Here is a 56,599-nt window from a genome sequence, read left to right as displayed (position 1 = left end):
CAAGGACGCCTTGCTGGTGCCGGAAGGCAACGGCATTCAACAGGCCGAATACCGCTGGCAGAACTGGGCCGACGGCAAGGTCGAGCGCAAACATGTGTATTACCAGCGCATCGGTCAGCGGATTCTGGCCGTCGGTTATTACCTGCCGCGTGCTTCAGCCGAGCAGGCCAAGGCACTTCTCGACAAGGCTGCTACCGATCTGGGGAAAAACGAGAAGGGCACCCTGACGGCCATCAACTCGCTCAAGGGCGGTTATCTGCAGGATGACCTGTATGTGTTCGTGGTCGATCTGGACACCCAACGCTACGTTGCCCACGGCACCAACCTGCGGTTGATCAACACCGATTTCAGCAAGATCAAGGACCCGGAAGGCAAACCGGTGGGCGAGCCGATTCTGGCGCTGATCGCCAAGCAGGATGACGGCGAATACGAATACCGCTGGAAAAACCCGGTGACCGGCAAGGTCGAGGACAAGCATGCCTACCTGAAGAAGGTCGGACATTTTCTGGTGGCGGTGGGTTACTACAGCCCCTGAGTGAACTGCCTTTGTAGGAGTGAGCCTGCTCGCGATGAAGGTGTGTCATTCAACAATAATGTCGACTGACACACACCCTCATCGCGAGCAGGCTCACTCCTACAGGGGATCAAGGTGTTGCTGTTATTTGGCGCCGTGCTCGCGCCCGCGCAGCAGGTTGTTCGGCATCGCAATCGCGGCCGCCAGCCCCAGCAATGACACCGCCGTACTCACCCACAGCAAATGCCGGAACGTCACCGAAAGCTCGGCGCGCAAGGCGTTCTGGGCATCGCCCGGCGCGGCGTTCAGACCGTCGAGCAACACGTTGCCCGAATGCCCCTCGCTGATCAGCGAGTTGCTCGCCAGGTGGGCAAAACTCGAATCCTGCAACAACGCCAGCAACAGCGCCGACATCAACGCCACACCCACCGCGCCGCCCAGCGAGCGGAACAGGTTGGTGGTGCTGGTGGCGACGCCGATGTCGCGTTGCTCCACCGAGTTCTGCGTACCCACCAGTGAAGTCGGGAACTGCATGCCGCCGGCAATCCCGCTGAGCAGCATGAACAGGCTGCTGACCAGCGTCGCATCGGGTGGGCTGAACGCCATGCCGAGAATCGAGATCGGCATCAGCAGCGCGCCGGTCAGAATCTGTGGTTTGTAGCGACCGGTCACCGAAGTACGGCGTCCGGCGAAGTAAGCGCCAATCGGCAGCCCCATCGCCAGCGGCAGCAAGTGCAACGCCGCCGCATCGGCCCCGGCGCCGGTGACGCTCTGAAAGCGCAGCGGCATCAGCACGATCAGCGAGATCGCCTGAAAACTGGTGAAGAAAATCGTGCACCAGCACAGCAACGCGTTGCGGTTGGTGAACAAGTGCATCGGCAGCAGCGGCTCACGCGCCCGGCGTTCATGCCAGACGAACACAGCCAGCACCGCTACCGCACAGGCGAACAAGCCAAGCACTTCGCTGCTGCGCCACGAATGGCCCTGACCGACCTGAGTGATGGCCAGCAGCAGGGCGGTCAAACCGATGATCATCAACAGCGTGCCGAGGTAGTCGATGATCGGTTTGCGCTGCGGAATCGGCAGGCCGCGCAGGTTGCGATTGGCTACCCACCAGGCGCCCAGCCCCAGTGGCAGATTGATCAGAAACACCCAGCGCCACGACAGGTACTCGGTCATGTAGCCGCCGAGCACCGGCCCGGCGACGCTGGCCACCGCGTACATGCTGCTGAAATAACCCTGATAACGCCCGCGTTCGCGCGGCGGGACGATGTCGCCGATGATCGCCTGACTGACCGAAATCATTCCGCCGGCGCCGATGCCCTGGAGAATCCGCGCCAGCACCAGTTGTTCCATGCTTTGCGCCATGCCGCAGAACAGCGAGGCGAGGGTGAACAGGCCCATGCCGAACAGCATCAGTTTGCGTCGCCCGTACAAATCGCCGAGTTTGCCGTAGATCGGCACCGCCACGGTCATTGCCACCATGTACCCGGAAATCACCCAGGCCAGCAGGCTGACGTCCTTGAACTGTGCGGAGATGGCGGGCATCGAGACGGCGACGATGGTCTGGTCCAGCGCGCCGAGAAAAATCGCCATCATCAACGCGACCAGCACGCTGCGAATGGCCGGTTTGGGCGTTTCAGGGTGATTGAGATTGGTCACGGGCGAGCCTGCGGGCAGTGATGGACCCGCACGGCCATTGCGCGCGGGTGGATGCTCGCCAGTGTAAGTCGGTAGCAGGCTATTCGATAGCCTCGTACGGAAGTCCGACGTAATTTTCTGCAATGGTTTTTCGACCCGCTTCTGAACTGACAAAGTAGTCCAGTTCCGAGGCGCTGATCCGTTGGCTGAAATCATCGTGCTCGTCGAAGCGGTGCAGCATCGAGGTCATCCACCAGGAGAAACGTTCGGCTTTCCATACCCGGCGCAGGCAGATTTCCGAGTATTTCTCCAGCAGATCGGTGCGCCCTTCGCGATAAACCTTCAGCAGAATGTTGAACAGCGTACTGACATCGCTGGCGGCCAGGTTCAGGCCCTTGGCGCCGGTGGGCGGGACGATGTGCGCGGCATCGCCGAGGAGAAACATCCGCCCGTACTGCATCGGTTCGACGACAAAACTGCGCAGCGGCGCGATGCTTTTTTCAATCGACGGGCCAGTCACCAGTTTCTCGGCAAGCGCGGCGGGCAGACGTGTTTTCAGCTCAGCCCAAAAGCGCTCGTCGGACCAGTCGGCAACGTTCTCCTCGGCCGGCACTTGCAGGTAATAACGGGTACGGGTGGCCGAACGCATGCTGCACAGGGCGAAGCCGCGTTCGTGCCGGGCGTAGACCAGCTCATCGTGCACCGGCGGCGTGTCCGCGAGAATCCCCAGCCAGCCGAACGGATAGACCCGCTCGAAGATCTTCAGGCAGGCCTCGGGAATCGACTGCCGAGCCACGCCGTGGAAACCATCGCAACCGGCAATGTAATCGCAATCGACGCGCCAGGTTTCGCCGTCCTTTTCGAAGGTGACAAAGGCCTCGTCGCTTTTCATGCCGTGAGGAACGACATGGCTCACTTCATAAAACGACAGTGCGCCAGCCTCCCGACGAGCGGCCATCAGGTCGCGCGTGACTTCGGTCTGACCGTAAACCATGACGGTTTTGCCGCCGGTCAAAGCCTGCAGATCGATGTGTGCCAGACGCCCATCCAGTGCCAGATCGAAGCCGGCGTGCACCAGCCCTTCGGCATCCATGCGCGCGCCTACGCCGGCCTGGCGCAACAGCTCTACCATGCCTTGTTCAAGCACGCCGGCGCGAATCCGCCCGAGTACGTAATCGGGTGTCTGGCGTTCGAGAATCAGGGTGTCGATGCCGGCGTTGTGCAGCAACTGACCGAGGAGCAATCCGGACGGACCGGCGCCAATGATGGCGACTTGGGTTTTCAGCGTTTTCATTGTTTTTATGACTCGCAAGCTTCACGCGACAGGCGCCGGTGAATGATTTTTATGGATCGAGTGCTTGCATTTTTCCCTTGCGGGTCTGTCAATTGAAGGTGAAAACTGAGCCGATACCTGTACATTCTGCCAATCGGTGCGATTATCGCCCGCAACCTCGAGGCCTGGATTGAAGTGATGAACAAGCCTGACCTGCCTTCGATTCCGGTGTTCAAGCTCTACGGTGAAAGCCTGGACTGGCCGACCCCTGACTTGCTGCACTGTGAAACCATTTCCAAACGCAGCCGCGAACATCAATGGGAAATCAAACCCCACCGCCACGCCGATTTGTGCCAGTTGCTCTTCGTCTTCAAAGGTCAGGCAGAGCTTGAAATCGAAGGTCAACGCACGCAGCTCAACCAACCCGCGATTCAAGTCCTGCCACCGTTGTCGGTGCATGGCTTTCGCTTTTCCGAGGACGTCGAAGGATTTGTCGTTACCCTCGCCAATCCGCTGATCAATCACCTGCAGGCGCAACTGGGCAGTTCGGTGCACGCACTGGCCCAGGCCGAGCACTACCCGGCGGGCAAGGACGCGGAGTACCTGAACAGTCTGTTTTCAGCGTTGCAGGCCGAGTACAACGGCCATCAACCCGCGCGGGAAATGCTCATGCATTCGCTGGTCAGCGTGATCATGGTCTGGGTCAGCCGTCAGGCACTCGTGCGCCATAACGCCAGCCAGCGGCCGCAACGCCAGCGCGAATACCTCAACGGGTTCATTCAATTGGTGGAGGAGACGTACCGCCAGCATGTGAAGGTCGAAGACCTGGCCCATCGTCTGGGGATTTCGGTATCACACCTCAACGGCACCTGCCGGGAACTGGCTGGGCAGCCAGCGCTGCAGATCATGCACGAACGCCAGTTACTGGAAGCCAAACGTTTGCTGACCTACACCAGCATGACCATTTACGAGATGTCGGAGTTGTTAGGGTTTTCCGATCCGACCAACTTCACGCGCCTGTTCCGGCGCAGGGTGGGGATATCGCCAAAGGCCTTCCGCGACCGGCTGAAGGCCGAGCAGTGATCCTGTAAACCTGGCGATATCCTGTGGGAGGGGGCTTGCTCCCGAAAGCGGTCTATCAGTTTGCATCAATGCTGAATGACACACCGCATTCGGGAGCAAGCCCCCTCCCACAGGATCGCACTGCAACTCAGGTCAATCAGCGCAACGCATTGAGCGTCGCGTTATGCGGAATACAGCGCTCGAAATTGCAGCTGGCGTATTCGCGCGGCAGTTGTCGCAGTTGCTCGACCCGCCAGGCCGCGGTGCCGTACAGCGCCAGCGTGGCAGCGCAGGTGATGAAAATCGCGAAGTACCTTCTTGTTCTGATGTTCATGGCGTAGACCTCTGAACGCATACCCTGCGGTATTACTTTCAGCATAGGTCAGCGGCATAGAGTTGCCAGCCACGGATTCGGCCTATGTGACATCCCCCTGTGGGAGCGGGCTTGCTCGCGAAGGCGTGGTGTCAGTCGATGAGAATCCAGACTGATACACCGCCTTCGCGAGCAAGCCCGCTCCCACAGGGGCATCGGATTTACAGGCCCATATCCCATTCGGGATTTTCCGGGAATCGTTCGACGAGAAAATCCAGCATGCTGCGCAGCGCCGCCGGCATATGCTTGCGTGAGGCGTACACCGCGTAGATGTTCATCTGCCGTGGCTCGGCACCCGGCAGCAGGCGCACCAGTTCCCCGGCATGCACATGCACCCCGGCCTGATAGGTCGGCAGCATCGCCACGCCGGCACCGGCCAGGGTGGCACGCAGCAGGGTGCTGGCCTCGTTGGCGCTGATGTTGCCCTGCACCGGCACCGACACGGGCTCGCCGTCCTCCTCGAAATGCCACAGGCTCTTGCCGAAGTAGGAGTGGGTGAGGCAGTTGTGTCGGCTCAGGTCCTCGACCCGTTGCGGTGGCGGGTTGTCGCGCAAATAAGCCGGTGCGGCGCAGACCACCGAGCGGCACACGGTCAGGCGCCGGGCGATCAGGTTCGGATCGAGGTCATTGCTGGTGCGGATCGCCAGATCGATGCGCTCATCCACCAGATTCACCGTGCGGTCGAGCATCTGCAGATCGATGCTGACCCCGGGGTAACGTTTGACGTACGCCGCCATCGCATCGGCCAGTTGCGCCTGGCCGAACGAGGTACTGACGCTGATACGCAGCAGTCCGCGCGGTGCCTCGTCGGGTTCGCTGACGGCGGCCTGCATGTCGGTCGAGAGTTCGAGCATCTGCCGACAGCGCGGCAGGATTTCGCTGCCGGCGGCAGTCAGGCTCAATTTGCGTGTGGTGCGGTGCATCAGGCGCGCGCCGACCCAGTCTTCCAGCTCCGCCAGATAGCGCGACACCACTGGCCGTGACAGGTCCAGATGATCGGCTGCCGCCGACTGGCTGCCCAGATCGACCACTGTGACAAACACCCGCATTGCTTGAAGACGATCCATGATTTGCCCGCTTTCAGAAACAAACTATGTCCAAGCATCGCATTTTTTGTACCGAGTCAGGCAACTAAGCTCTGTCCCATCGCCAAACACGGCATTCGGACCACGGAGCAACAGATGATCGGCTTCACTACCCTCAAGCGCGTTTTGCTGGCCACCGCCACCCTCGGTTTCGCAGCCCACGCCGCTGCCGCCAATCTGACCCTGGATGTCTACAACCCGGGCACCCACGCGATTTTCCCGGTGACTTCGGTGCTGGTCAGCGGCGAGAAAGACGCGATTCTGGTCGATGCACAATTCGGCAAGGCCCAGGCCGAGCAGGTGGTGGAGAAGATCCGCGCCAGCGGCAAGCACCTGACCACCATTTACATCAGCCACGGTGACCCGGATTACTACTTCGGCCTCGACACCCTGACCCAGGCCTTCCCCGACGCCGAAGTGCTGGCCTCGCAGCCGACCGTGGATCACATCAACAAAACCGTCGCCGGCAAACTCGCCTTCTGGGGCCCGAAAATGGGCGCCGACGTACCGGCTAAAACCATCGTGCCGGGCGTGCTCAAGGGCGACAGCCTGATGCTCGAAGGGCAGAAGTTGCAGGTGGTCGGTCTTGAAGGCAAACAACCGGATCGCAGCTTCGTGTGGATTCCGTCGCTCAAGGCCGTGGTCGGTGGCGTCGTGGTCGCCGAGAACATACATGTGTGGATGGCTGATACCCAGACCGCGCAATCCCACGCCGACTGGCTGCAAACCCTGCACTCGATCGAAACCCTGAAGCCGAAAACCGTGGTGCCGGGTCACTACCTGGGCGAGAGCAGCCGCTCGCTGGCCAGCGTGAAATTCACCGCCGACTACATTAAGGCTTTCGATGAAGAAACCGCCAAGGCCAAGGATTCCGCCGCACTGATCAAGGCCATGCAGAAGCGCTACCCGAAACTCGGCGAAGAAAGTTCGCTGGAACTGAGTGCCAAAGTCGCCAAGGGCGAGATGAAGTGGTAACCCGATTGATCTGAAACAGAGGTCGAGAGGACTTTTGTGGCGAGGGAGCTTGCTCCCGCCCGCCTGCGCAGCAGGCGCAAAACCCGCCAATACGTTGTATCTGAAACAGGCGGGGAGTGCTTCGCCCTCCAGCGGGAGCAAGCTCCCTCGCCACAGGGAATACCGCTTCAAGATTAGATTTATGCCGTCGTTGAAACTCTCAAGCCAACTGGAGAATGTCATGAGCAAGATCGCAATCATTGGTGCCACCGGCCGTGCCGGTAGCCAACTGCTGGAAGAAGCCCTGCGTCGCGGGCATAGCGTCACTGCCATCGCCCGCGACACCTCGAAGATCGGCGCGCGTGCCGGTGTGGTCAGCAAGAATGTCGATGTGCTGGATTCGGCAGCGCTGCAAGCTGCGGTGGCCGGTCACGACGTGGTGATCAGCGCCGCGCACTTCGCCACGGTATCGGCCAGCGCTCTGGTCGGCCCGGTGAAGCAGGCGGGCGTGAAGCGTCTGCTGGTGGTCGGCGGTGCCGGTTCGCTGTTGCTGCCGGACGACACCCGAGTGATCGACAGCGCCGGTTTCCCCGCTGAGTACAAAACCGAGGCCAGCGCTGGCGCGGCGTTTCTTGATGCCTTGCGTCAGGAGAAGGATCTGGACTGGACTTTCCTCTCGCCATCGGCAGAGTTCGTCGAAGGTGAGCGCACCGGTACCTTCCGCGTTGGCAAGGATCATTTGCTGTTCAGTGCTGAAGGTCGCAGCTGGATCACCTTCGCCGATTACGCGATTGCGCTGATTGACGAAGTGGAAACGCCGAAGCATTCGCGTCAGCGGTTTACGGTCGGGTATTGAGTGAATCCTCGCCCCTCACCCCAGCCCTCTCCCGGAGGGAGAGGGAGCTGACCGCGGGGGCTTGCGGTATACGTCGACCTGAGTGATCGAGTCGATTATGGATCCGGTGCCGTCCTTTCTGGTCGGTAGATTTCTTCAGCAATCTCCAATCAGTCCCCTCTCCCTCCGGGAGAGGGTTAGGGTGAGGGGAAAAGCCTCAGCGCAAATGCGCCTGTTCCACCAGCCAGATCATCAATTCCTCCAACTGCGGCGACGCTTCCCCACCCTGCGGCATCACCACGTAGTAGCCCAGCCCCGTCTTCACCTTCAGATCAAACGGCATCACCAGCCGTCCGGCGCGCAGGTCATCGCCGATCAGCGACCAGTCGCCAATCGCCACACCCGTCCCATGCGACGCCATCGACATCGCCTGATCCAGCGTCTCGAAATGCTGCCCCATGTTGACGTTGTTCAACTGCAATTCGGCGGCGGTCAGCCACACCGTCCAGTCCTGGGTGTCGCGGGTCGGATGCAGCAGCAGATGCTGTTGCAGGTCGGCCAGTTCGCTCAGCGCCGGTGGGCCTTTCAATAATGCTGGCGAGCAGACCGGTGTCAGTTGCTCATCGAACAGATGCAGCGCGGTCGAGGAGTTGTCCGGCGGCGTGCCGTAGATCACCGCCGCATCGAATTGCTCGCGCTGAAAGTCGACGCCATGGGCCAGCGTGGTGGTCAGTTTGACCGGCACGTCCGGGCGTTCCTTTTGCCATTGCAGCAGGCGCGGCACCAGCCAGCGCATCACGCAGCTGGGCGCCTTGAGTTGCAGGGTTTGCCGCTTGCGCCCGATCTGCTCGGTGGCCTCGCTGATCAGGCCGAAGATCTTTTCCACCCGTGGCAGCCATTCGCGTCCTTCGGCGGTCAGTTCCAGGCCTCGGGCCAGACGGATGAACAACTCATACCCCAGATGAGCTTCCAGCCCGGCAATCTGCCGGCTCACCGCGCCCTGAGTGATGTGCAACTGCTCGGCCGCCCGGGTGAAGTTGCAGCACTGCGCAGTAATCAGAAACGTGTGCAGGGCGGGCAGGGGAGGCAGTCGTTTCATGTGGATCCAAGGTATGACGTGAGGACATGGCTAGTATGACTTTTAATCGATTGTTGCCGCTACCTGCCGCCCGTTCAATGAGCTCATCGAAGGGGCCCTTTGTAGGAGTGAGCCTGCTCGCGATAGCGGTGTGTCAGTCACCGTAATGTTGAATGTGAAGACGCCATCGCGAGCAGGCTCACTCCTACACAAAGGCCTTGTGTCTCAAACGAACAAGAAGGGCAATCGACATGGCGACGTGTGGCGAAGTACTGGTCAAGTTACTCGAGGATTACGGGGTCGAGCAGGTGTTCGGCATCCCCGGGGTGCACACCGTGGAGCTGTATCGCGGGCTGGCCCGTTCGAGCATCAACCACGTCACTCCACGGCATGAACAGGGCGCCGGTTTCATGGCTGACGGCTATGCGCGCACCAGCGGCAAACCGGGTGTGTGCTTCATTATTACCGGCCCAGGCATGACCAACATCACCACCGCGATGGGCCAGGCCTACGCCGACTCGATCCCGATGCTGGTGATCTCCAGCGTGCAGACCCGCAGCCAGTTGGGTGGCGGTCGCGGCAAGCTCCACGAGTTGCCGAACCAGAGCGCGCTGGTCGGCGGCGTCGCGGCGTTCTCCCACACCCTGATGTCGGCGGCGGAATTGCCCGGCGTGCTGGCCCGTGCTTTCGCACTGTTTCAGGCCGGGCGTCCGCGTCCGGTGCACATCGAGATTCCGCTGGATGTTTTGGTAGAAGAGGCTGATGAGCTGCTCGCCAGCGTTCCGGTGCACATCGACCGCGCCGGGGCTGCACCGGCTGCAGTACGGCGCATGACTGAGTTGCTGGCCGGCGCTCGGCGTCCGCTGATTCTCGCCGGTGGCGGCGCCATCGATGCCGCCGCCGAACTGACTGAGCTGGCCGAGCTGCTCGACGCCCCGGTGGCGCTGACCATCAACGCCAAAGGCATGTTGCCCTCCAGCCATCCGCTGCTGATCGGCTCGACGCAAAGCCTGGTCGCCACTCGCGCACTGGTCGCCGATGCCGACGTGGTGCTGGCGATCGGCACTGAACTGGCCGAAACCGATTACGACGTGACCTTCGCCGGCGGCTTTGAAATCCCCGGCAAGTTGCTGCGCATCGACATCGACGCCGATCAGACCGTGCGCAACTATCCGCCGCACGTGGCCTTGGTCGCCGACTCGCGCAACGCCGCACAAGCGCTGCTCGGCGCACTGTCGCAGCAGGCGCTGGCCGAGCGGCGTAACGATTGGGGCCAGGTGCGGGCAGCGCGTCTGCGCGATGAACTGGCCGCGACCTGGGATGCGCCAACCCTGGCCCAGACCCGTTTTCTGGAAACCGTGCTGCACGAATTGCCGGACGCAGTGTTCGTTGGCGACTCCACGCAACCGGTGTACACCGGCAACCTCACGTTCAACCCGGAACGTCCACGGCGCTGGTTCAACTCGTCCACCGGTTACGGCACCCTCGGTTACGCCCTGCCGGCGGCGATTGGCGCGTGGCTCGGTGGCGGCATTGAGGACGGCGCTCGTCCGCCAGTGGTGTGCCTGATCGGCGACGGCGGCTTGCAGTTCACCCTGCCGGAACTGGCCAGCGCGGTTGAAGCGCGTACGCCGGTGATCATCCTGCTGTGGAATAACCAGGGTTACGAAGAGATCAAAAAATACATGGTCAACCGCGCCATCGAACCGGTCGGCGTCGATATCTACACCCCGGATTTCATCGGCGTGGCCAAGGCCCTGGGCTGCGCCGCCGAGGCGATCAGCTCGGTCGAACAATTGCGCGGCGCGCTGCGTGCTGCCACCGATCGTCAGGGCCCGACCGTGATCGAAATCGACCAGAGCCAATGGATGCAGGCGGTGGCCCAATGATCAATTTCCCAACCACACTCGATGGCCTGTACATCAACGGTCAATGGTCGGCCGGGCGTGAACACCTGCGGGTGATCAATCCGGCCACCGAAGCACTGCTGACCACGGTCAATGGCGGCGATGAAAGCGCGGTCGATCTGGCCGTCAGCGCGGCCACTGAAGCGTTCAAGCGCTGGTCGAAAACCAGCGGTGCCGAGCGCGGTGCGATCCTGCGCAACATCGCCAATGGCGTGCGCAACGGCCGCGATCATCTGATGAAGCTGCAGTCGAGCAACAACGGCAAACCGCAATTCGAAGCGGCGATCGACGTCGATGATGTGATCGCCACGTTCGAGTATTACGCCGAATTGGCCGAAGGCCTCGACGCACAACTCGACAGCAACGTGGCGCTGCCCAGCGATGACTTCAGCGCGCGTCTGCGTCGTGAACCGTGCGGTGTGGTCGGGCTGATCGTGCCGTGGAATTTCCCGATGGTCACCACCGCGTGGAAACTTGCGCCTGCCTTGGCCGCCGGTTGCTGCGTGGTGCTCAAGCCGTCGGAAGTCACGCCGCTGCCGGAGCTGGAACTGGCGGCGATCATTGCCGAGTCCGGCTTGCCCGACGGTGTGTTCAACCTGGTCTGCGGCACCGGTCTGGCGGTCGGTGCGCCGCTGTCGGCGGACCCGCGCATCGCCAAGATTTCCTTCACCGGCAGCAACGCCGTCGGTGTGCAAGTAATGCAGCGTGCCGCCGAAACGGTGAAGGGCGTGAGCCTGGAACTGGGTGGCAAATCTTCGTTGCTGGTGCTCGAAGACGCCGATCTGGAACTGGCGGTGGAACTGGCTTGCGGCGGCGGTTTCTTCAACGCCGGGCAAATGTGTTCGGCCACCAGCCGGGTGCTGGTCGCCGATGAGCTGGCCGATGAGTTTCTTGAGCGTCTGCAAAAGCGCGCACAAGCGATTCGCGTGGCCGATCCGTTCGACCCGGACGTGGAGATGGGCGCGCTGGTCAATCAGGCGCAATACCAGCGCGTGCTCGGCCACATCGACCGCGGTTTGAGTGCCGGGGCGAAGCTGGTGTGCGGCGGTAATCGTCCGGCGCATCTGCCACGCGGCTATTTTTTGCAGCCGACAGTGTTCACCGACGTGCCCCTCGACAGTGCGTTGTGGTGTGAAGAGATTTTCGGCCCGGTGCTCTGCGTGCGCAGTTTCAGCAGCGAAGCCGAGGCGATTGCCCTGGCCAACGACAGCCAGTTCGGGCTGGTCGCCAGTGTGGTGACGCGTAACGCCGAGACCGCCGACCGCGTCGCCAACGCCCTGCAGGCGGGGCTTGTATGGCTCAACGCGCCGCAAGTGATCTTCCCGCAGACGGCGTGGGGCGGTTACAAGCAGAGCAGCATCGGTCGTGAATTGGGGCCGTGGGGCCTGGCCGCGTTTCAGGAAATCAAACACGTGATCCGGGCGCTCTGAACGCCCGAAAACGGTGAGTGCATGCCTCGCAACGAGGCATGCGTCGGTGTCATGGCTTCGATGAGTTTTTATCGATAGTCAGGTGTATTGCACGACCTCAGGATGAACCCGTCGGCAGCGCTGCAGGCCTTTTAATACAAGGCCTGCAGCGGATCCGGCCGCGCGGATGCAACGGTTGCGACCAACCTCATACTTAAAAGAACAAAGGGAGTCCGTCATGGGCGAGCACGATCTGAACAGGCGTCAATTCATTAAAACCGTGGGCGTCGCCTCGGTAGCGGCGGCGGCCCTGAGCATGCCCTTCATCCGGGCCAGCGCCAGCGCCAGCGACACGCGGTTCGCCGTCAAGACCTTGCGTTTGCTGACCTGGTCGGATGACACCGGCCTCGCCGCACTGCGCAACATTGCCGCCACCTTCGAGGCCAAGACCGGCGCCAAGGTCATCGCCGACCGCACCGGCAGCACCTCGGAAATGGTCGCCAAACTCAAGGCCGGCGGTGACCGTCCGCAGTACGACATCATCACCCTGGCCGGGGTTGGCGCCGAAGGTCTGGCCGCCGCCGGGCTGCTGGAAAAACCCGACCTCAACCGGATTCCAAACCTGATCGACGTACCGGAAAAATACCGCACCGGCGCCAACGGGCACGGCATCGGTTACCTGCTGTGGTGCAACAGTCTGGTCTACAGCACCCGCACCCTCAAACAGGCACCGGACAGTTATGCCGCGCTGTGGGATGCCGATCTGGCGCCGAACATTTTCCTGCCGCCGCCGAACTGGACCGAGGCGATGGACCTGATCATCATCGCCGCAAAACTGGCTGGTGGTGACGAACACAACATCGAGCCGGGCTTCAAGAAACTCGCCGAGCTGAAGGAGCGCGTGGTCACCCTCGGCGAGAACCCGAACCAGATCGCCGAGCTGTTCCGCACCGGTTCCCTGGACATGGGCGGCTTGTACGCTCCGGCATTCTTCCCCAAGCAGATCCGCGATCCGAACTACGGCCTCGGTGCCACGTTCGGCATGAAGGAAGGTTTCTACACCGACCTGATGCTCTCGGTGATGCCGAAGAACCGTCCGGGCGACACCGACCTGGCCTACGCCTTCATCGACCACTCTCTCGACCCGCTGGTGCAGGGCAAGATGGCCGAAGACATCTTCAACGGCCCGGTCAACGCCAAGGCGATCATCTCCGCCGAAGCGCGCAAGAGCCCGTACATCCTCACGCCGGAGCAGATTGCCGAGAAGGCGATCATGCACGACAACGCCTTCCTGGCGACCGTGCATGACCAATGGATTCGTCGCTATACGGAAATTTTTTCTTCCTGACGCCGGCCTCCCGAACACCACGGGCCCCCTGTGGGAGCGAGTCCTGTGGTGAGGGGATTTATCCCCGATGGGCAGCGTAGCTGCCCCAAGATCAGCAAATACGGTGCATCAAATGTACCGCGCACGATGGTTTTGCGACTGCTTCGCAGCCGGTCGGGGATAAATCCCCTCACCACAAAAAATGACTCTCACAGGAGATTGAGGTGTTTGCGAGATTAGCTTTCCATTGACGAGATCATTGCTATGGAACATCAATCCCTGACCCAACCGGTTGGCGCCGCTGACGTGCGCCCGGCGCGCGGTATTTCACCGACCGCCCGGGCGTGGTTTTTCCTCACGCCGTCGATGCTGTTTCTCGGTGTGCTGATCGCGGCCAGCCTGCTGGTGCTGCGCATGAGCGTCGGCACTAAAGGCGCGGAATGGAGCGGGTTCAGCCTCGCCAGCTACGCGCAATTGCTCGAACCCTACTATCTGAAATCGCTGCTGCTGACCCTGCGTCTGGCGCTGATCAGCGCAGTGATCGCGGTGCTGCTGGCGATCCCGGTGGCGTACACCATGTCACGGCTGACCTCGCCGTTCGTGCGGCGGATCTTCCTTGCCGCAGTGTTGCTGCCGCTGCTGGTCAACCTGCTGCTGCAAAGCTACGGCTGGCTGGTGATTCTCGGCCCGGGCGGGATGCTCAACCAGACGCTGATAGGCCTGGGCCTGATCAAGCGCCCGATCATGCTGCTGTACAACCAGAACGGCGTGCTGATGGGGCTGGTGCAGACCGCGTTCCCATTGGCCGTGCTGCCGATTGCCAGCGCCATGCGCGGTGTTGCGCGTACCTACGAAGAGGCGGCGGCGACACTGGGCGCCAGTCGTTTTCAGGTGTTCCGTCAGGTGGTGTTGCCGATGAGTCTGCCGGGGATCATCACCGGGGCGACGCTGGTGTTCGCCTACAACGCCAGCAGTTTTGTCGTGCCGTTGCTGCTCGGTGGCCGCCGTGTGCCGATGCTCGCGGTGATGGTGCATGACCAGATCGCGCCGCTGATGAACTGGCCCGCGGCATCCGCTGCCGGGGTGGTGCTGATCGTCGCCACGCTGGCGATCATGACTTTGTCCGAATACATCACCGGCCGTCGTCGGCGTCTGCTGGAGGCTTCGCAATGAGTACCCTGATCAACAAGCGCATGGCGCTGCTGCCTGGCGACACCGGCAAGTTCGCCGGAATCCTCTCCGGGTTCATTCTGCTGCTGGCGGTGTTGCCGATCCTGACCATGATCGTCATGTCGTTCAGCGGTGCGTCGAACCTCGACTTCCCGCCGAGCAGCTACAGCCTGCAATGGTACAAGGCGGCCTGGCACACCTTCGTCTCGCCAGACGCCAGCGACGTGCTGAGTCTCGGTCAGGCCATGGCTACCAGCCTGCTGGTGTCGTGCCTGACCATGGTTTTCGCCACGCTGATCGCGGTGCCTGCCGCCTATGCGCTGACCCGTTGCGAGTTCCGTGGCAAAGCCGTGGCGCTGCAACTGATGTCGCTGCCGCTGGTGTTTCCGATGGTGGTGTTGGGACTGGCGTTGCTGCTGGTGTTCGACAGCCTGCCGTTCCACCTGACCACTTCGCGGCTAGTGATTGCTCACGTGATTCTGGCGCTGCCGTTCGTGGTGAAAAACTGCACCGCCGCGATGCTCTCCATCGGCAGCGAAGTCGAAGAGGCGGCGCGGATGCTCGGCGCTTCACCGCTGCGGGCGATTGTCGACGTGGTGGTGCCGTTGATGAAGTCGGGGATTCTGGCGGGAATGCTGCTGGCGTTCATCGTCTCGTTCAACGAATTCACCGTCACCTATTTCCTCTACACCATCGACGTCATGACCGTGCCGATCTGGATGTACAGCCGCACCGTGTCATCGCTCGACCCTACCGTGTTCTCGTTTGCCGTGCTGATCGTACTGATCGACTTCGTCCTGATCTGGGCGCTGGAGAAGCTGGTGGGCGAGGGCGGCGTTTCCTTTTGATTTGAGGTGCAACATGACTGGTCTGATTCTGGAAAACGTCGAGAAATTCTACGGCTCGGCTTGCGCGGTACAGGACGTCAATCTGCATTTGCCGGAAGGCAAACTGGTGTGTTTTCTCGGCCCGTCGGGCTGCGGCAAAACCACCTTGCTGCGGATGATCGCCGGGCTGGAAACCCTGACCGGCGGCGAGATTCGCCTGGATGGCGAGAACATCGGCCACACCCCGGCGCACCTGCGCAACTTCGGCATGGTGTTCCAGTCGCTGGCGCTGTTCCCGCACATGACCGTCGGCGAGAACATCGCCTACCCGCTGAAACTGCGCGGCGTGAGCAAGGCCGAGCAGCAGGCGCGGGTGGTGGAATTGCTGGAGTTGATTCAGTTGCAGGCGATGATCGACCGACCGGTGGCGAAACTCTCCGGCGGGCAACGGCAGCGGGTGGCGATTGCCCGGGCCATCGCCTCGCGGCCGAAAATCCTCCTGCTCGACGAACCGTTGTCGGCGCTGGACGCCAAGCTGCGCGAGTCGATGCAGGTGGAAATACGTCAACTGCAACAGCGCTTGAACATCACCACGATCATGGTCACCCACGACCAGCGCGAAGCCATGACCATGGCCGACATCGTCGTGGTGCTGGGCGAGCACAAGGTGCAGCAGGTAGGCACACCGATCGAAATCTATCGGCACCCGGCCAACGAGTTCGTCGCCGACTTCATCGGTTCGGGCAACATTTTTCCGGCCACGGCGCTGGGTGACGGCAAGGTCAGTTTGCCGGGCGGTGATGCGCTGCAAGTGCCGATCTGCAGCAGCATTGAAGCGGGGCAGAAGGTGAAGATGCTGATTCGACCGGAAGACCTGCAACTGTCCGCGCCACAAGCCACGGCGGGCAATCGCTTGCTCGGCAAGGTGACGTTCGTGCGCGATATCGGCGCGACCATCGAGACCACGGTGGAGTGTTCCGGGGTGACGTTCACCGCGTTGAGTACGCCGTGTCAGGGGATCGGTTTGGGGATCGGGCATCCGGTGTCGGTGACGTTGCCGAGCGAGGCGTGTCGAGTGTTGGGGGCTTGATCCGGATTTGATGGTGATCTTGCCGATGCCATCGCGAGCAGGCTCACTCCTACAGGGGAACGCATTCCAACTGTAGGAGTGAGCCTGCTCGCGATAGGGCCATAAGCCTCACCGCAGATGCCGGATCAGACCGACTGCCGCAACCGTGCCAGATCCCTTAACGGCGGCGCACCAAACAAGCGGCTGTACTCGCGGCTGAACTGCGACGGGCTTTCATAGCCCACGCGATAGCCCGCCGCCGACGCTTCCAGCCCTTCGGCCAGCATCAGGCGCCGCGCTTCCTGCAGGCGCAATTGCTTCTGATACTGCAGCGGACTCATCGCCGTCATCGCCTTGAAACGGTGATGCAGGGTCGAGACGCTGAGGTTCACTTCTTTCGCCAGATCATCAATGCGCAGCGGCTGTTCGAAGTTGCCGTTGAGCCATTTGATCGCCTGGCTGATGCGGTGGCTCTGGCTGTTGGCAATCGCGATTTCATACAAGCGATGGCCCTGCGGACTGCGCAGCAGGCGATAGAGAATCTCCCGGCGAATCAGTGGCGCGAGCATGGCGATGTCTTTCGGCGCATCCAGCAGTCGCGCCAGACGCAACACCGCGTCGAGCATCGCGCTGTCGATCTTTTCCACATACAGGCCGCGCCCGGTCGGCCGGGTCGGCACGCCCATCGGCCCCGCGTCGGCGATCAGTGCGGTGATTTCCGCCGGGTCGATGTCCAGGCGCACGGCGAGAATCGGATCCTCCGGCGAGACATTCACTACCCGCCCGCTGAGCGGCATGGAGACCGAGACCACCAGGTAATTCAGCGGGTCGTAATTGAAGAACTCATCCGCCAGGCGCACCTCTTTGCGGCCCTGAGCCATGATGCACAGCGCCGGTTGCGCGAGTACCGGGGCGAATTCGTGGGATTGGGTGTGGCGCGACATGAACAGCGAGCCGATGGCGGTCGCATAACTGCCATCGTCGGTGGTGTTGCGACGGATGATCGCCGCGAGTTCTGCGCGCTGTTTTTCCATGTCGGCATCGGGCGGAGACTGGAAACGATCGAATGACGTCATGCACGGCATCCTCGGCAAGGAATCTGGAATGGGGCAGAGCATATGTTTGTGCAAGCGCCAGCGGTAGACACATCCTGTCAAATGCTTGCCTGATTCTGCATTGCATTGCCGGCGTGCCCAGTCATAGCAGGATGCAGGGCGGAAAACTTGCTTGAAACGCCGTATGACAGTGGTGTGACGCTGTTTTGCAGGTTGTTACGAGCTTTGTGTGCAGTCTCGCAGGATTGTGCAACGCAGCGGCAGGAATCGACTAACGGCACCTTGCGCCCGGCCCTTAACCTTGGATCCTGTCGCAGCCCGTCCCCCGGCTGCCACGCGACTCCCTGGGAGGGTTGAACATGTCCAAGCAGATTCCCGTCAGTCATATGGCCTTCGTTCGAGCGCGCGCCGGACGCTCCGCCGAACTGGGTGTACGCCTCAGTGCCTTGATCGAACCGTCACGCAACGCCCCCGGTTGCCTGAACTTCGCCCTGCAGCATTCGCAATGCGATCCGGACCTGTGGCTGGTCTCCGGTTTCTGGAGCCATCAACAGGCAATGACCGCGTATTTCAACAGCCCGTCGATGCAGATCTTTGCCGAATTGGTTCAGGACCTGGTGGTCAACAGCCTGGATTTCCACACCTTCAAAGAGGTGTCGGCGGCGCAGGCGCTCGGACAATGCCCGGCACCGATACACAAACTCGCCGGTTGAGGGTTTAATGTCCGGCTTATTCATCTGAGCCAGGATGTGTGCCATGGCACGTAAAGAGTTTGAACACTTCGAAGCAGTCTCCGCAGTCGTCCCCGTCGAGTTGGGCGGCAACAAGGGTTACCACGCGGCAATCGCGGTCAAGGCCCTGGTCGATGGCGGTGCGCCACGCTTCCACAAACTGCTGGGTGATCAGGTGTTCCCCGGCGCCATCGCTGCCGATGACGCGGCGACCCAGGAGCTGGACCGCCTCAAGGGTGTCACCGATGACGCCGAGCTGATCTGGTAACTGCGCTTACTTGCCCGCACCCGGGCGCCACATCTTGAACAGGGCTTCAGGCCCCAACTGGAAATAGTCCGCCGGCCCGCCGCCGCGCAGAATCGGTTCTGCCGCGGCGGTGTCGTAGATCCCGTCCTTCAACAGCCATTTGGCGATATGCACGGCGACCACTTCGCCGAGAATCAGCCAACTCGGTACGGTTTCGCCATCGGCGCGCTGCAACTGAATGATCTGCGTGACCTTGCACTCGAAGGACACCGGGCTTTCGGCTACCCGTGGTACCGCAATCACCTTCGACGCCACGGGCGTCAGCCCCGCCAGTTCAAACTCGTTGACTTCAGGCGCGACCATTGCGCAGCTCTGGTTCATCTGCTCGGCCAGCGGCCGGGTGGCGAGGTTCCAGACGAACTCGCCGGTCTGCTCGATGTTGTTCAGGCTGTCTTTGCGTCCGACGCTGGAAAAACCAATGATCGGCGGAATGTAGTTGAACGCGTTGAAGAAGCTGTAAGGCGCAAGGTTCAGCCGGCCGTGGGCATCCTGCGAAGAAATCCAGCCGATGGGGCGCGGGCCGACGATGGCGTTGAACGGATCGTGGGGCAAGCCGTGGCCGTTGGCGGGTTCGTAGAAGTGGATGTCATCGGACATGGCTGGGGGTTCCTGGAGGGCGTTTGTAGAAGGCAATAGTGCAAGTCTGAAACAGCATTTTCCAGTCACACAAAGATATTCCAGTTGATGCAATCCCCTTTGTGGCAGCGGGGTTGCTCGCGAATGCAATCTTTCAGTTGCCACAGTGGTTGACTGACCCGGCGCTTTCGCGAGCAAGCCCGCTCCCACAGGGGATATTTGCCATGCCCCATAAATGACTAAGCCCGGCCGAAGCCGGGCTGTGCGCTTTACGACTGCAATCAGCTGATCGAAGCGGATTGGGTGCGGTCGTAGCCGTCAGCGGCGAAGGCAGCCGAACCGGTGCGGTCGTAGCCGTCTTCAGCAAAGGTCGCCGAACCGGTGCGGTCGTAGCCATCCTCGGCGACAGTTGCCGAGCCAGTGCGGTCGTAACCATCGGCAGCGACGGCCGAGCCAGTGCGGTCATAACCATCGGCAGCGACAGCCGAGCCAGTGCGGTCGTAACCATCGGCAGCGACGGCCGAGCCAGTGCGGTCGTAACCATCGGCAGCGACGGCCGAGCCAGTGCGATCAAAACCGTCGGCAGCAAAGGTGTTGGCGGCCATTACGGACAAGGCGAAAGCGAGGATCAGTTTGGTTTTCATGTGAGTGACTCCAGATTCGTTGGCGGGTGTGTCTTGCATGGGTTTAATGCTACGCCAACTAAATTGATAAAAAAGCGCAAATAAATGCTAAAAACAATCGATTAACTTGATATTAAGGGCGACGCATTGAATGGGCTTCCACTGTCGGGAGCGAACGCCGCGCGGGTCATCGATCAGGTAGTGGCAGGATGCCGGGGCAGCATTAATGGGGGATTAATCGCCGTTTTTCGCGATATGACGGATTTTTCATCTGTTGCCGACCGGTTTTTCACCGGTGCGACGCCAGTCTGCCCACGGCCAGAAAACCAAGAACCGGCCGTCCCACACTGGAGCTTTGCCTGCGATGAACAAACTGCCTCAAATCACCCTGGCGTTCTGGGTCATGAAAATCTGCGCGACGACCCTGGGGGAAACCGCGGGGGACTTGCTGTCGATGACCCTCAACGTCGGGTACGCCCTCAGCTCGCTGATCCTGATCAGCGTGTTCGTACTGACGCTGATCAGCCAACTGATGGCCAAGACCTACAAGCCGCTGCTGTACTGGATCGTGATTCTGTCGACCAGCACCGCCGGCACCACCATGTCCGACTTCATGGATCGCACCCTTGAACTGGGCTACGCCACCGGATCGATGATCCTGATTGCGATTCTGTTGGCGATCTTCACGGCCTGGCGCCTGAGCGGCGACTCGTTGAACGTCAGCAAGGTGCAGACCTTCCGTGGCGAGATGTTCTACTGGATGGCGATTCTGTTTTCCAACACCCTGGGCACGGCGCTCGGTGACTACCTGGCCGATGATTCGGGCCTGGGTTTTGCCGGTGGCGCGCTGCTGATCGGCTCGACCATTGCCGTGGTCGTGGCGCTCAAATACTTCACGAAGATTTCGTCGGTGCTGTTGTTCTGGGTGGCGTTCGTGCTGACCCGGCCGTTCGGTGCGACCCTGGGCGACCTGATGACCAAGTCCCATGAAAAGGGCGGCCTGGACTTCGGCACCATCGGCTCGTCGGCGGTGCTGGCGGGGATTCTGCTGGTGATGATTGTCGGCGCGTCGTATGCGCAGAAGCGTTATGGCAAGCCAACGGTAGTTGCTGAATTGTCCTGATACCGAGTCGCCCCAATCGCGAGCAGGCTCACTCCTACAAAGGGCGGCGTACACCAATCAATGTAGGAGTGAGCCTGCTCGCGATGAGGCCATAACAGCCACCATCACAATGGCTGAACTGACTCATTCCTCAGTCAGTCACGATCCGCGAGTGTTTCTGCGTGTCTTTCATGGTGATGTACACCAGCAGCGACACCGCGATGCACGCGGTCACGTACCAGTAGTAACCGGTCTCCATGCCGATGCTCTTGAACCACAGCGCGATGTATTCGGCGGTGCCGCCGAAGATCGACACGGTCAGTGCGTACGGCAGGCCGACGCCCAGCGCGCGGATTTCGGTCGGGAACAGTTCGGCTTTCACCACGGCGTTGATCGAGGTGTAGCCGCTGACGATGATCAGTGCCGCCATGATCAGGAAGAACGCGCCCCACCAGGTCTGGATGGTGTGCAGGGTCATCAGGATCGGCACGGTGAAGATCGTCCCGAGTACGCCGAAGGCGATCAGGATCGGGCGCCGACCGATCTTGTCCGACAGGCCACCGATGATCGGTTGCAGGCACATGAACAGGAACAGCGTGGCGGCAGAAATGGTGGTCGAGTCGGAGATGCTCATGCCGACGGTATTCACCAGGTATTTCTGCATGTAGGTGGTGTAGGTGTAGAACGCCAGCGTACCGCCCATTGTCAGGCCGACCACGGTCAGCAGTTCTTTCGGGTGGCGCATCAAGGTGCGCATCGCGCTTTCCTTGGACTTCTCTTTCTTGGTGAACGACTCGGTCTCTTCCATGCCGCGACGCAGGTACAGCGCGACGATCGCGCACAGTGCGCCGATGGCGAACGGAATACGCCAGCCCCACGCGTACAGCTGTTCAGTGGTCAGCATGTTCTGCAGCACGATCAGCACGCCCAGCGCGATGAGCTGACCGGAGATCAGGGTCACGTACTGGAAGCTGGAGAAGAAGCCGCGACGTTCCCTGGTCGCCATCTCTGACAGGTAGGTGGCCGAGGTGCCGTACTCGCCGCCGACTGACAGGCCTTGCAGCAAGCGCGCGAAGACCAGCAGGATCGGCGCGCCGATGCCGATAGTTTCGTAGTTGGGGCTGAGAGCGATCAGCAAGGAGCCGAAGCACATCAGGTAGACCGAGGCCATCAGGGCTTTCTTGCGACCGACCTTGTCGGCGTACAGGCCCATCAGCCAGCCACCGATCGGACGCATCAGGAAGCCCACGGCGAAGATCGCGGCGGTGTTCATCAGTTGCGCGGTGGTGGAACCGGCGGGGAAGAAGGTCTTGGCGAAGTACAGCGAGAAAGCGGCGTAGACGTACCAGTCGTACCACTCGACCATGTTGCCGACCGAGCCGCTGAAGATCGATTTGATCCGGCTGGCGGTGGTTCTTTCTTTGGCGGGCGCGGCAGCCGACCCAAGGGGCAGGGCGTTGGAGTTATCCATTGAAGGATCCTTCGTTTAATTGTTTTTGTGGAGCGCGTTGGAACGCAGCCTGTCTGGGCTATAGCAGGAGCTGTGCCAACGGGGGGAGGGCCGGTTTAGAGGGGGCGGAAAGATTGAATGAGCGGAAATCCGCTTATGGCTGGATTGTGGTGAGCGGAAAATTGCTCATTCAGGCGGATGGATAAATGTTGCCTTTGCGGGCCTCTTCGCGGGCAAGCCCGCTCCCACAGTGGTCGGTGGTGTTCACACATTCTGTGTTCAGCACAAAACCCTGTGGGAGCGGGCTTGCTCGCGAAGAGGCCCGATCAAACACTGCAAAACTCAGCTGCCCGGAACAAACATCTCCCGACTCAACCCATGCCGCTGCAGCTTTTCATTGAAGGTCCGGCGCGGCAGTTGCAACTCTTCCAGCACCGCTTTCACATCGCCCTTGTGCCGGGTCAGCGCCGCGCGCAGGCATTGCGCTTCAAAGGCTTCCTGCTGCGCGGCGAGAGACTGGCCCGGATCGATGCCCTGCACCGGCTCATCCAGCCCCAGCACCTGGCGCTCGGCGACGTTCGCCAGTTCCCGCACGTTGCCCGGCCAGTCGTGGCTGAGCAGGTGACTCAATTGCGCCCCGCTCAACGGCGGGAAAGTGCGGCCCAGACGCTGGGCGGCGCTGAAGGCGAACGATTCGAACAGCAGCGGAATGTCTTCGCGGCGATCGCGCAGCGGCGGAAGGCGCAGCTCGGCGACGTTCAGGCGATACGCCAGGTCTTCGCGAAAACGTCCGGCCCGGGCCTCGTCCAGCAGATCAGGCTTGGTCGCGGCGACGATCCGCAGATCGACGCGAATGCTCTGGTTCGAGCCCAGGCGTTCCAGCTTCTGCTCCTGCAACACCCGCAGCAGTTTCACTTGCTGAGCCAGCGGCATGCTTTCGATTTCATCGAGAAACAGCGTGCCGCCGTCGGCGTATTCCAGTTTGCCGATGCGCTTGCCGGACGCGCCGGTGAACGCGCCACTTTCATGACCGAACAACTCGGCTTCGAACAACTGCTCGGGGATCGCCGCGCAGTTCAGCGCCACGAAGGGCTTGGCGGCGCGCGGGCCGAAATCATGCAGGCAGCGGGCGATCAGTTCCTTGCCGCTGCCGGTTTCGCCACGGATCAACACGTTGACCGGCAGCGCCGCCAGATCCAGCACTTGCCGGCGCAAGGTCTGCATGCCACGGGACACGCCGAGCAGCGTCGCATCGAGTCTGGCGCGGTGGTCGGCCTGCTCGTGCAGGGCGCGGTTTTCCAATACCAGTCGCCGCTTGTCGAGTGCCCGGCGCAGGCTGCCGAGCAGGGTTTCCGGGCTGAACGGTTTTTCCAGAAAGTCGTAGGCGCCGTCACGCATGGCTTCGACCGCCATCGGCACATCGCCGTGACCGGTCAGCAGTATCACCGGCAAATCGCTGTCACGGCGCTGCACTTCGGCCAGCAACTGCAGACCACTGAGCCCGGGCATGCGCACATCGCTGAGGATCACCCCGGGGAAGTGGCTGGGCAGTGCGGCGAGGCAATCCTCGGCGCGGCTGAACAGCTGCACCTCGAACCCCGACAGGCTCAGCCATTGCTCCACAGCGCTGCGAATGCTGCTTTCGTCATCGACCACCATCACCGAGTTGAGCATCAGATGTGTGCCTCCAGATCGATCGGCAGGGTCAGGCTGAACACCGCGCCGGCCTCGCCATTTTCAACGCTCAGACGCCCGCCGGATTCATGCACGATGGCAAAGGATACCGCCAGCCCGAGGCCGAGTCCGTCACCCACCGGTTTGGTGGTGAAGAACGGGTCAAACACCTGGTTCAGGTGCTGTTCGGCAATCCCGCCGCCATTGTCGATCACGCTCAGGCGCCACAGTTGTTCGTCCACTTCCAGGCGAATTTCCAGGCGCTTGCACGGTTTGCCCTGCATTGCATCGAGGGCATTGCGCAGCAGATTGATCAGCACCTGTTCGAGGCGTATTGCATCACCACGCACCCAGGCCGGACGCGTCAGGTGCAGCACCAGACTGACCTGTTCGTCGCGCAGGCGCGCATCGAGCAGTTGCAGCGACTGATCGACCACGGTCGCCAGATCCAACCGTTCGCGCAGGCCGCTGGGGCTTTTGCGGGCGAAGGTTTTCAGGTGGCCGGTGAGCGACGCCATGCGCGTGAGCATGTCGTCCACCGGTTTGAGCGCCTTGTACGCATCATCGACTCGGCCATGTTCGAGCAGCAGGCGCAGCGTCGCCAACTGCATGCGTTGCGCGGTCAGCGGTTGATTGATCTCGTGGGCCAGTGCGGCGGACATCTGCCCCAGCGCCGCGAGCTTGGCCGATTGCACCAGACCGTCCTGCGCGGTGCGCAGATCGCGGGTGCGTTCTTCGACCAGTTGTTCGAGTTCTTCGCGGTTGCGCTGACGGACTTTCGACAGGCGCCAGCGCTGATTGAGGAACAGCAGCAAAAACACCAACGCCAGCCACACACCCGCAGCGGCCAGCCCGGCGTTGCGCAAGTCTTCGAAGGCTACTTGCGGGCGGCGCAGCAGGTGCAGGGTCCAGCCTTCGGTGGCCAGCGGCAGCGATTCCCACAAGTAGTCCGCCGTTCCGTCCGGGCCTTCGACCCGGCGCAGGTCGCTGTTGTCGTCGAAGTGACGCAGCGACAAATGCGTCAGCGGGATCAGCGATTGTTTGTCGTACTGGCGCGTGCGCTTGATCTCGTCCATGTCGCGGCTGTCCAGTGGCCGCAACGAGCGATAGCGCCAGCCGGGCTGGTTGGCGATGAAGATGATTCCGCGTGCATCGCTGACCAGCAGCGTGTCGCTGCCCTGGCTCCATTCGCGCTCAAGCTCGGGGAACTCCAGCTTGACCACCATCGCGCCGAGGAACTCGGCATTGTCGCCGAGCACCGCGCTGGACAGAAAATAACCGGGAATGCCGCTGGTCACACCCACCGCATAAAAGCGTCCGCTGCCCTGAGTGCGGGTCTGGCTGAAGTACGGACGAAAACCGTAGTTGTGGCCGACGTAACTGCTCGGCAGGCGCCAGTTGCTGGCGGCCACCGCGAGGCCGCTGTGATCGAGCAGTTCGAGGGTCGAGGACTGCGCCGCGCCGTTGATCTGCTCCAGCTTCAGATTCAGCACATTCTGTTGTTCCGCGCCCACCGGCCCGGCCAGCGCGCTGCGCAATTGCGGGTCCAGCGCCAGCACGGCGGGCAGGGCGCGATAGCGGTCGATCAGGGTGTGCAACGAGTTGGCATACAGCGCCAATTGCTGGCTGGCGCGGGTGGCGTCTTCCTCCATCGCCTGGCGTTCGGCGTGGCGGATGGCAAGGGTCGCGGCGATGGCCGCACCGGCAATGATCAGCAGGGTGTACAACGACAAACGCAGGGTACGGGAAGTCGGCAGCATGCTGGGCTAATGGATAGAGGGACGGGCGGGCACGATAGCATGGGCCTGCCCGTCCTTCTCGTCTGACGCGTTACCTGATCAGACCGCCGTGAACCGGTGTGAGTGTGAAAGCAGCATGGTGCGGGTATAAGCCAGCTCGCCAATGATGGCTTGCGTGGCCTGTGTCAGGCTTTCGACGCTGTCACTCGAACAAACCAAACGCTTGCTGAAAGTGGCAATCGTCGAACTCTTGGCGATGGAGGGCGGGGTGATACTGAGGTCTTGATCAGCCATGAGTCACATACATTGCACAGGCGAAGACGCAGATGGATTGACGCTAACAACAATCATGGCAGCGCACACCTGTCAGATCTGACAGGTGCGCTCAAGCCCAAGGTATGTGTCGTTCTCCCAGGCATAAAAAAGGCCGGCCTGTCGTATGACGGGCCGGCCTTTTTACAGCTGCGAAACGCTTACTGCACTTCTACCGCCAGGCTTTCGGCGATCTTCTGTTGCCAGATCGCCGGGCCGGTGATGTGTACCGACTCACCGTTGCTGTCCACCGCGACGGTGACCGGCATGTCCTTGACCTCGAACTCGTAGATCGCTTCCATGCCCAGCTCGGCGAAGGCCAGCACCTTGGACTTCTTGATGGCCTGGGCCACCAGATAAGCGGCGCCGCCCACGGCCATCAGGTACACGGCCTTGTTGTCCTTGATCGCTTCGATCGCGGTCGGGCCACGCTCGGATTTGCCGATCATGCCCAGCAGGCCGGTCTGCTCAAGGATCTGACGGGTGAACTTGTCCATCCGCGTCGCGGTGGTCGGGCCAGCCGGGCCAACCACTTCGTCACCGACCGGATCAACCGGGCCGACGTAGTAGATAAAGCGACCTTTCAGATCCACCGGCAGGGTTTCACCCTTGTTCAGCATCTCGACCATGCGCTTGTGCGCCGCGTCGCGACCGGTGAGCATCTTGCCGTTGAGCAGGACGGTTTCGCCCGGCTTCCAGCTCTGCACTTCTTCCGGGGTCAGGGTGTCGAGGTTGACGCGACGGGCCGACGGGCCGGCTTCCCAGACGATTTCCGGGTAGGCGTCCAGCGATGGCGCTTCCAGCGAGGCCGGGCCAGAACCGTCGAGCACGAAGTGCGCGTGACGGGTGGCGGCGCAGTTCGGGATCATGCACACCGGCAGCGAAGCGGCGTGGGTCGGGTAGTCCATGATCTTCACGTCGAGCACGGTGGTCAGGCCACCGAGACCCTGGGCGCCGATGCCCAGCTGGTTGACCTTCTCGAACAGCTCCAGACGGATCTCTTCGATACGGTTCTGCGGGCCACGGGCTTTCAGTTCGTGAATGTCGATGGATTCCATCAACACTTCCTTGGCCATCACTGCGGCTTTCTCGGCGGTACCGCCGATACCGATGCCCAGCATGCCCGGTGGGCACCAGCCGGCGCCCATGGTCGGAACGGTCTTGAGCACCCAGTCAACGATCGAGTCGGACGGATTGAGCATGGCCATTTTCGACTTGTTCTCGGAACCGCCGCCCTTGGCCGCCACGTCCACTTCCACGGTGTTGCCCGGGACGATGGAGTAGTGGATGACTGCCGGGGTGTTGTCCTTGGTGTTTTTGCGAGCGCCCGCCGGGTCGGCGAGGATCGAGGCACGCAGGACGTTTTCCGGCAGGTTGTAGGCGCGGCGCACGCCTTCGTTGATCATGTCGTCCAGGCTCATGGTCGCGCCATCCCAACGTACGTCCATGCCCACACGCACGAACACGGTGACGATGCCGGTGTCCTGGCAGATCGGCCGGTGGCCGGTGGCGCACATGCGTGAGTTGATCAGGATCTGCGCGATCGAGTCACGGGCCGCTGGCGATTCTTCGCGCAGGTAGGCTTCGTGCATCGCCTGGATGAAATCCACGGGGTGGTAATAGGAAATGAACTGCAGGGCGTCGGCAACGCTCTGAATCAGGTCGTCTTGCTTGATCACGGTCATGAGTCGCGCTCCTCTAAAAGACGGGAACATTCAATAAGGTGCCTGCGGCTTGGGTGCATCGGTCGGTCGCAGACACCTTTCAAGGCACGCCGGGGCTGCTGGCGCGACGCTAAAAAGGCGCGGCAGTATACCGCGCCTCTTCCGGGCATACACGCGTCGGCAGTCATTCGTTGGTCGCATGGTTGGGCGAATATCGAACATCGGGTTTGCACTTCAATACTCACCCCCTCACCCCAGCCCTCTCCCCCAAGGGGGCGAGGGGGGAAGGGAGCCGATTTGTGGCGAATTCAAAACCTGAGTTCGGCATGATGTATCAGGTCGGCGTATCTCAAATAAACAATGCGGTCAGTTCCCTCTCCCTCGGGGAGAGGGCTAGGGTGAGGGGCTTTTGAGGCCACACTTTTGACGTCAATTTTCGAGCCCGAAAATCGGTGGTCATTTATCGACCGCCCCTCTAAAGTGGCATCCGGTCTGTAGAGTAGGACACTCGGTCAGCCTCCTATCGCACGGTGAGTCAACGATTGACCCATAACGCCATTCAACGTCTTTTGCTCAAGCGCTTTGCCCTCGCCGCAGCCACCTATGGATTGGCTTTGCTGCTGCTGTGGCTGGCGTTTTTCACCGGGCATTACCCGCAATCATTGAACAGCGTGGCCATCGGCAGCGCGCTGGTGGTGATCTGCCAGGCCACGTTGTTTACGCTGTTCTGGTCCGGGCGCAACCAGCGCTTTGCCGACCCCAGCCTGACCGAAGCGCAAGTGCTGCTCGGGCTCGGCTGGCAGACCTGGCTGATCGCCCATCTGGATGAAGCACGCGGCGCGTTTCTGGTGTTCTACGTACTGATCCTGCTGTTCGGCCTCTTTCATTTAACCCGGCGCGCGTTCATTCGTTGCGCGCTGCTGGTGTTCTTCAGTTTCTGTGCGATCACCCTCTGGGACGGCTACCACTTCCGTCTGCCGGATCCGGCGCTGGCGGCGTTGCAGGTGTGCATTCTGGCGATGGTGCTGGCGTGGCTGGTGATTTACGCACGCTTCGTCCAGGTTTCACGGCAGCGCATGCGCCAGCGCCGGTTTGCCTTGCAGGCGCATCAGGACACCCTGCGCGGGATGATGCGCCAACTCGAAGATCTGGTGGCCACCGATGAACTGACAGGACTGTTCAATCGCCGGCATTTTCTGCGTCTGGCCTCACGGGAGCTGGCGGAGATGGAACCAGGCGTGGTGCATGGTCTGGCGCTGATCGACCTCGACCACTTCAAGCGCATCAACGACCTGCACGGCCATGCCGCCGGCGATCAGGTGTTGCAGGCGTTCGCCGGCGTGGCGGGTGCCTGCCTGCGTGACGGCGACGTGCTGGCGCGTTACGGTGGCGAGGAATTCGTAGTGTTGCTGCCCGACTGCGATGCCGAACGCCTGACGGCCTGTTGTGAACGTCTGCGCATCGCCTTCACCGACGTCGAACTGGTGGGCCTGAATGTGCGCAGCCTGAGTCTGTCGGCAGGCATGACCTTGTTGGAACTGGGCGATGATCTTGACGATGCCTTGCAGCGTGCCGATCAGGCGCTGTACCGGGCCAAGCGCGACGGGCGCAATCGTTGTGCAGCGGCATGGGAGAATGTGGATGCCTGAACTTCGCGTCGGTGATCGGCAATGGTCGGTGGCGGCGGGCAGCAATTTGCTCGACGCGCTGAATCAGCACGGCGTCGCGGTGCCTTACAGCTGCCGCGCCGGCAGTTGCCATGCCTGTCTGGTGCAGTGCGTGAGCGGCTTGCCCGCCGACAGTCGCCCGGATGCCTTGAGCGCCGAACAGCGCCAGCAAGGCTGGCGGCTGGCTTGTCAGTGTCAGGTCACGGAAGATTTGCAGGTACACACCTTCGACCCCGTCATCGACGGGCGCCCGGCGGTGGTCGAGGCGCTGGACTGGCTCAGCGATAACGTCCTGCGTTTGCGCCTGACCCCGCAGCGACCGCTGCGCTACAGCGCCGGGCAGCATCTGGTGCTGTGGATCAACCATATCGCCCGGCCGTATTCGCTGGCGAGCCTGCCGCAGGAAGACCGTTTTCTCGAATTTCACCTCGACTGTCGCCAGCCCGGCGAATTCAGCGATGCGGCGCGGCGCCTGCAGATCGGCGACCCGATCCGCCTCGGCGAACTGCGTGGCGGCGCGCTGCATTACGACCCGGACTGGCACTCGCGCCCGCTGTGGCTGCTGGCGGCCGGCACCGGGCTGGGCCCATTGTTCGGCGTGCTGCGCGAAGCCTTGCGCCAGGATCATCAGGGCGCCATCCGCGTCATTCACCTGGCCCATGACGCGCGCGAGCACTATCTGGCCAAACCCCTGGCGGCGCTTGCCGCACAACGCGAAAACCTCAGCGTCGAGCTGTGGACGGCGGCCGAGTCAGCCGCCGCTTTGGCGCAACTGCGCCTTGTTTCCCGGCAAACCCTGGCCTTAGTCTGCGGCTCGACTGCCAGCGTCGATGCGTTTGCCAAGCGTCTGTACCTGGCCGGACTGCCGCGCAATCAACTGCTGGCCGATGTGTTTTTGTCCCGCAGTTAAGCGCTGAATCTCGTGTGAAGGTGAACTCCTGTGGTGAGGGGATTTATCCCCGATGGGCTGCGTAGCGGCCCCAGGATTTTGTGAGTGCTGCGCACTCAATCGGGGATGAATCCCCTCGCCACAGAGAACCTCTTAAACCAGCCATGTTGAGACACGCCATGACCGAAGCCATCCTGCTGGAACGCGAACGCGGTTTGCTCACCCTGCGCCTCAACCGTCCGGACAAGAAAAACGCCCTGACCCGTGCGATGTACAGTCGCCTTGCCGAGGCCCTGAAGCAGGCCGACAACGATCCTGAAATCAACGCCGTGCTGATCACCGGCGGTGCCGAGTGCTTCACCGCCGGCAACGACATCGCCGACTTCATCCAGCAACCGCCGAGCGACCTCGACAGCCCGGTGTTCCACTTCATGCTCAACCTGCTCGAATGCCGCAAACCGGTGATCGCCGCCGTGGCCGGCGCGGCGGTGGGCATCGGTACCACGTTGTTGCTGCATTGCGATCTGGTCTACGTCAGCCGCGATGCGCGGTTGCGCATGCCATTCGTCAACCTCGGACTGTGCCCGGAGTTCGGTTCCAGCCTGATCCTGCCGCGTTTGCTCGGACACGCGAAAGCAGCGGAGCTGTTGCTGCTCGGCGAAGGATTCAGCGGTGAGCAGGCGGCGCAGTGGGGCATTGCCACCGAGGCGCTGGGCAGCGGCGAAGCAGCACTGAGCAAGGCGCGGGAGATGGCGTTGCGTTTCGATGAGTTGCCGTCGGAAGCGGTGCGCATCAGCAAGCAATTGATGCGAGCGCCGGATCGCGAATTGATCCGTAAGGTGATCGAGGAGGAGGGCGCACTGTTCACCCAGCGCTTGCGCTCGCCGGAGGCATTGGCGGCGTTGACCGGGTTTATCAAGCGGCACTGAGATTTTCGCTGGCCGGGCTACCCTCATCGCTGGCAAGCCAGCTCCCACAGTTTTTGTGGTGGATGCAAAATCTGTGATCGCCGCGAGCCTTGTGGGAGCTGGCTTGCCAGCGATGAGGGCAGAATAGACGCTGCATCTTTTAGCTCAGAATGCACAAAGCCCCGGCACTCACATGCCGGGGCTTTGATGAGGCAAGACATTAACTCCCGTGCAATAGGACGTTTGCCTAAACTGCTATCAGCGAGGAATGCACTTCAGTTGGGTAAATACCGCAAGATCACCGGATTTCCAGGTTCCTCGTCTTTCGGGACGAGCGGGATGGCGCTCACGAGAATTTTTTCATCATCGGGTTGCAGGGCAACTCTCGCCATATACCTTCCTTTTCCAAAGGATGGCAGCGTCTGTTTGACATAACCCTGTCCATTGCCAAAGCTGGTATCTGGTGTCCCGTTGCTGTTAAAGCGGGCTACGACAAGCTCGTGAGTCATGGGTTTGAAAGTACCTGCCGACCCCACAACGACCGATCGGCCGTTCTCTTGAAAGGCGCTGGCCTCCCATTGTGTTTCCTTGCCCAGGGACGTCAGCAATGGTTGACCCTGATTGAATTGAATGTTCGGTTCACCATTGGGCTCGGAGCTGATCAACAACGCTTGAATATCTGGAAATGCGCCCGCTGTACCAACCCCGAGAATCCGTCCGTTGTTCTGTCGCACAAGTTGATTGAATTCCGATGCACGCACATCGAACACAACGAAGCCATTTTTCATCCGGCCAAACGATTCATCGGGCTCGCCATTCTTATGAAAGCAGGCAAGCATGGCATGGTGACTTGATGCGGCGAGCGTCAAGCCTCCAACCACATATTTCTCTTGCTTGTCGTCAACCAGCAAGCTCCGCAATAGACTCGTTGGGTTATGGGGGTTTTTGATATAGATATAACCTTTAGCGGAGAATGTTTTGTCCGGTTTTCCCTCGGGCGTCAGGCGTATGATCCATCCGTTGCGATGAAACGTGAGGATCTTGCCATCACTCAAGATCACCATATCCGTCTGACCAGCGGCAGAGTTTTCCAGAAGTTGACTTTGTTCCGTGGAAGGCGAGTCGCGGTCCTTCAATAATTCCAGACAAAACAGGCCATCTTCCCCAAACGTTTTATCCAGTGATCCATCTTCTTCCAGTCGGTAAAAATAGGAAAAGTTGGAAGTGCTCGAAGCATGATCGGCGTGAACAATAACCCTGCCATCAGTTTGCAAAGCAAATGAGGAAAGAGCACCAAGCCCGGGAAGAAGGTATTGGACTAAACCGTTCTCGCCATACTTCGGATCAGGATTGCCCTTTAGATCCAGGCGGCCCATGGTGATGTAGACGGAATCGCCTCTGGCGGAACGCCCGCCGAAATAAATCCAGGAATCAGTTACCATCAGTTTTTGGATATGGACAGTTCCGTAGTCCGGATTTCCGTTGACTATCGTCACAATTCCTTTGTCGCCGAAATCGGTATCGAGCATCCCGCCGTAAGTTTTTTGACTAATCATTTTTTCGACCTCGTGCAATTGCGGAAAAACAGGTCGTCAGTTCATTGCACGATAGAAAAGCGTAAAAACTCTGAAGATTAATGATCGGACGAGTTTCGATTAAAAGCTTCCAGCGTCAGTGGCACAACTGTCAGGTCTGACAGTTGTAGATTCGCCCGACAGGTGTTAACGGTAATAAAAAAGCCCCGGCATTCGCATGCCGGGGCTTTTGGTTTTCAGCGAATCACTCAGACCTGCGGGTCGCCAACGTGCAGGATCTTCATGCCGTTGGTGCCACCGGTGGTGTGGTAGCTGTCGCCCTTGGTCAGGATGACCCAATCGCCTTTTTCCACAACGCCGCGCTTGACCAGCTCGTCGATCGCTTTCTGGCTGACTTCGTTCGGGGCCAGCGAGGCCGGGTCGAACGGCACGGTGTACACGCCACGGAACATCGCTGCGCGAGCCTGGGCTTCGCGGTGCGGGGTGAACGCGTAGATCGGCACCGAGGAGCGGATGCGCGACATGATCAGCGGGGTGTAACCGCTTTCGGTCAGGGCGATGATCGCTTTCACGCCCGGGAAGTGGTTGGCGGTGTACATGGTTGCCAGGGCGATGCTTTCGTCGCAGCGCTCGAATTCCTTGCCGATACGGTGGCTGGAAGTCTTGCTGGTCGGATGCTTTTCAGCGCCGACGCAGATGCGCGCCATCGCCTGAACGGCTTCCAGCGGGTACAGGCCGGCAGCGGATTCGGCCGAGAGCATCACGGCGTCGGTGTAGTCGAGCACGGCGTTGGCCACGTCGGACACTTCGGCGCGGGTCGGCATCGGGTTCTGGATCATCGACTCCATCATCTGGGTCGCAACGATCACCGCTTTGTTGTGGCGGCGTGCGTGCAGAATGATCTTCTTCTGAATGCCCACCAGCTCGGCGTCGCCGATTTCCACACCGAGGTCGCCACGGGCAACCATCACTGCGTCAGACGCCTTGATCAGGCCGTCGAGGGTTTCGTCGTCGGCCACGGCTTCGGCGCGTTCGATTTTCGCCACCAGCCAGGCAGTGCCGCCGGCTTCGTCGCGCAGTTGACGGGCGTAGTTCATGTCAGCCGCGTCACGCGGGAAGGACACCGCGAGGTAGTCGACTTCCATTTCGGCGGCGAGCTTGATGTCGGCCTTGTCTTTTTCGGTCAGGGCTGGTGCGGTCAGGCCGCCACCGCGACGGTTGATGCCTTTGTGGTCGGACAGCGGGCCGCCGATGGTCACCACGCAGTGCAGCTCGGTAGCAGTGGCGGTTTCGACGCGCATCACTACGCGGCCGTCGTCGAGCAGCAGCTCGTCGCCCACGCCGCAGTCTTTCACCAGATCCGGGTAGTCGATGCCGACCACTTGCTGGTTGCCTTCGGTCAGCGGATGGCTGGTGGAGAAGGTGAACTTGTCACCGATCTTCAGCTCGATGCGCTTGTTGGCGAATTTGGCGATACGGATTTTCGGGCCTTGCAGGTCACCCAGCAGGGCGACGAAACGGCCGTGCTTGGCCGCCAGGTCACGCACCAGCTTCGCGCGAGCCTTGTGCTCGTCGGGGGTGCCGTGGGAGAAGTTCAGACGGGCAACGTCCAGACCAGCCAGAATCAGCTGTTCGAGAACTTCCGGCGAGTTACTGGCCGGGCCAAGGGTAGCGACGATTTTGGTACGACGGACAGACATGCAAAGACTCCTGAGTTCAAGCGCTAGCAGAGGCTACTATGCTCTTGGGGTGTAGTCATTGTTCGTTTGCACTACTTATTGTTTTCTTTATTGAACGTGGCAACTTTGGGACAAACGCGCCTGAAGATTTACGACCAGGGGTCGATACAGAGCTCAAGACAGGAGAACCTCCCCATGCGATTGTTGCCCATTGCCGCCCTTGCCCTCAGCGTCCTCGCCGTCACGGGCTGCACCCGTTGGTCGATGAACCATCATTTGAACAACGCCTACAGCGCCTACGACCGGGGCAATTGCGAGCAGGTGATGCTCGAACTGTCCAAGGTCGAACGCGCCAGCCGGGCCCGTCCGTATGTGTGGCCGGAAGTGTCGATGATGCGCGGCCAGTGCCTGGAACGGCAAAAAATGTACATCGACGCTGCGCAGACCTACCAGTTCATCATCGCCTCGTACCCCAACAGCGAATACGCCTTCCGCGCCCGCGCCCGCCTGGAAACCCTGCAGAGCCTGGGACATTACCCGACTCGCAGTGCGGCGGCGGTGTCGAGTGCGCAACGCTTCTGATGCCGGATGTCATACAAACGCTGGCTGACTGTACAGGTTGAGCTATAGTCCAGTGATCCGGTTTAGAGTCTGGCCTCTAAACATGGGGCAACACCTGCGACTGGTCGATGTTGAGGCGATGGCGTATTGGCGACCATGCCACCGGAAGCGGGGAGAGCGTGTCTGTGACACAGACGTGTTCCGAAGCAAAGGTGCGGCTCTGTGATGGGGCCTTGCGTGGCGTACCTCGCATGTTTACCGACCGACGAATCGAACGGCACCAGTTGCCGTACTTCCTCAGGGTGTTCAACAGCGTCACCGACAAACCCATCGGTTTTCTGGGCAATGTGTCCGAAGACGGGCTGATGCTCATCAGCCAGTTACCGATGATGACCGGTGTCGATTTCAGTCTGCGTCTCAAAATTCCGCTCGGCGATGGCTGCCAGCAGGTCATCGACCTGACGGCGTGCTGCCTGTGGTGCCATGAAGACGCGACCCCGATGCACTACGACGCCGGCTTCAGCCTGCAACGCCCGCCGCCGGAATATGCGCAACTGGTGCAGGCGTTGAAGCAGTACTTCAGTTTTCAGCCCCTGCCGGCGTCTGCCTGATACAGCCAAAACCAAAGATCGCCGCCTGCGGCAGCTCCTACAGTGGAAATGCAATTTTCCTGCAGGAGCTGCCGCAGGCGGCGATCTTTTGATCTTCAAGCCTTCAAGGCAATCGCCCGCTCACTGTCCAGTGTCTTCTCCGCCAGCAACAAACCCATCTCGCTCAACTGATAGATCGCCATCGCCAGATGCCGTGGTTTGTCTTCCAGGCTGTCCGCCAGATCCAGCAGCAGAATGCTCACCGACGAGAAGGTTTCGTAGGTCTGGATGGCGATGGCTTCGGGGTTGAGGTCGGGGGCGACAACGAACATCTGCATGCCGCGATCCACGGAATTGCGTGAGGGCGATTTTGGTTTGAGGTAGTGGTCGAGGGCGCGTTCTGCGGCTTCCTGAAACCTCTCTGAATCAGGGGGGAGACAGCTGGAAGTCGCGTCAGATTCTGGAGGATTTGATGTTGCACTGTTCATGGCTTTATATCCTTTTTGCTTGGCTTCCAGTTCGGGTGAACGTGAACGGAAACTGCTATGAAGAGGTTATTCGGCCGGGGGGAGGTGAGCTGTTCGGCTCACCTAGAGACGTCCTGCTAACAGCTAAAATGTTACTAGCCTGACTGAAGCTACTGCCTCGACATTGCCCCGGACAATTAATTTCGACCGCTGATTCAGCGGCCAAGATCAAGTTACGGAGCCTCACCAATGCGTACAAGACAGAGCATTCTGGTGTGTTCGTAGGCAAAGGCGCCACGTCGTGTAGCCTAAATTCCTAGGTTTGGGGAAAGACTTCATTCGGATGACGGATATGTGTACCCGAACGCATCAATCTGTTTCATTTCGATATAAGACGGGGGGATTTTAGGTGGGGTGTTGGAAGGTTTTTGAATCGTCAAATCGCTTCGATAATCACCCTGTGGATAACACCAAAGCGGTCGACAAAATTCATTGAGTTTTTGAGGCCTAGTCCGTTTCCTTTGCTCTGAGTTTCGCCAAGCCCTGCTTGATATAGCCGGCATTTTCTCCAATGACAAAAAGCGCAGAGCGGACGTTTTCTCCGATCTCGGTAAACCCCCTCTCTTCGACCTGGAGTGTTAGCTCCATTAGGGCTGCCTCCAGCCCAAGCTGATTCTGATAAATCCTTTCCAACACATCAGATAATGAATATTTAGTGGGCATTCTTCGACTCCGTTCGAGAGGCTTCGAGCATGGCTGCATGGGAAAATTTAGCGGGCAATCCGATAGCGCGGGATGGGCCGCCTCAAGGAGCGGACTGGCACTCCTTTAAATAAGTGGAGTGAGATACCGATCAATGGAAAAGCCCTTTTAGCAGCGGTATTTCTTATTAAGAAATCTACACCCGCTTGCCAATTTGAAACACCCCGCCGGCGTGAAATCTACAATGTCTATAGGGCTCCAGCTTTCTTCCAGCTTAAGTAAATTGACACTAGTTCAGTGTTTAGCTTACTGGTAGGGACATCCAGCACAGGTGTGCCATGAGCCATCAGGCGCTCATTCAGTTCGGCCCTAGCGTTTAGGTAATCCACTGCGCCGCAATAGGCCAATGCTTCAGGAAGGGTTTGTACCGAGTCTTGGCGCATTTGGTCGAGCGTTTCTTCGCGCAGGCTGACCACTAACACTTGATGTTGGCGGCTCAGGTGTTGGACTGCGTTGGTCAGTTCGCCATGGTCCTCATCCTGCAGGTTGGTCATAAGGATGACCAGTGCCCGTCGTTTCTGACGTGTTAGTAGTTGCCGAATGGCTGCCTGATAGTCCGCCGGACGTTGGCTACTCGCCAGATCGTAGACCGTGTTGAGCAGGACGTTGAGTTGCCCGCTGCCTTTTACCGGAGCTAGATATCGCGGTTGATCGTCTGCAAATGTACTCAATCCCACCGCATCGCCCTGACGCAGCGCGACATGGCTCAGCAGCAGACACGCATTCAGCGCATGGTCGAAATGCGACAGCTCGCCATCCTGGCTGCGCATTTGCCGCCCGCAATCGAGCATGAACATGATCTGTTGATCACGCTCGTCTTCATACTCGCGGGCAATCGGCGTGCGCTGGCGGGCGGTGGCTTTCCAGTCGATCTGGCGCAGGCTGTCGCCTTCGCGAAATTCGCGCAACTGATGAAATTCCTGACCCTGCCCGCGACGCTGGCGCTGGCGCACACCGAGCTGGCTGAGCCAGTTGTCCACCGCCAGCAACTGCCCACCGTAGAGCTTTGCGAAGTCCGGGTAGACGCGGATCTCGCCGCTCACGGCGAGCAGGCGTTTGCCTGTCCACAGACCGAACGGGCTGGGCAGGTTGATTTCGCAATGCTCGAAGCTGAAGTGCCCGCGCTTGAGCGGGCGCAGACGGTAGCCGACCGCGCTGAATTGCCCGGGTTGCAGTTCAATCGCCAGCGGCAGGTTTTCGAAGCTCAGGCCCTGTGGCACGTGGTCGAAAATCTCCACCGCGACCGGCTCGATGAAGTCATGGCTGAGCTGCAGCCGCACCTCGCTCCAACGGCCGAGTGCCAGGCTGCCGGGCATCTGCCGCTGGATGCGCGGCGAGGGCAGGTTGTTCAGGCGCAGCGCATCGATGATCGCCAGCACCAGCAGGGCCAGGAGCAAGCCCCAGTTGATCGACAACAGCGTGGCGGGTACGTCGATGTCGAGGGCTTGCAGCGTGCCCAGCAGCGTGCCGACGGCCAGCAGAATCGCGAGCCAGATCAGCAGCAGGCGTGACGGTTTCACAAGCGCGGCGCCGGCACTTGGTCGAGCAGTTGCTGCAGCACCTGATCGACCTGCAGACCTTCGATGTCCAGCTCCGGCGCCACTCGCACCCGATGGCGCAGCACCGAGAGCGCGCAACCCTTGATGTCATCGGGAATCACGAACTCGCCGCCGCGCAGCAACGCGCGGGCGCGAGCGCAACGCACCAGCGCAATCGAGGCACGCGGTCCGGCGCCGAGGGTCAGGCCGGGCCAGGAGCGGGTGCTGCGCGCCAGCCGCACCGCGTAATCCAGCACTTGATCGTCAATCGGCAAGTCGCTGGCGATGCGTTGCAAGGCCTGCACGTCCTTGGCTTGCAGGACCGTGCGCAGCGGCTGCACATCAAGCATGTCGGCGCGGGTCGAGCGGCTGACCTGACGCACCATGTTCAACTCTTGTTCGGTCTCGGGGTAATCCATGCGCACCTTGAGCATGAAACGGTCGAGCTCGGCTTCCGGCAAGGGGTAAGTGCCTTCCTGCTCGATGGGATTCTGGGTGGCGAGCACCATGAACGGCTGGGCGATCGGCAGCGCCCGACCTTCGAGGGTGACTTGGCGCTCCTGCATCGCTTCGAGTAACGCCGCCTGGGTTTTCGCCGGTGCGCGGTTGATCTCGTCGGCCAGCAGCAGGTTGGTGAACAGCGGCCCCTTGCGCAGCTTGAACTGCTCGGTGTGCAGGTCGTACACCGCGTGGCCGGTGACGTCGCTGGGCATCAAGTCCGGGGTGAACTGGATGCGCGCGAATTCGCCGCCGAAACAACGCGCCAGCGCCCGCACCAGCAAGGTCTTGCCCAACCCCGGAACGCCCTCGAGCAGCACGTGGCCGCCGGCGATCAACGCGGTCAGCACATCGTCGATCACGCTGTTCTGGCCGATCAGGGCCTTCTGCAATTCACCGCGCAGCGCTTGCGCCAACTGGCTGGCACGCTGGCGTTGCTGGGCGGCGTGGCTGGCGCTGCCGGGCTCGATCTGTTCACTCATAGCGTGTTCCTCAAGGTTTGCAGGTGGGCCACCTGGCGACTGAAATCAGCGCTGCTCAGGCGCTGTTTCGGTACCGGGCTGAGGGCCTGACTGGTGGCGCGGGTCGGCTGTCGGGTCAGGCGCGACAGCACCAGCCATTGCTCAGCCACGTTCAATTGGTCGAAGCCGGGATAGCGGCGGCGGGCGCGGCGCAGCACGTCCTGTTGCAGGGCTTGCAACAGCGTGTGCTGACCGTTGTGGCGCAGGATGAAATCGGCACTGGCGCGCAGGTGTTCCTGCAACTGCCGGCGGCCACTCGGGGCGGGTGCCTGCAGTGGTCCATGGCGCACAGCAACGTGCCACAGGCCGAGGCCGATCAGTGCCAGCAGGGCGACGATGGCTTGCGGGAAGTAACGCCAGAGCAAGGTCAGCAGACCATCGTGTGCGGTGTTGAAAATCAGCGTGACGTCGGTGTCGGCGCTCAGGTACCAGAGCAGCCAGGCGTTGTCGTGCTTGCTGATGGCCGGGGTTTTCCACAGTTCGGCATCGGTGACCACGGTGATCGAGCCGAGGCCGTACGGCAGTTGCATCATGTGCGTGGCCTTGGCGCTGTTGGCCCAGGCCTGGGCGAGATTTTTCGGATCGTCCAGATGGAACGCGGTGTCGAAACCGGCGTAGGCCGGCGCGTCCTCATCTTCCAGGTAGAGCTTGGTCAGATTCGGGTACGGATCATCGGCCAGCTCCGCCGGCGGCTCCTTGAGGTCCTTGCTCAGGGACTGGTGCAACTGCACCCGATCCAGCAACAGATCATCGCTTTGTCTGGCCTGCTTGTCCCACAGCGCTTCGGCCACGAACACCAGGCGCCCACCGGCGCGGGCCCAGTTCAACACCTGATCGACCTGCCGCGGGGTCATGCGCGAACGTTCGCCGAACAACAGCAGGGTGTGCCGACGCGGATCGATGTCGGGCAGCACCGCCAGCGTTTCGGCGTGGCTGACGTTGAGGCCGCGCTCGCGCAAAAACAGTTCTGCCGCCAGATAAGGATTGGCCTGCGCCTGGGGCGAGGGGCCGTGATCGATCACTTCCTGATAGGGCCGCGCCTTGAGGTACAGATAAACGCTCAACGCCGCGAGCAGGGCGACCATCAGCCCGCCGAGCAGCCGCGCGTTGCGCCGGTTCAAGCGCGCGCTCCATGCTCGAACAAGGCACGCCAGCCGTCACACAGTTCCTGTTGCAGATGTGCCGCCGGCACGCGGTGCCCGTAGGCCATGTTCTGCCAGTGCAGCGTCAGGGTGCGACTGAACGCCAGCAGTTCCGGGCGCTGCAATTGCTCGACCCGCAGCAGCACCTGATGCTCGGTGTCGGCAGGTTTCAAGGTCAGGGCAAAATCGTGCAGCAGACGGCTGAGCAAGCCGCGATACAGCAAGCCCAGCGCCGCGCGCGGCTGGGTCTGCCAGAGTTGTTCGGCGCTGGCGGCGATGTCGTCGGGCAGGGTTTGCGGGCTCAGGTCCAGGCCAAACGCTTGCTGCGGTGCAGGTGGCCTGATGCGGGCGCGCAGCTTCGGCCGACGGCTGACGAAGGTGCGCAGGAACTCGCGATAGCGCCAGATCAGCCAGCCCACAGCGGCGATCAACGCTCCCCACAACAACACTTCAATCAGGCCGGCCAGCGCATTGAAGCGCTGACTGTCCAGCCAGCCGAGCAGGGTTTTCAGCCATTGCGGCGCCTCGCCGGGTTTGGCTTCGGCCGGGGCTGCCGGATCGTCGCCAAAGCTATAGCGGGTCACGCTTTCCTTGTTCTTGAACGGTGGTTGTTCGAGCAGCGCCTTGATGCTGTCGTGCGCAGCCTGACTGGTCAGCGGTTGGTGCAGCAGGCGGGGTGCCTCCGGTGCGCTGGCGGGATCGGCTGCAGCCCATACGGGTGGCACCGCCGGCAGCAAAAGACAGACCGCCAGCAGCAGACCCAGAGCGCTGCTGTTCAAACGCTGGCGCAAACGACGGAATACCAACTCGATGTCCCACGCTTCCAGTGCGGTGCGCCGGTTCAAATACAGGCTGAAACCGCAGGCGACATAAATCGGTTCCCAGACCACCAGCACCAGCGCGTAGAAAGCGTTGGTCAGGTGCTCCAGCCAACGCCAGTGGTGATCGGCGTCGAGGATCAGCGATTGCCAGTCCCAGTCGGTTTCGATCTGCTGTGGCAGCAGCATGTAGAACAGCGCCATCAGGCCGATCCACAGTGCGGTCTCCAGATGCATGCCGATGATCGTCAGCCATTGCGCGGCGCCGGCATTGCGTTGCAGCAACACCTGCAAGCGTTGCTGACGGGCCGTGCCGTCGAGACCTTCGAGTTGCACCACCGGCAGCAGGAAGCTGCGACTCAGGCTCAGCCGGCGCCAGGTCAGGCTGGCCAGCAGTTGCGGTTTGAGCAGCCGCGGGAATTCGCGCAGGGCCTGTTTCAGTGTCGGTGTTTCGCCGAACAGGGCTTTGGACAGGATGTACAGCGGCAGGCGTTCGTAGGCTGGTTTCAGCCACCAGAAAATGAATACCGCCAGCGACGGCGAATCCCATAGCAACAACGTCAGCACCGCGAACAGCGGCAGGGTGACGATGGCCCAACTGGTCATCAGCAGGCGTCGATGCTGCTGGCTCATGAGCACGCCCAGGTCCATGGCTTCCCAGGTGCTGCGCGGGCGGATCGCCACGGTGGCGTCACTCAGGCGCATGGCGTGTCCTTCCGGCGAACAGCAGATAAGCCGCTACTGCGAGCCACAGCGAGGCACCGACCGCGTATTTGATCTGCGGTGAGACCCCGGTCTTCGACGACCAATACGCTTCGATGAATGCTGCGATCAGCAGGAACAGCATGACCCCGCACACCAGCAGCACGCTTTTGCGCGCCGCCTCCACCAGCGCTTCACCACGGGTCAGCCGCCCCGGCGCAATCACTGCCCAGCCCAGTTTCAGCCCCGCCGCACCCGCCAGGGCAATGGCAGTCAGCTCGAAGGCGCCGTGACCGATCACGAACGACCAGAACGTCTGGCCAAAACCGATTTCGGTCAGGTGCCCGGCCACCGCGCCGATGATCAAGCCGTTATAGAACAGGAAGAACGCGCTACCGACGCCCAGCAGCAAACCGCTGGCGAAAGTCTGAAAGGCGATGCCAATGTTGTGCATCACGTAATAGCCGAACATCACCCAGTCTTCGCTGGCCGCCCGTTCGGCCGAGCGCCCGAGGTGCCCGGCCACCGGGTCGTACATGCTCTGCATGTCGCGCACCTGTTCGGCGGGGATCAGGTTGTAGATCAGTTCGGGAAAGGCATACACCAGCAAGGCAAAGCCGATCAGGCTGCCGAAAAACACCAGACCAGCGGCCAGCACAAACGGCCATTCGGCACGCACCAGTCGAGGAAAGTCAGCGAGGATGAAACCCAGGAGGTTGGCGCCGAATCGACTGCGGTGCCGATACAGCTGCTGGTGGCCGCGCAACACCAGTTGTTGCAGCGAGTCGATCAGAAAACTGCTGTAGCCACGCGCCTGTGCCAGCGCCAGATGCTGGCAGAGGCGTCGATAAGCCTTGGGGAAACTGGCTGCCTGCGAGGTGTCCTTGCCATGTTCGAGGCGTTCGAGGGCCAGGGTGAAGCGCTCCCATTCGGCCTTGTGGCGAGTTTCGAAAAGACTCTGCTTCATGTCGGCCCCAACAAGCCGCAGGCGATACCGTTGAGTTCGCTGACCGCTTTGGGCGCCGAGATGTGCAGCGGTTGGGCGAGCAGCGCGGCCAGCTCATTGACCCGCGCCGGCGACAGTTCAGCCTGACGTTCGGCGAAGGCGAGCAAGGCGCGTTGTTCGCCGAGGTTGAGCGGCACGGGCGAGCTGCGTGGCTGGGCGTCAGGTAACTGCGGGCGGAGCAGGGCGCGTTCGCTGTAGACCACCAGGGTGCCGGCTGCGATGTCGCCCAGGCGCTTGAAGGTCGGGTGTTGCAGGCAACTGATGGCGCCGAGGAAATAGCCGAACGGCAGCAGGTCGACAAAACGCAGCAGGTTACGCAGCAGCGAGGCCGACCAGCCGATCGGTGTGCCGTCATCGTGGATCACCCGCAGGCCCATCCATTGCTTGCCCGGCGAACGGCCCTGACGCAACACTTCGAACAGCACCATGTACCACCAGCTGACGGCAAACAGCAGCAGCGAACCCAGACCCATGCCGAGCTGGCCGAGAAACGCCAGCAGCAGAAACAGCGCGCCGAGGATGGCCCCGCGAATGCCCAGGTCGATGCCGAAGGCGAGGCTGCGCACCATCAGACCGGCCGGGCGCAACGGCAGGTCGATGCCCTCCGGGGTTTCCACTTGATAGCGGGTATCGAGTGGCGGGTTCAGCGGTGCTTTCCGTGGCAGTGCTGTGTTCTCGAGCATGGGCTACCTGATGGGGCCGGATCGGGATGCGAAGTCGGTCCGATGCTAGCAGCCTCTTGGGGGAAAACGACATAACTATGTATTGCACATCGTGTGATGCGCGGTGGTTGAATGACACAGCGCTGGCCGCGACCGCGGTTCAACGCCTAGACTTTGCCGATCTTCAGTTCAGGAACCGCCCGTGACTTCAATCTTCTGGTACGACTACGAGACCACCGGCATCAATCCGCGCAACGACCGTCCGCTGCAGGTCGCCGGGATTCGCACCGACCACGACCTCAATGAAATCGACGAACCGGTCAACCTCTACTGCCAGCCCAGCGACGACATCCTGCCGCACCCGGCGGCGTGCGCCATTACCGGTATAACCCCGAGCTGTCTCGCCGAACAGGGTTTGAGCGAAGCCGACTTCATGACCCGCGTACACGCGCAACTGGCGGCGCCCGGCACTTGCGGTGCGGGTTACAACACCTTGCGTTTCGACGACGAGATGACCCGCTACAGCCTGTACCGCAACTTCTTCGACCCGTATGCCCGCGAATGGCAGGGCGGCAACAGTCGCTGGGACCTGATCGATGTGGTGCGCGCCGCGTATGCGTTGCGCCCGGATGGCCTGGTCTGGCCGACCGACGACGAAGGCAAGGTCACCCTCAAGCTCGAACGCCTGACAGCGGCCAACCACATCGACCATGGGCATGCGCACGAAGCGCTCTCGGACGTGCGCGCCACCATTGCGCTGGCGCGGTTGATCCGCGAGAAACAGCCGAAGTTGTATGACTGGCTGTTTCAACTGCGCAGCAAACAGAAGGTCATGGATCAGATTCGCCTGCTGCAACCGCTGGTGCATATCTCCGGACGCTTCTCGGCGGCGCGGCACTATGTCGGTGTGGTGCTGCCATTGGCCTGGCATCCGCGTAATCGCAATGCGCTGATCGTCTGTGACCTGCACCTTGATCCGCAAGGCTTGCTGGACCTGGACGCCGAAACCCTGCGCCGGCGCCTGTACACCCGCCGCGACGACCTCGCCGAGGGTGAACTGCCGGTGCCGCTGAAACTGATTCACATCAATCGCTGCCCGGTGGTGGCGCCGTTGTCGGTGTTGCGTGCCGACGATCAGCAGCGTCTGGGCCTGGACATGGCGCTGTATCAGGCACGTGCACTGCGGCTAAGTGACGCACAACAAGTTTGGAAAGATAAAGTCGCGGCGGTTTACGCCAGCGAAGACTTCACGCCCAGCGAAGATCCGGAACAGCAGTTGTACGATGGATTTATCGGTGATCGCGATCGGCGTCTATGCGAGCAAGTGAGAACGGCGGATCCGGCGCAATTAGCGCAAGAGCACTGGCCGTTCGATGATGAACGTCTGCCGGAATTACTCTTTCGATATCGCGCACGCAACTTTCCCGACACGTTGAATTTCGAGGAGCAAGAACGCTGGAGAATATTCTGTCAGCAGCGTTTGTCCGAGCCGCAAATGGGCGCGCCTAATACCCTGCAATCTTTTGCCGAGGCCGCGCAGCAATGGGCGCTTAGTGCTACGCCGATACAGAATCAAGTGCTCAATGAGTGGCAGAATTATGTCCAGGCATTGCGCAAACGTTTGAATCTTTGAAATCGAACATAGTGTGCCCATGAAATGCCGGGCATAAAAAACGCCAGCGTATGCTGGCGTTTTTCATGGGCCGCAGAATCAGTCTGCGACAGGCGTTGCGGCTTAGCCCAGCAGGGTAGCCCAGCCTTCAACCACGTCACCGCCCCACTTGGCTTTCCACTCTTTCAGAGTCTTGTGGTTGCCACCTTTGGTTTCGATGACTTCGCCGTTATGCGGGTTTTTGTATTGTTTAACTTTGCGCGCGCGCTTGGTGCCGGTAGTTTTTACTGCGGCGCCACGGGTGCCTTTGGTTTTCGATTCCGGATCCAGCAGGGCGATGATGTCGCGCAGGGACTTGGAGTATTCGCCCATCAGGGTGCGCAGTTTGCCTTCGAATTCCAGCTCGGCTTGCAGTTTGTCGTCTTGCGACAGGTTCTTCAAACGCGCTTGCAGCTCTTTGATTGCTTCTTCGGTGGCGCGATATTCGTTGATCAAGGACATGGTAACTACCTTATGCAGATGTGTTGAATGGCAGGGGACAGTGCCGCAATAATAGTCAGGCTGTTTCATCAAGTAAACATTTAACCGGTTTTTTTATTTGAATTAGTTGCAAGGAATAACCGGTAAATTGAATGGTCATTTAAATAATGTGATGCAGTCATCACGAATATTCACAATTATCTGGCCGAACAGCTTCACTGCAGGACTATGGTTTCGCCGCGCGTGGCTTCAGACGCCGCGAATCGGGCCTGCCTGCGGACATGTGGTCATCAATACTGCAGTTTCCGCGCACAGTCGCTAGAATGGCCGCCTTTGCGAAGTTCTGGAGTTTTCCCCCCATGCGCACCTTTCGGTTGGTGATTTCCTGCCCTGACCGCGTTGGCATCGTTGCCAAAGTCAGTAACTTTCTGGCATCCCACAACGGCTGGATCACCGAAGCGAGCCACCACTCGGATAATCAGAACGGCTGGTTCTTCATGCGTCACGAGATCCGCGCCGATTCGCTGCCGTTCGGTATTGAAGTGCTGCGCGAGAAGTTTGCGCCGATCGCCGAAGAGTTCTCGATGGACTGGCGCATCACCGACACCGAGCAGAAGAAACGCGTGGTGCTGATGGCCAGCCGCGAATCCCACTGCCTGGCCGACTTGCTGCACCGCTGGCACAGCGACGAGCTCGATTGCGAAATCTCCTGCGTGATTTCCAACCACAATGACCTGCGCAGCATGGTCGAGTGGCACGGCATTCCTTATTACCATGTCCCGGTCAATCCGCAGGACAAGGAGCCGGCGTTCGCCGAAGTCTCGCGTCTGGTCAAACAGCACGATGCCGAAGTGGTGGTGCTGGCGCGCTACATGCAGATCCTGCCGCCGGCGCTGTGCCGCGAATACGCGCACAAGGTGATCAACATTCACCACAGCTTCCTGCCGTCGTTCGTCGGCGCCAAGCCGTACCATCAGGCGTCGCTGCGCGGCGTGAAGCTGATCGGCGCGACTTGCCACTACGTGACCGAAGAGCTGGACGCCGGTCCGATCATCGAGCAGGACGTGGTGCGTGTCAGCCACAGCGACAGCATCGAAGACATGGTGCGTTTCGGCCGTGACGTCGAGAAGATGGTGTTGGCCCGAGGCTTGCGTTATCACCTCGAAGACCGTGTGCTGGTGCACGGCAACAAGACCGTGGTGTTCTGATCGAACCTGCGCGTACTTGAATAAAGAAGGGCCTGGGCGTTCAATCGTCCCAGGCCCTTTTTTCGTTTCAGCCCTTGAGGAACTGCCCGTGAGCGACCCATTGGACAAAGCCACTTCGAAAGCGCCGGCCACCCTGGGGGAGGGCTGTTTGAGCCGCTACGACCCGGAGGACCTGAGCCCGGAAGACGGCACCGAGTTTCCCGGCGCCGCCGAGCTGTGGGAGCAGCTCAAGGAGCAGGCGGACGAACCTGAGAAGCCTGCCTGATCTTCAACAGCTTCTTGAGCAGCGGCCGCCCCAGCATCAATAGAAACACCGGGCCGCCCACCACCAGATAGAAATAGAACGTCACCACCCGCCAGATCAGAATCGCTGCCGCCGCAGTGGATTTGCCGACCATCGGCGCCAGCAGCGCCGCCGAGGTCAGCTCTGCGGCGCCCGCACCACCGGGCAACAGGCTCATTTGACCAGCCCCCAGCGATAGCATCTGCACCAGAAAACTCCAGGCCCACTGCAGATCCGCGCCCAGTCCGCGCAGGGCCAGATACAACACGCTGTAGCGTAGCAGCCAGTGCATGCAGGTCAGGGCGAACACCTTGACCAGGGTTTGCCACGGCAACTTGAGGGTGTCGATAAACGCGTCGAGAAAATGCAGCAGCTTGCGCGCCCAGCGCCGACGCGTGGCCGGTTGCACGTTGAGGCGGGCAAGCAGGCGTCCGCTCAGAAGGATCAGGCGGCGGTGGTAGCGCGCCAGCAGCACGCAACTGAACAGCCCACCGAACAGCGACACGGCGCTGACCATCAGCAACCACTCCAAGCGGTCACTGAGATGCTGAAACAACGCGTAAATCAGGATGCCGCTCAGGGCGCAGAGAAAGAACAGCAGATCGCTCAACTGATCCATGGCAAACACTGCGCTGCCACGGGCCGGGCGTACGCCGCAGCGCGCCAGCAACGCCATGATCGTCAGCGGTCCGCCACTGCCGCCGGGGGTGGCGCAGTAGGCGAACTCGGCGGCCATGACCACGCCGAGACTTTTCAGCGGCGTGACCCGATCGCGCTGATCACCCAGCAGCAGGCGCAGACGCAGGGTGTTGATGCCCCAACAGAGCAGAATCATGCCGAACATGATCAGCAGCCATTGCAGGGGGAAATTTTGCAGGCGCGCACCGATCTCGCCGCCGCCGAGCAACACCGGGATCAGTACAGCAGCGAGCAGGCCGATCAACAACACAATGCCGCGACTCATGCAGCGCGCTCCATTCGCCCGCGGTGCTCGGTGAGCCAGTCGATTTTGGTCATGGGCGTGCGTCCTTCTGCCAGCAGCCGTTCAAGGGTTCGTAGCCAGTAATCACGTGCGAAGGCGTGGCGCATGTCTACCGGGTGCAAGCCTAGACGAATCACCGGCGCGTCGCGCCATTGCTGTTCGCGTTGGTCGCTGACGAGTTTTGACAGACCCCGGCGCCAGGCGCTGCGCGCACTCCACACCAGACCCGGGGCGTTGATGGCGGTGAAATCCGGTAATTGATAAAAATGTTGCGGGTCGCTGGTGTAGCTCAATGGTGTTTCGCGAAGGGCCTGGCGCGTGCCCTCGCTCATCAACCAGGCCGGGGCGACGAAGCCGTGCAACGGCCAGCCATTGCGCCGGAACAGTTCGATGCCGTCGCGCAGTCGCGCCAGGGCGGCTTCGCGGGACAGGCGATAAAACTCCCCTTCGTGGGTGTAGATTCGGCGCATGAACCAGTCGCGGGGTGTGGCTGGCGCTGGCTCGCGGTCGTCATGGTAATAGCCGTGCAAGGCCAGTTCATCGCCACGGGCCAGCCGCTCGCCGAGCATTCGGCAAAACGCGGGATGATCCTCAAGCGCGTCGTGGCCATGGAAATCCGGAACGACCAGCCAGGTCATCGGCACGCCGCCCATTGCGTCGACCGCCTCGACAAATGGCCGATAATCCGCCCACGTCGACGGTGCCACGTCGTGCAGCACCAGCAGCACTGCGCGGTCATTCAAGGAATCAGCCATTGGCCACCCTGGGCAGCGAGTGACCGAGCACCGCGTGGTAATGGCCGAGCAGGCTGTCGACCACACTGTCCCAGGAATAACGCCGTTCGACGTGTTGCCGCGCCTGTTGGCCGAGTTTCACACAGCCGCGACTGAACAGCTCGCGCACGGCATTGGCCATGGCTTGCGGGTTGTTCGGCGCACAAAGCAAGCCGCAGTCTTCGGTGACGATCTCTTCAAACGCCCCGGCCGCCACGGCGACTACCGGAATCCCGCAGGCCATGGCTTCGAGGATCACCAGGCCGAAGGTTTCCTGGTCACCGGCATGGATCAGGGCATCGGCGCTGGCCATCAACCGGGCCACGGTGGCGGCGGGACAGAACCCGTCGATCACGCTGACATTGTCCGGGACCACGGCCGGCATCGACGAGCCAACCAACAGCAGGTGATAGCGTGGGCCGAGGCGCTGCATGCATTTGAGCAGCACCGGCAGGTTCTTCTCTTTGGAACCGCGCCCGGCAAAGATCAGCAGGCGCGTGTCTTCGGCAATTCCCAGTTCGGCGCGCAGGCCGTTGTCGCGGGCGTCAGGGTGAAAGGTTTGCAGATCCACGCCCAATGGCTGCACGAATACATTGCGCACCCCCAGACCAGTGAGCTTGTCGGCCATCACCTGGCTGGGCGCCAGCACTCGATCGAAGTTGCCATAGAGCTTGGTGACGTACGCCTCGACGTTCGGCGTGACCCAATGGCCCATGCGATTGCCGACCAGTAGCGGCAGGTCCGAGTGATAAAAGCCGATCACCGGTACATCCAGCTGGCGCCGTGCATCCAGCGCCGCCCACGCGGTGAGGTACGGGTCGCCGACTTCGATCAGATCCGGCTGCAAACCCTGCAGGACATTGCGCCATGGCGCGAGGCGCAGCGGGAAGCGATAGCCTTTGCCGAAGGGTAGGGCGGGTGCGGGCACGGTGTAGATACCGTCGTTTTCACCGAAGTGCGCGCCGGGAATCAGCAGGCTATGACGAATGCCCGTTTTGCCCCCCAACCGGCGATGCTTGGCATCCAGATAGGTGCGTACGCCGCCGCTGGCCGGGGCGTAGAACATGGTGATGTCGGCGATATGCACTGTGATCAACCCTCCGCTGCGTTGCACTCCCTTGGTTGACCTTTATCCAGAATAGATGTTCGGTCGGGAATACGCGGTAGAGCTGAAACGGCCCTCACCCTAACCCTCTCCCTGAGGGAGAGGGGACTGACCGTGGTGTTTTGGCTTGATACATCGACCTGAAAGTCGGAGTCGAACTCAGGTCTTGAAAAGCTTGAAGATCGGCTCCCTTTCCCCTCGCCCCTTGGGGGGAGAGGGTTGGGGTGAGGGGGGAGGCTTTTGATCTTAGATGCGGAAGCTACCGACCAGCTGCTTCAGGCGCGAAGCCTGCTGCTCCAGATCCGAACAGGCGCGCAACGTCGCCTGCAGGTTCTCGACGCCTTCCTGGTTCAGCGTATTGATCTCGGTGATGTCGACGTTGATGGATTCCACCACCGCGGTCTGCTCCTCGGTCGCTGTTGCCACCGACTGGTTCATCCCGTCGATTTCGCCGATACGCTGGGTCACGCTGTTGAGGCGTTCGCCAGCGAGGTTGGCGATTTCCACGCTGTCCTGGCTGTGGCGCTGGCTGTCGCTCATGGTGCTCACCGATTCACGGGCGCCGACTTGCAGCTCCTCGATCATGGTTTGCACCTGCTGCGCCGATTCCTGAGTGCGGTGCGCCAGGTTGCGCACTTCGTCGGCGACCACGGCAAAACCGCGTCCGGCCTCACCGGCACGCGCCGCTTCGATGGCGGCATTGAGCGCCAGCAGATTGGTCTGCTGGGAGATGCTGGTGATCACTTCGAGGATCTGCCCGATGTTCACGGTTTTGCTGTTCAGCGACTCGATGTTGCTGCTGGAGGCGCTGAGCATGCTCGACAGTTGATTCATCGCCTTGATGCTGCGATCCACCACTTGCTGGCCGTCTTCGGCGAGGCCGCGGGCGTCACTGGCCTGATTCGAGGCTTGCGCGGCGTTGCGGGCGATCTCCTGGGCGGCGGCGCCCAGTTGATTGATCGCGGCGGCGACGCTGCTGGTGCGCGAGGCCTGCTGGTCGGAGTTGTACATCGACGAGTTGGACGCTGCGACCACGCGCAGCGCGACCTCGTTGACCTGCCCGGTGGCCGACGACACTTCGCGGATCGAGCCGTGAATACGCTCGACAAAACGGTTGAATGCGGTACCCAGCACGCCAAACTCATCGTTATTGACGATGGTCAGGCGCTTGGTCAGGTCGCCTTCGCCGTCGGCGATGTCTTCCATGGCGCGGGTCATGACGTGCAGTGGCTGGATCAGCAGGCGAATCAGCATGCCCAGCAACGCGATGATGATCACCACCGCAATCACCGTGGCAATCACCGCCGAGGTGCGGAACTCACTGAGCATCGAGAAGGCTTTGTCCTTGTCCACCGACAGCCCGATGTACCAGTTGACCGACGGCAGGCCTTTGATCGGCGCGAAGCTGACGATGCGGGTCTTGCCATCGACGGTGATTTCACTGAAGTCGCTGCTGATGCGCGGGGTGTCCTGCGGATAGGCTTCTTTGAGTGATTTCATCACCAGTGCCTTGTCCGGGTGCACGAGGATCTTGCCGTCGGCGCTGACCAGGAAGGCGTAGCCCATGCCGGAGAAGTCCCGGGCGGTGAGGGTGTCGACCAGGGTTTGCAGGCTCAGGTCACCGCCGACCACGCCAACGCTCTGGCCGGCCTTTTTCGAGGCGGTGGCGATGGAGATTATCAACTGGCCGGTGGCGGCGTCGATGTACGGTTCGGTCAGGGTCGACGCGCTGCTGCTCTCGGCCCCTTTATACCAAGGGCGCACCCGAGGATCGAAACCGTCCGGCATCTTCACGTCCGGACGGATGGTGAAGTGACCGGTGGCATCGCCCAGGTAAGTGGCCATAAACGTCGAGGTCAGGGATTTCTGTTCCAGCAGGCTGGCGACGTTGGCCGGGTCCGGATTGATGGCAATATTCTGGGCGGCGTTCTCGACCAGCAGAATGCGCCCGTTGAGCCAGGTCTGGATGTTATCGGCGGTGACTTCGCCCATCTCGTTGAGATAGTTGTTCAGGTCATCGCGGATCGCGTTGCGTTGCAGCCAGTCGTTGTACAGCGTGAACGAGGCGAAAGCGGCGATGACGATGAGGGCGGCGGCAAGCAAAATTTTATGGCTGAAGCGCAGGTTTTTGTTCATGGCTTGGGGTTCCGCTAAGGTCTTAATGTCCTGGGCGTGCTTTATAAAGACGCGCAATATGGGCAAGGGTGAAACAAACTGATATTTCCGACTCTCCTTAGGGAAATGTCCGACCGACTTTTCAGTCAGGTTCTCGCCCTTATCTATCGGCCACAGCGGATTAAAGATTAACCATAGGTGACAAAATGCCTGACACATCGCAACTCGTTATCGGCGCCGATCTGGCGGGGCAACCGATTGCTCAGGCCATGCGCCTGGCCAACCGCCACGGGCTGATCGCCGGTGCGACCGGGACCGGCAAGACCGTGACTTTGCAACGCCTTGCCGAAGCATTCAGTGACGCCGGGGTCGCGGTATTCGCCGCCGACATCAAAGGCGACCTGTGCGGCCTGGGCGCTGCTGGCAATCCGCAGGGCAAAGTCGCCGAGCGCATCGCCGGGATGCCCTGGCTCGACCACAAACCGCAGGCTTATCCGGTGACGCTGTGGGATATTCACGGGGAGTCCGGTCATCCGTTGCGCACGACTTTGAGTGAAATGGGCCCGCTGCTGATCGGCAGCCTGCTGGAACTGACCGACAGCCAGCAGTCGGCGCTGTACGCGGCGTTTAAAGTGGCCGATCGCGAGGGCCTGTTGCTGCTGGATCTGAAAGACCTCAAGGCGCTGCTCAATCACCTCAAGGACAACCCGCAGCTGCTCGGCGAAGACGCGGCGCTGATGACCACCGGTTCCAGCCAGGCACTGTTGCGCCGGCTGGCGACCCTGGAGCAGCAGGGCGCTGAAGCGTTGTTCGGCGAACCGGCGCTGCAACTCGAAGACATTCTGCAACCGGCCGCCGATGGTCGTGGGCGGATTCATTTGCTCGATGCCAGCCGTCTGGTGCATGAGGCACCGAAGGTCTACGCGACGTTCCTGCTGTGGCTGCTGGCCGAGCTTTTCGAGCAATTGCCGGAGCGCGGCGATGCCGACAAACCGCTGCTGGCGCTGTTCTTCGATGAAGCGCATTTGTTGTTCGGCGATACGCCCAAGGCGTTGCAGGAGCGTCTGGAACAGGTGGTGCGGCTGATTCGCTCGAAAGGTGTCGGCGTGTATTTCGTCACCCAGTCGCCGGGCGACCTGCCGGATGACGTGCTCGCGCAACTTGGCCTGCGGATTCAGCACGGCTTGCGTGCGTTCACCGCCAAGGAACAGAAATCCCTGCGAGCGGTAGCTGATGGCTTCCGGCCAAATCCGGCGTTCGACACCTTGTCGGTACTGACCGAGCTGGGCATCGGTGAAGCACTGGTCGGGACGCTGCAGGAAAAAGGCACGCCGGAGATGGTCCAGCGGGTGCTGGTGGCGCCGCCACAGTCGCGGATCGGGCCGTTGAGCGAAACCGAACGCACGATGCTGATCGCCGGGTCGCCGTTCAAGGGCCGATATGACAAACCGATCGATCGTGAGTCGGCGTATGAAATCCTGATGGGCCGCAAGGATCTGGCGCCGGAGGCGGATGCGCCAGCGGGTAAGCCGGCAGCCGAAGAGCCGAGCCTGGCTGATCGTGCCGGAGAGTTTCTGGGCACGGCGGCGGGGCAGGCGTTGAAGTCAGCCATGCGTCAGGCGGCCAACAATCTGGGTAAACAACTGGTGCGCGGCTTGATGGGGTCGTTGCTCGGTGGCAGCAAACGGCGTTGATCCAAACTGTGGGAGCGGGCTTGCTCGCGAAAGCGGTCTGCCAGTCAACAATAATGTTGACTGAAAGGCCGCCTTCGCGAGCAAGCCCGCTCCCACATTAGATAAGTGGCAGTTTTCTGGATTGAGATCAGGATTTGTCTTTGGCGTGTGCCGCCAGACGCTCAAGCGCCGCACGCAGGCCAGGATCACTGATCCCGTCCGCCGTGGACTGAATGGTCGCCGCCGCATTGCTCGACAGGTCCATCGTGTGCCCGACAGCCCCAGGCTGGACGATCGGTGGTCGCACGCTGAATTTGATTCGCGTCAGGTTGGCGAACTCTTCGAACAGCTGCAATTGCCGTTGCAGGCGTTTTTGCTGGTAGCGCAGGCGTGTCGCCCAATGGCCGTCGGTGACCACCAGCGACAGTTCGCCTTCACGCCACTTGGCCACATGACAATGTGCGCGGGCGGCAGGTTGCAGCTGGCTTTCAAGCAGGCGTTGCAGATGAGCGAGGCGTTGGGCATGACCAAGAATGGCTTTGAGCGGCTTGGCTTCGCGTAGCAGAACGGCGGGCGCTCTGGCTGTAAGGGGGCGAAACGCCATGATCGAACACCTGAAGTAACAGAAGCTCCATGTTAGCAGAAAGCAACGGAACCACTCGCCCATTGCTTTTGTCCCTGCTTTACCCATTAAATCAACAACTAACTTCTTGCCTTGATGGGTTGAAGTTGAGCAAAACGCCCTTATTTTAAGTGAGCCCCGTCAAAGCGCAGTGCCAGCATCGTGGAATATCGCCACTTTCCTCACCACCGTTTCCGGGTAGAATGCTCGTTCGCATGCGGCCATGAGGGCTGCACGGGCGACTCACGGGGCCGCCCTCCATCCCTTTAGTGTGGAAGATCCTGCCGATATGTTTGCGCCTTTGTTAAAGAAACTTTTTGGAAGCAAGAACGAGCGTGAAGTCAAACGCATGCTCAAGACGGTGCAGCTCGTCAATGCCTTCGAAGAGCAAATGGTGGCCCTTTCGGACGATCAATTGCGCGCCAAGACCAATGAGTTCAAGGCCCGTATCGCCAAAGGGGAATCCCTCGACAAGCTGTTGCCTGAAGCCTTCGCGGTCGCCCGTGAAGCCGGCAAGCGCGTCATGGGCATGCGCCACTTCGACGTCCAGTTGATCGGCGGCATGACCTTGCATGAAGGCATGATTGCCGAAATGCGTACCGGTGAGGGTAAAACCCTCGTAGCGACCCTGGGCGTTTACCTCAACGCGCTGTCCGGCAAGGGCGTGCACGTTGTAACCGTGAACGACTACCTGGCCCGCCGTGACGCCAACTGGATGCGTCCGCTGTATGAATTCCTCGGCCTGACCGTCGGCGTCGTGACGCCGTTCCAGCCGCCGGAAGAGAAGCGCGCCGCCTACGCTGCCGACATCACCTACGGTACCAACAACGAATTCGGGTTCGACTACCTGCGCGACAACATGGCGTTCAGCATGGAAGAGAAATTCCAGCGCGAACTCAATTTTGCCGTGATCGACGAAGTCGACTCCATCCTCATCGACGAAGCCCGTACCCCGCTGATCATTTCCGGTCAGGCCGAGGACAGTTCCAAGCTGTACATGGAGATCAACAAACTGATCCCGCAGCTGGAACTGCACGTTGAAGAAGTCGAAGGCCAGGTCACCAAGGCCGGTCACTACACCATCGACGAGAAGACCCGTCAGGTCGAACTCAACGAAGCCGGTCACCAGTACATCGAAGAAATGCTCACCGGCGTCGGCCTGCTGGCCGAAGGCGAGAGCCTGTACTCGGCGCATAACCTGGGCCTGCTGACCCACGTCTATTCGGGTCTGCGTGCGCACAAGCTGTTCCATCGCAACGTCGAATACATCGTGCAGGACGGCCAGGTCGTACTGGTCGACGAACACACCGGCCGCACCATGCCGGGTCGTCGTCTGTCCGAAGGCCTGCACCAGGCCATCGAAGCCAAGGAAGGTCTGAACATTCAGGCCGAGAGCCAGACTCTGGCTTCGACCACGTTCCAGAACTACTTCCGTCTCTACACCAAGCTGTCCGGCATGACCGGTACCGCCGACACCGAAGCGTTCGAATTCCACCAGATCTACGGCCTGCAGGTCATGGTGATTCCGCCGAACAAACCGTTGGCGCGTAAAGATTTCAACGACCTGGTGTTCCTGACCGCCGAAGAGAAATACGCGGCGATCATCAACGACATCAAGGAAGGCATGGCCCAGGGCCGTCCGATCCTGGTGGGCACCGCGACCATCGAAACTTCCGAGCATGTGTCCAACCTGCTCAACAAGGAAGGCATCGAACACAAGGTGCTGAACGCCAAGTTCCACGAAAAAGAAGCCGAGATCATCGCGCAAGCCGGTCGTCCGGGCGCCCTGACCATCGCCACCAACATGGCCGGTCGTGGTACCGACATCCTGTTGGGCGGTAACTGGGAAGTGGAAGTCGCGGCGCTGGAAAACCCGAGCCCCGAGCAGATCGCCCAGATCAAGGCCGACTGGCAGAAGCGTCACCAGCAAGTGCTGGAGTCCGGCGGTCTGCAGGTGATTGCCTCCGAGCGTCACGAATCCCGTCGTATCGACAACCAGCTGCGTGGCCGTGCTGGCCGTCAGGGCGATGCCGGTTCCAGCCGC

General features: G+C 61.0%; 52 protein-coding genes and 1 pseudogene (2 of these 53 only partly in view). 23 read left to right on the top strand and 30 right to left on the bottom strand.

Features of this window, described 5'->3' with window-relative positions:
- A protein-coding gene (locus E3Z29_RS25185) for a cache domain-containing protein (RefSeq protein WP_096795121.1) crosses the window boundary here: on the top strand, positions 1-535 show its 3' portion. 314 nt of this gene lie to the left of the window's left edge; the window shows 535 of its 849 coding nt (coding positions 315-849); its start codon lies beyond the left edge, outside the window; its stop codon occupies positions 533-535.
- A gap of 123 nt (positions 536-658) precedes the next feature.
- On the opposite strand, the gene E3Z29_RS25180 is transcribed toward E3Z29_RS25185, so the two are convergent.
- Together E3Z29_RS25180 and pobA are read right to left on the bottom strand one after the other, a co-directional pair.
- Positions 659-2,176 (bottom strand): MDR family MFS transporter, encoded by a 1,518-nt coding sequence (locus E3Z29_RS25180; protein ID WP_134787213.1) that lies wholly within the window; start codon positions 2,174-2,176, stop codon positions 659-661.
- 79 nt (positions 2,177-2,255) lie between these two features.
- Positions 2,256-3,449, bottom strand: coding sequence for a 4-hydroxybenzoate 3-monooxygenase (gene pobA, locus E3Z29_RS25175; protein WP_134787212.1), 1,194 nt, complete (start codon positions 3,447-3,449; stop codon positions 2,256-2,258).
- A 177-nt stretch (positions 3,450-3,626) separates the two neighbouring features.
- On the opposite strand from pobA, the gene E3Z29_RS25170 reads away from it, so the two are divergent.
- Positions 3,627-4,511, top strand: a complete 885-nt coding sequence (locus E3Z29_RS25170; protein WP_007964041.1) for a helix-turn-helix domain-containing protein — start codon at positions 3,627-3,629, stop codon at positions 4,509-4,511.
- 136 nt (positions 4,512-4,647) lie between these two features.
- On the opposite strand, the gene E3Z29_RS29485 is transcribed toward E3Z29_RS25170, so the two are convergent.
- A complete protein-coding gene (locus E3Z29_RS29485; protein ID WP_007964044.1) occupies positions 4,648-4,824 on the bottom strand; it encodes a hypothetical protein in 177 nt (58 codons plus the stop codon).
- Between the two features lie 200 nt (positions 4,825-5,024).
- Complete coding sequence (locus tag E3Z29_RS25160; RefSeq protein WP_209318218.1) at positions 5,025-5,930, bottom strand: LysR family transcriptional regulator; 906 nt, start codon at positions 5,928-5,930, stop codon at positions 5,025-5,027.
- Positions 5,931-6,044: 114 nt separating this feature from the next.
- Here E3Z29_RS25160 and E3Z29_RS25155 point away from each other — a divergent pair, with 114 nt between their 5' ends.
- The gene (locus E3Z29_RS25155; RefSeq protein WP_134787211.1) at positions 6,045-6,923 is read left to right on the top strand and encodes an MBL fold metallo-hydrolase; all 879 of its coding nucleotides are present in this window, start codon (positions 6,045-6,047) and stop codon (positions 6,921-6,923) included.
- A gap of 220 nt (positions 6,924-7,143) precedes the next feature.
- Complete coding sequence (locus E3Z29_RS25150) at positions 7,144-7,758, top strand: NAD(P)-dependent oxidoreductase (protein ID WP_134787210.1); 615 nt, start codon at positions 7,144-7,146, stop codon at positions 7,756-7,758.
- A gap of 196 nt (positions 7,759-7,954) precedes the next feature.
- On the opposite strand, the gene E3Z29_RS25145 is transcribed toward E3Z29_RS25150, so the two are convergent.
- Entirely contained in the window at positions 7,955-8,836 is an 882-nt protein-coding gene (locus tag E3Z29_RS25145) for a LysR substrate-binding domain-containing protein (RefSeq protein WP_134787209.1), read from the bottom strand.
- 230 nt (positions 8,837-9,066) lie between these two features.
- Here E3Z29_RS25145 and E3Z29_RS25140 point away from each other — a divergent pair, with 230 nt between their 5' ends.
- From E3Z29_RS25140 to E3Z29_RS25115, 6 genes are all read left to right on the top strand, one after another.
- On the top strand, positions 9,067-10,704 hold the full coding sequence (locus E3Z29_RS25140) for a 5-guanidino-2-oxopentanoate decarboxylase (protein WP_134787208.1): 1,638 nt from the start codon (positions 9,067-9,069) through the stop codon (positions 10,702-10,704).
- Entirely contained in the window at positions 10,701-12,152 is a 1,452-nt protein-coding gene (locus E3Z29_RS25135; protein WP_134787207.1) for an aldehyde dehydrogenase family protein, read from the top strand. Before E3Z29_RS25140 ends, E3Z29_RS25135 begins: the two co-directional genes overlap by 4 nt.
- Before the next feature lie 217 nt (positions 12,153-12,369).
- Complete coding sequence (locus tag E3Z29_RS25130) at positions 12,370-13,479, top strand: ABC transporter substrate-binding protein (protein WP_134787206.1); 1,110 nt, start codon at positions 12,370-12,372, stop codon at positions 13,477-13,479.
- 243 nt (positions 13,480-13,722) lie between these two features.
- Entirely contained in the window at positions 13,723-14,631 is a 909-nt protein-coding gene (locus E3Z29_RS25125; protein ID WP_134787205.1) for an ABC transporter permease, read from the top strand.
- Positions 14,628-15,476, top strand: coding sequence for an ABC transporter permease (locus E3Z29_RS25120; RefSeq protein WP_095668437.1), 849 nt, complete (start codon positions 14,628-14,630; stop codon positions 15,474-15,476). The genes E3Z29_RS25125 and E3Z29_RS25120 overlap by 4 nt, the downstream gene beginning before the upstream one ends.
- A 13-nt stretch (positions 15,477-15,489) precedes the next feature.
- Positions 15,490-16,545 carry an ABC transporter ATP-binding protein gene (locus E3Z29_RS25115; RefSeq protein WP_097085997.1) on the top strand — a complete coding sequence of 352 codons (1,056 nt, stop codon included), beginning with the start codon at positions 15,490-15,492 and terminating at the stop codon, positions 16,543-16,545.
- A gap of 125 nt (positions 16,546-16,670) precedes the next feature.
- Here the strand turns inward: E3Z29_RS25115 and E3Z29_RS25110 are convergent, their stop codons facing one another.
- The gene (locus E3Z29_RS25110; RefSeq protein WP_134787204.1) at positions 16,671-17,600 is read right to left on the bottom strand and encodes an AraC family transcriptional regulator; all 930 of its coding nucleotides are present in this window, start codon (positions 17,598-17,600) and stop codon (positions 16,671-16,673) included.
- A 338-nt stretch (positions 17,601-17,938) separates the two neighbouring features.
- On the opposite strand from E3Z29_RS25110, the gene E3Z29_RS25105 reads away from it, so the two are divergent.
- Together E3Z29_RS25105 and E3Z29_RS25100 are read left to right on the top strand one after the other, a co-directional pair.
- Positions 17,939-18,292: an antibiotic biosynthesis monooxygenase family protein gene (locus E3Z29_RS25105; RefSeq protein WP_095136993.1), complete on the top strand. Its 354-nt coding sequence runs from the start codon at positions 17,939-17,941 to the stop codon at positions 18,290-18,292.
- A gap of 43 nt (positions 18,293-18,335) precedes the next feature.
- Positions 18,336-18,578: a hypothetical protein gene (locus E3Z29_RS25100; protein ID WP_103486312.1), complete on the top strand. Its 243-nt coding sequence runs from the start codon at positions 18,336-18,338 to the stop codon at positions 18,576-18,578.
- 6 nt (positions 18,579-18,584) lie between these two features.
- Here the strand turns inward: E3Z29_RS25100 and E3Z29_RS25095 are convergent, their stop codons facing one another.
- Together E3Z29_RS25095 and E3Z29_RS25090 are read right to left on the bottom strand one after the other, a co-directional pair.
- Positions 18,585-19,214 (bottom strand): flavin reductase family protein, encoded by a 630-nt coding sequence (locus E3Z29_RS25095; protein WP_095136994.1) that lies wholly within the window; start codon positions 19,212-19,214, stop codon positions 18,585-18,587.
- A 260-nt stretch (positions 19,215-19,474) separates the two neighbouring features.
- Positions 19,475-19,837: a heme utilization protein gene (locus E3Z29_RS25090; protein ID WP_134787203.1), complete on the bottom strand. Its 363-nt coding sequence runs from the start codon at positions 19,835-19,837 to the stop codon at positions 19,475-19,477.
- 343 nt (positions 19,838-20,180) lie between these two features.
- Between E3Z29_RS25090 and E3Z29_RS25085 the strand changes: the two genes are divergently transcribed.
- The gene (locus E3Z29_RS25085) at positions 20,181-20,939 is read left to right on the top strand and encodes a hypothetical protein (protein ID WP_098965314.1); all 759 of its coding nucleotides are present in this window, start codon (positions 20,181-20,183) and stop codon (positions 20,937-20,939) included.
- Between the two features lie 130 nt (positions 20,940-21,069).
- Here the strand turns inward: E3Z29_RS25085 and E3Z29_RS25080 are convergent, their stop codons facing one another.
- From E3Z29_RS25080 to E3Z29_RS25060, 5 genes are all read right to left on the bottom strand, one after another.
- Positions 21,070-22,389 (bottom strand): MFS transporter, encoded by a 1,320-nt coding sequence (locus E3Z29_RS25080; RefSeq protein ID WP_007965880.1) that lies wholly within the window; start codon positions 22,387-22,389, stop codon positions 21,070-21,072.
- A 321-nt stretch (positions 22,390-22,710) separates the two neighbouring features.
- The gene (locus E3Z29_RS25075) at positions 22,711-24,042 is read right to left on the bottom strand and encodes a sigma-54 dependent transcriptional regulator (protein ID WP_096795108.1); all 1,332 of its coding nucleotides are present in this window, start codon (positions 24,040-24,042) and stop codon (positions 22,711-22,713) included.
- Complete coding sequence (locus tag E3Z29_RS25070; protein ID WP_027612502.1) at positions 24,042-25,802, bottom strand: ATP-binding protein; 1,761 nt, start codon at positions 25,800-25,802, stop codon at positions 24,042-24,044. The genes E3Z29_RS25075 and E3Z29_RS25070 overlap by 1 nt, the downstream gene beginning before the upstream one ends.
- Before the next feature lie 78 nt (positions 25,803-25,880).
- A complete protein-coding gene (locus tag E3Z29_RS25065; RefSeq protein ID WP_027612503.1) occupies positions 25,881-26,075 on the bottom strand; it encodes a hypothetical protein in 195 nt (64 codons plus the stop codon).
- 179 nt (positions 26,076-26,254) lie between these two features.
- Positions 26,255-27,778 (bottom strand): fumarate hydratase, encoded by a 1,524-nt coding sequence (locus tag E3Z29_RS25060; RefSeq protein WP_027612504.1) that lies wholly within the window; start codon positions 27,776-27,778, stop codon positions 26,255-26,257.
- A 521-nt stretch (positions 27,779-28,299) separates the two neighbouring features.
- Between E3Z29_RS25060 and E3Z29_RS25055 the strand changes: the two genes are divergently transcribed.
- From E3Z29_RS25055 to E3Z29_RS25045, 3 genes are all read left to right on the top strand, one after another.
- Complete coding sequence (locus E3Z29_RS25055) at positions 28,300-29,406, top strand: GGDEF domain-containing protein (protein WP_027612505.1); 1,107 nt, start codon at positions 28,300-28,302, stop codon at positions 29,404-29,406.
- The gene (locus tag E3Z29_RS25050) at positions 29,399-30,334 is read left to right on the top strand and encodes an iron-sulfur-binding ferredoxin reductase (RefSeq protein ID WP_134787202.1); all 936 of its coding nucleotides are present in this window, start codon (positions 29,399-29,401) and stop codon (positions 30,332-30,334) included. The genes E3Z29_RS25055 and E3Z29_RS25050 overlap by 8 nt, the downstream gene beginning before the upstream one ends.
- 158 nt (positions 30,335-30,492) lie before the next feature.
- Positions 30,493-31,242 carry an enoyl-CoA hydratase-related protein gene (locus E3Z29_RS25045; protein ID WP_134787201.1) on the top strand — a complete coding sequence of 250 codons (750 nt, stop codon included), beginning with the start codon at positions 30,493-30,495 and terminating at the stop codon, positions 31,240-31,242.
- Positions 31,243-31,496: 254 nt separating this feature from the next.
- Here the strand turns inward: E3Z29_RS25045 and E3Z29_RS25040 are convergent, their stop codons facing one another.
- Together E3Z29_RS25040 and pyk are read right to left on the bottom strand one after the other, a co-directional pair.
- Positions 31,497-32,777, bottom strand: a complete 1,281-nt coding sequence (locus E3Z29_RS25040) for a hypothetical protein (RefSeq protein ID WP_134787200.1) — start codon at positions 32,775-32,777, stop codon at positions 31,497-31,499.
- Positions 32,778-33,004: 227 nt separating this feature from the next.
- Positions 33,005-34,456, bottom strand: coding sequence for a pyruvate kinase (gene pyk / locus E3Z29_RS25035; RefSeq protein WP_003227610.1), 1,452 nt, complete (start codon positions 34,454-34,456; stop codon positions 33,005-33,007).
- Positions 34,457-34,630: 174 nt separating this feature from the next.
- On the opposite strand from pyk, the gene E3Z29_RS25030 reads away from it, so the two are divergent.
- Both E3Z29_RS25030 and E3Z29_RS25025 read left to right on the top strand, forming a co-directional pair.
- On the top strand, positions 34,631-35,017 hold the full coding sequence (locus E3Z29_RS25030; protein WP_134787199.1) for a tol-pal system YbgF family protein: 387 nt from the start codon (positions 34,631-34,633) through the stop codon (positions 35,015-35,017).
- A 230-nt stretch (positions 35,018-35,247) separates the two neighbouring features.
- Positions 35,248-35,607: a PilZ domain-containing protein gene (locus tag E3Z29_RS25025; protein ID WP_027612508.1), complete on the top strand. Its 360-nt coding sequence runs from the start codon at positions 35,248-35,250 to the stop codon at positions 35,605-35,607.
- Between the two features lie 95 nt (positions 35,608-35,702).
- Here E3Z29_RS25025 and E3Z29_RS25020 read toward each other — a convergent pair whose 3' ends face one another.
- The 8 genes from E3Z29_RS25020 to E3Z29_RS24985 form a co-directional block, all read right to left on the bottom strand.
- The gene (locus E3Z29_RS25020) at positions 35,703-36,074 is read right to left on the bottom strand and encodes a DUF6124 family protein (protein WP_007965896.1); all 372 of its coding nucleotides are present in this window, start codon (positions 36,072-36,074) and stop codon (positions 35,703-35,705) included.
- 486 nt (positions 36,075-36,560) lie between these two features.
- Positions 36,561-36,776, bottom strand: a complete 216-nt coding sequence (locus tag E3Z29_RS25015; RefSeq protein WP_007965898.1) for a hypothetical protein — start codon at positions 36,774-36,776, stop codon at positions 36,561-36,563.
- A 227-nt stretch (positions 36,777-37,003) separates the two neighbouring features.
- Positions 37,004-38,335 carry a DUF58 domain-containing protein gene (locus tag E3Z29_RS25010; RefSeq protein ID WP_134787198.1) on the bottom strand — a complete coding sequence of 444 codons (1,332 nt, stop codon included), beginning with the start codon at positions 38,333-38,335 and terminating at the stop codon, positions 37,004-37,006.
- Positions 38,332-39,333: a MoxR family ATPase gene (locus E3Z29_RS25005; RefSeq protein ID WP_134787197.1), complete on the bottom strand. Its 1,002-nt coding sequence runs from the start codon at positions 39,331-39,333 to the stop codon at positions 38,332-38,334. Before E3Z29_RS25005 ends, E3Z29_RS25010 begins: the two co-directional genes overlap by 4 nt.
- A complete protein-coding gene (locus E3Z29_RS25000) occupies positions 39,330-40,457 on the bottom strand; it encodes a DUF4350 domain-containing protein (RefSeq protein ID WP_372241228.1) in 1,128 nt (375 codons plus the stop codon). Before E3Z29_RS25000 ends, E3Z29_RS25005 begins: the two co-directional genes overlap by 4 nt.
- Before the next feature lie 32 nt (positions 40,458-40,489).
- Positions 40,490-42,037 (bottom strand): DUF4129 domain-containing protein, encoded by a 1,548-nt coding sequence (locus E3Z29_RS24995; protein WP_134787195.1) that lies wholly within the window; start codon positions 42,035-42,037, stop codon positions 40,490-40,492.
- Positions 42,024-43,001 carry a stage II sporulation protein M gene (locus E3Z29_RS24990; RefSeq protein WP_134787194.1) on the bottom strand — a complete coding sequence of 326 codons (978 nt, stop codon included), beginning with the start codon at positions 42,999-43,001 and terminating at the stop codon, positions 42,024-42,026. The genes E3Z29_RS24995 and E3Z29_RS24990 overlap by 14 nt, the downstream gene beginning before the upstream one ends.
- Positions 42,998-43,723: an RDD family protein gene (locus E3Z29_RS24985; protein WP_134787193.1), complete on the bottom strand. Its 726-nt coding sequence runs from the start codon at positions 43,721-43,723 to the stop codon at positions 42,998-43,000. Before E3Z29_RS24985 ends, E3Z29_RS24990 begins: the two co-directional genes overlap by 4 nt.
- Positions 43,724-43,904: 181 nt before the next feature.
- Between E3Z29_RS24985 and sbcB the strand changes: the two genes are divergently transcribed.
- Complete coding sequence (sbcB, locus tag E3Z29_RS24980; protein WP_134787192.1) at positions 43,905-45,335, top strand: exodeoxyribonuclease I; 1,431 nt, start codon at positions 43,905-43,907, stop codon at positions 45,333-45,335.
- A 102-nt stretch (positions 45,336-45,437) separates the two neighbouring features.
- Here sbcB and mvaT read toward each other — a convergent pair whose 3' ends face one another.
- The gene (gene mvaT, locus E3Z29_RS24975) at positions 45,438-45,815 is read right to left on the bottom strand and encodes a histone-like nucleoid-structuring protein MvaT (RefSeq protein WP_003227581.1); all 378 of its coding nucleotides are present in this window, start codon (positions 45,813-45,815) and stop codon (positions 45,438-45,440) included.
- A 338-nt stretch (positions 45,816-46,153) separates the two neighbouring features.
- Here mvaT and purU point away from each other — a divergent pair, with 338 nt between their 5' ends.
- Both purU and E3Z29_RS29480 read left to right on the top strand, forming a co-directional pair.
- On the top strand, positions 46,154-47,002 hold the full coding sequence (gene purU, locus E3Z29_RS24970) for a formyltetrahydrofolate deformylase (RefSeq protein ID WP_003227580.1): 849 nt from the start codon (positions 46,154-46,156) through the stop codon (positions 47,000-47,002).
- Positions 47,003-47,090: 88 nt separating this feature from the next.
- Positions 47,091-47,267, top strand: a complete 177-nt coding sequence (locus E3Z29_RS29480) for a hypothetical protein (RefSeq protein WP_167734172.1) — start codon at positions 47,091-47,093, stop codon at positions 47,265-47,267.
- Here the strand turns inward: E3Z29_RS29480 and E3Z29_RS24965 are convergent.
- From E3Z29_RS24965 to E3Z29_RS30040, 5 genes and pseudogenes are all read right to left on the bottom strand, one after another.
- Entirely contained in the window at positions 47,230-48,249 is a 1,020-nt protein-coding gene (locus E3Z29_RS24965; protein WP_134787191.1) for a lysylphosphatidylglycerol synthase transmembrane domain-containing protein, read from the bottom strand. The genes E3Z29_RS29480 and E3Z29_RS24965 overlap by 38 nt on opposite strands.
- Entirely contained in the window at positions 48,246-49,022 is a 777-nt protein-coding gene (locus E3Z29_RS24960; RefSeq protein WP_134787190.1) for a DUF2334 domain-containing protein, read from the bottom strand. Before E3Z29_RS24960 ends, E3Z29_RS24965 begins: the two co-directional genes overlap by 4 nt.
- Positions 49,015-50,106: a glycosyltransferase family 1 protein gene (locus E3Z29_RS24955; protein WP_177416215.1), complete on the bottom strand. Its 1,092-nt coding sequence runs from the start codon at positions 50,104-50,106 to the stop codon at positions 49,015-49,017. The genes E3Z29_RS24960 and E3Z29_RS24955 overlap by 8 nt, the downstream gene beginning before the upstream one ends.
- A gap of 285 nt (positions 50,107-50,391) precedes the next feature.
- Positions 50,392-51,156 carry a methyl-accepting chemotaxis protein gene (locus E3Z29_RS30045; protein ID WP_371043227.1) on the bottom strand — a complete coding sequence of 255 codons (765 nt, stop codon included), beginning with the start codon at positions 51,154-51,156 and terminating at the stop codon, positions 50,392-50,394.
- 141 nt (positions 51,157-51,297) lie between these two features.
- Positions 51,298-52,137, bottom strand: a pseudogene (locus tag E3Z29_RS30040) (cache domain-containing protein); the annotation flags it as partial.
- 329 nt (positions 52,138-52,466) lie between these two features.
- On the opposite strand from E3Z29_RS30040, the gene E3Z29_RS24945 reads away from it, so the two are divergent.
- A complete protein-coding gene (locus E3Z29_RS24945; protein WP_096795099.1) occupies positions 52,467-53,954 on the top strand; it encodes a helicase HerA-like domain-containing protein in 1,488 nt (495 codons plus the stop codon).
- Positions 53,955-54,081: 127 nt separating this feature from the next.
- On the opposite strand, the gene E3Z29_RS24940 is transcribed toward E3Z29_RS24945, so the two are convergent.
- On the bottom strand, positions 54,082-54,537 hold the full coding sequence (locus E3Z29_RS24940; protein ID WP_134787189.1) for a DUF721 domain-containing protein: 456 nt from the start codon (positions 54,535-54,537) through the stop codon (positions 54,082-54,084).
- 307 nt (positions 54,538-54,844) lie between these two features.
- Here E3Z29_RS24940 and secA point away from each other — a divergent pair, with 307 nt between their 5' ends.
- Positions 54,845-56,599, top strand: partial view of a preprotein translocase subunit SecA gene (gene secA, locus E3Z29_RS24935; RefSeq protein WP_027612522.1) — the 5' portion only. 981 nt of this gene lie beyond the right edge of the window; only the first 1,755 of its 2,736 coding nucleotides appear in the window; the start codon lies at positions 54,845-54,847; its stop codon lies off the right edge, out of view.

This window comes from Pseudomonas sp. S150, from assembly GCF_004526365.1.
Classification (GTDB): Bacteria; Pseudomonadota; Gammaproteobacteria; order Pseudomonadales; family Pseudomonadaceae; genus Aquipseudomonas; species Aquipseudomonas putida_A.
The sequence above is the reverse complement of the archived record's forward strand: the minus strand, read 5'-3'. Positions and strand labels throughout refer to the sequence as shown.

Excerpts from the sequence above, each read along its gene's own strand:
- E3Z29_RS30045 (WP_371043227.1), bottom strand. The coding sequence starts at position 51,156 with ATGTACAACTCCGACCAGCAGGCCTCGCGCACCAGCAGCGTCGCCGCC.
- E3Z29_RS25105 (WP_095136993.1), top strand. The coding sequence starts at position 17,939 with ATGTCCAAGCAGATTCCCGTCAGTCATATGGCCTTCGTTCGAGCGCGC.
- E3Z29_RS24990 (WP_134787194.1), bottom strand. The coding sequence starts at position 43,001 with ATGAAGCAGAGTCTTTTCGAAACTCGCCACAAGGCCGAATGGGAGCGC.
- E3Z29_RS25110 (WP_134787204.1), bottom strand. The coding sequence starts at position 17,600 with ATGACGTCATTCGATCGTTTCCAGTCTCCGCCCGATGCCGACATGGAA.
- E3Z29_RS25020 (WP_007965896.1), bottom strand. The coding sequence starts at position 36,074 with ATGAACAGTGCAACATCAAATCCTCCAGAATCTGACGCGACTTCCAGC.
- E3Z29_RS25145 (WP_134787209.1), bottom strand. The coding sequence starts at position 8,836 with ATGAAACGACTGCCTCCCCTGCCCGCCCTGCACACGTTTCTGATTACT.
- E3Z29_RS25125 (WP_134787205.1), top strand. The coding sequence starts at position 13,723 with ATGGAACATCAATCCCTGACCCAACCGGTTGGCGCCGCTGACGTGCGC.
- mvaT (WP_003227581.1), bottom strand. The coding sequence starts at position 45,815 with ATGTCCTTGATCAACGAATATCGCGCCACCGAAGAAGCAATCAAAGAG.
- E3Z29_RS25095 (WP_095136994.1), bottom strand. The coding sequence starts at position 19,214 with ATGTCCGATGACATCCACTTCTACGAACCCGCCAACGGCCACGGCTTG.
- E3Z29_RS25135 (WP_134787207.1), top strand. The coding sequence starts at position 10,701 with ATGATCAATTTCCCAACCACACTCGATGGCCTGTACATCAACGGTCAA.
- E3Z29_RS24965 (WP_134787191.1), bottom strand. The coding sequence starts at position 48,249 with ATGAGTCGCGGCATTGTGTTGTTGATCGGCCTGCTCGCTGCTGTACTG.
- E3Z29_RS25045 (WP_134787201.1), top strand. The coding sequence starts at position 30,493 with ATGACCGAAGCCATCCTGCTGGAACGCGAACGCGGTTTGCTCACCCTG.
- E3Z29_RS25075 (WP_096795108.1), bottom strand. The coding sequence starts at position 24,042 with ATGCTCAACTCGGTGATGGTGGTCGATGACGAAAGCAGCATTCGCAGC.
- E3Z29_RS25100 (WP_103486312.1), top strand. The coding sequence starts at position 18,336 with ATGGCACGTAAAGAGTTTGAACACTTCGAAGCAGTCTCCGCAGTCGTC.
- E3Z29_RS25050 (WP_134787202.1), top strand. The coding sequence starts at position 29,399 with ATGCCTGAACTTCGCGTCGGTGATCGGCAATGGTCGGTGGCGGCGGGC.
- E3Z29_RS25015 (WP_007965898.1), bottom strand. The coding sequence starts at position 36,776 with ATGCCCACTAAATATTCATTATCTGATGTGTTGGAAAGGATTTATCAG.
- E3Z29_RS25130 (WP_134787206.1), top strand. The coding sequence starts at position 12,370 with ATGGGCGAGCACGATCTGAACAGGCGTCAATTCATTAAAACCGTGGGC.
- E3Z29_RS29485 (WP_007964044.1), bottom strand. The coding sequence starts at position 4,824 with ATGAACATCAGAACAAGAAGGTACTTCGCGATTTTCATCACCTGCGCT.
- E3Z29_RS25065 (WP_027612503.1), bottom strand. The coding sequence starts at position 26,075 with ATGGCTGATCAAGACCTCAGTATCACCCCGCCCTCCATCGCCAAGAGT.
- E3Z29_RS24955 (WP_177416215.1), bottom strand. The coding sequence starts at position 50,106 with ATGTTCTACGCCCCGGCCAGCGGCGGCGTACGCACCTATCTGGATGCC.
- E3Z29_RS25030 (WP_134787199.1), top strand. The coding sequence starts at position 34,631 with ATGCGATTGTTGCCCATTGCCGCCCTTGCCCTCAGCGTCCTCGCCGTC.
- pobA (WP_134787212.1), bottom strand. The coding sequence starts at position 3,449 with ATGAAAACGCTGAAAACCCAAGTCGCCATCATTGGCGCCGGTCCGTCC.
- E3Z29_RS25170 (WP_007964041.1), top strand. The coding sequence starts at position 3,627 with ATGAACAAGCCTGACCTGCCTTCGATTCCGGTGTTCAAGCTCTACGGT.
- E3Z29_RS25155 (WP_134787211.1), top strand. The coding sequence starts at position 6,045 with ATGATCGGCTTCACTACCCTCAAGCGCGTTTTGCTGGCCACCGCCACC.
- E3Z29_RS24985 (WP_134787193.1), bottom strand. The coding sequence starts at position 43,723 with ATGCTCGAGAACACAGCACTGCCACGGAAAGCACCGCTGAACCCGCCA.
- purU (WP_003227580.1), top strand. The coding sequence starts at position 46,154 with ATGCGCACCTTTCGGTTGGTGATTTCCTGCCCTGACCGCGTTGGCATC.
- E3Z29_RS25025 (WP_027612508.1), top strand. The coding sequence starts at position 35,248 with ATGTTTACCGACCGACGAATCGAACGGCACCAGTTGCCGTACTTCCTC.
- E3Z29_RS25060 (WP_027612504.1), bottom strand. The coding sequence starts at position 27,778 with ATGACCGTGATCAAGCAAGACGACCTGATTCAGAGCGTTGCCGACGCC.
- E3Z29_RS25160 (WP_209318218.1), bottom strand. The coding sequence starts at position 5,930 with ATGGATCGTCTTCAAGCAATGCGGGTGTTTGTCACAGTGGTCGATCTG.
- E3Z29_RS25085 (WP_098965314.1), top strand. The coding sequence starts at position 20,181 with ATGAACAAACTGCCTCAAATCACCCTGGCGTTCTGGGTCATGAAAATC.
- E3Z29_RS24960 (WP_134787190.1), bottom strand. The coding sequence starts at position 49,022 with ATGGCTGATTCCTTGAATGACCGCGCAGTGCTGCTGGTGCTGCACGAC.
- E3Z29_RS25140 (WP_134787208.1), top strand. The coding sequence starts at position 9,067 with ATGGCGACGTGTGGCGAAGTACTGGTCAAGTTACTCGAGGATTACGGG.
- E3Z29_RS25005 (WP_134787197.1), bottom strand. The coding sequence starts at position 39,333 with ATGAGTGAACAGATCGAGCCCGGCAGCGCCAGCCACGCCGCCCAGCAA.
- E3Z29_RS24945 (WP_096795099.1), top strand. The coding sequence starts at position 52,467 with ATGCCTGACACATCGCAACTCGTTATCGGCGCCGATCTGGCGGGGCAA.
- E3Z29_RS25080 (WP_007965880.1), bottom strand. The coding sequence starts at position 22,389 with ATGGATAACTCCAACGCCCTGCCCCTTGGGTCGGCTGCCGCGCCCGCC.
- E3Z29_RS24995 (WP_134787195.1), bottom strand. The coding sequence starts at position 42,037 with ATGCGCCTGAGTGACGCCACCGTGGCGATCCGCCCGCGCAGCACCTGG.
- E3Z29_RS25120 (WP_095668437.1), top strand. The coding sequence starts at position 14,628 with ATGAGTACCCTGATCAACAAGCGCATGGCGCTGCTGCCTGGCGACACC.
- E3Z29_RS25150 (WP_134787210.1), top strand. The coding sequence starts at position 7,144 with ATGAGCAAGATCGCAATCATTGGTGCCACCGGCCGTGCCGGTAGCCAA.
- E3Z29_RS25090 (WP_134787203.1), bottom strand. The coding sequence starts at position 19,837 with ATGAAAACCAAACTGATCCTCGCTTTCGCCTTGTCCGTAATGGCCGCC.
- E3Z29_RS25040 (WP_134787200.1), bottom strand. The coding sequence starts at position 32,777 with ATGATTAGTCAAAAAACTTACGGCGGGATGCTCGATACCGATTTCGGC.
- E3Z29_RS24940 (WP_134787189.1), bottom strand. The coding sequence starts at position 54,537 with ATGGCGTTTCGCCCCCTTACAGCCAGAGCGCCCGCCGTTCTGCTACGC.
- E3Z29_RS25070 (WP_027612502.1), bottom strand. The coding sequence starts at position 25,802 with ATGCTGCCGACTTCCCGTACCCTGCGTTTGTCGTTGTACACCCTGCTG.
- E3Z29_RS25000 (WP_372241228.1), bottom strand. The coding sequence starts at position 40,457 with ATGGTCGCCCTGCTCGCGGCGTTGAGCGTTTATCTGTACCTCAAGGCG.
- E3Z29_RS25115 (WP_097085997.1), top strand. The coding sequence starts at position 15,490 with ATGACTGGTCTGATTCTGGAAAACGTCGAGAAATTCTACGGCTCGGCT.
- pyk (WP_003227610.1), bottom strand. The coding sequence starts at position 34,456 with ATGTCTGTCCGTCGTACCAAAATCGTCGCTACCCTTGGCCCGGCCAGT.